Raw genomic sequence first — 56,563 nt, forward strand, 5'->3', positions numbered from 1 at the left:
AACCGCGCTCATTGCGGCGTCTCGTCGCTGTCGACGGGAGGCAAGGCAATCCCCGGAAGGGCGGAGAATTTTTTCTGGACATCGATAACCGCCTCGGCCCGCTCCAGCCGGCGCTGGAGGCGAGCAATGTCCTGGCGGGCCTTGGCCAACTCCGCTTCCAGCGGATTGGCGGGCACCGCCTTCGGCCCGCGCTTGAGCGGCTTCAGCGCCTCGAAAGCGCCAGCGTCGCGTTGCCGGCGCCAGTCGGTCAGGGCTGACGAGTACAAACCTTCCCGGCGCAAAATGGCGGCGATCCCCCCGGTGTGCGCCGCCCGATCCGTTTCGGCCAGGATGCACAGCTCCGCCGCCGCCGTGAAGGTGCAGCGTTTCGGACGGGCTGACAGTTCCGGGGAGGCTGCCGCAGGCGCGGCAACATCCCGCGGCTTCTCGCCGATCTCAGGGACGGCGCCAGCTTCGGCGGCCTTCTGCTCTCCCTGGGCTTCGATGGCCAGCCCCATGTACAGGTGGTAGTGGCCGAAGGTCGTCTCGCGGATGCGCTGCCGCCACCGCTCGAACGAGACCGATCGTCTGGCTGGGTGCCCTCGGCTCCTTGTGCGTCCGTCGTCGGTACGCTCTGCCCAGCTTGCATCGTCCTAGCCTTGGTCATCTTTCGTGCGACGGCCGCGCTGCGGGGATCAATCCTAACCCAGGCCCTTCAGCCCGCCACGAGAGAGCGATAGAGAGAGAACGAAAGAAGAGTTTTCCGGACTTATGTAGCACCCGCCACCGCCTGATCCTGCCGCCTGCTGAACCTCTGGGACGGCCTGGGCGTGTTCCTCGAGGACGGGCGCGTGGAGATCGACAACAACAGCATCGAGCGCCGGCACATGGTCGTGGCCACCGTTCGCCGCAACAGCCTGTTCGCCGGGTCGGATGCGGGAGCCAGGTCCCGGGTCCCGGGTCATCTTCACCTCCCTCTTCCAGACTGCCGGCTGAACGACGTCGACCCCGTCGCCCGGCTCACCGACGTGCTCGAGCGCATGGCCTCGGGCGCGGTGAAGGCCAACCAACTCGACCGCCTGCTGCCCTGGACCTGGAAGGCCGAGCGCACCGCCAGGGCCGCCTGATCCCTTCCGAGGACACCACACGCCTCGGCCACCATCCTCCCGCGACACCCAGCGCTCCGCAACGTGGGGCGCCGATGACGCATACGCTCAAATCAAACCGGACTTGGGCGGATCGGCGCCGCGCCCGTCCCGGCAGGCAGGGGATTTCGAACCCGGCATCATCCTTCGGCCGCTTCACCGTACCGCCGGGTCCGGTGTCCGTTCCCGGCGCGGGACGCAGACGCCGTCGGATCGACGGCCGGCTTGCCATTGTGACGACCGTATGAGGTAATCCTGGGGAGCGTCGGCGCCCCGGCGCGTAGGATTGTGGTCTTTGCATTCAGCCCCTGGAGTCGGAGCCGTGGACCTGCCACCGGACTATGATGAGGCGTTCCTGCCGGTGTTCCATGCCGCGCGCGAGGCGACGATGAGTTCATCGACGCGCATGTACGCGCTGTACAAGGCGGTCCATTACGTTGTCGATGCCGGTATTCCCGGCGACTTCGTGGAATGCGGTGTGTGGCGGGGCGGTTCGGTCATGGTCATAGCCATGGCCTTGTTGCAAAGGGGTGTCACGGACCGGGTAATCCACCTGTTCGACACCTTCGAAGGGATGCCGGCCCCGTCGGACCGAGACGTGTCGATCCTGAATGAACCGGCAGCCCATTTGCTGGCGACACAGGACCCGCAGGATCCCGCATCCGTCTGGTGCGTGGCGGACCTGAATCAGGTGAAGCGCAATGTGTTCGCCACCGGTTATCCGGAAGCTCGCTTCCGCTTCGTGCCGGGCCGGGTGGAGGACACCATACCGGCGGCTGCTCCCCACGATGTCGCCCTGCTTCGGCTTGACACGGATTGGTACGAGTCCACCCGGCACGAGCTGGAGCAGCTGTACCCGCGCCTGGCGCCCGGCGGCGTGCTGATCATTGACGATTACGGGCACTGGCGCGGATCACGCCAGGCGGTGGATGAGTACTTCAGCGCCCGCCCGCCCATTTTGCTGAACCGCATCGATTACACCGGCCGGATCGGTGTGAAAACCGCGCGGTGAGCGTTCGAAGCTGATCGCCGCCACCGTCATGCCGTTTCGCCCTCGGCCAGGCAATGGCGGTGGATGTAGGGATAGGCGTTGCAGAGGGTGAGATCGGCCACGCCGGCCGGCAGGGCGTTCAGCCGCTCGACGCAGGCGGCGACGTACTGGTTGGCGATGACGATGACGCTGCCTGCGAGATCGGACGCCGGGAGGTCTTCGGGCCGGCACACCGGCAGCCCCCACGCGTCGCCGCGGCGATAGCCATCGAGGAATCCGGCCACGGACAGATGCTTCCACTTGGCCAGTTCCAGCCGCAACAGCTCGCCGCCACGCGACGCGCCGTAGATGTAAACGCGCCGGCCGCGCGGCAGGCGGGCGAAGTCCGCCGGTTCCAGCAGCCTCGGCAGAGCCTCGGCGATTTCCGGGTTGAGGTCGGATGGGCCCGTCCACGGCAGGCGTGCGGGCTCCGGCAGGGCGGCGTGCGCCGGAGCCGGTCCGGGCCGCAGCCGGTTGAAATGCTCCAGCCGCTTGCGCTCGGCCGGGGGCAGGGCCGTTTCGGGGCGGGCGCGAACGGTTGTCCGGCCGCTTTCGGCGCCGCTCCCGTCCAGCCGTTGCGCCAGCAGCCACGCTCCGCCGGCCCCCAGGACGGGGTCGTCGCGCAGCAACGGTTCCAGCCGGTTGCGCCGCACCAGCAATCCGGCCGGATGCGGAGCCGGGTCGGGTTCTGCCAGCCGCCACGGCCGTTCCGGCTTGTGGAACGGGCCGTCTTCTCCGTGATCGGACACCGGGGCGGGCTCAAGAACCTGGACACGGGCGAAACCGGCGTCCGGCCGCAGGACGGCGGTGGCGTACAGGATTCCCAGATGCTCGGGGAACGGGCGTGCGCCTTCGGGCAGCCAGGTCACCCAATCCCGGGTGGCGGCGCGTGCTCCCGCCCACAGGGCGCTCCCCTCGGTGTGTCCGGCCGGCAGGTCCACGGCGCGCAGGCTCGTTCCCACCGGGCAATCCGGCCGCTCCACCAGGGTCCGGGCGCCATGGCCGGCGACGATGATCTCGTCCGGGGGTTCCGTCTGGCCCATCAGCCCGGCGAGCCGTTCGCCCGCCTCTGCAAGCCCGCTCTCGCCGATCGGCACGACGGCGGAGACCGGAAGCGGCGCCGGCCGATCGGGCCGATGCCCCGAGGCGCGCCGGATGCCGGCAAGCAGGTCCGGCAGCGCCGAGAACAGCCGCTCCAGGCTGAAGCGCCGCAGGAAGATCTCCTGCGCGGCCCGCGCCATGTCGCGCCCGGCGGCGGGATGGGCGCGCGCCCAGTCGCCGTGGGCGAGGATCTGTTCGGCTACGGCTTCTTCACCCCGGGTCCTGTCCACATACAGGACGGTGTCGCCGAACTGCTCCATGATGAAGGGGTGCCGGTCGGCAACGGTCAGGGCTCCGGCGGCGCACAGCTCGAAGATGCGCATGTTCGGGATGCCCGCGTCGAAATGGGCCGGCAGATGCAGACACAGCCCCATGCCGCAGGCGTTGGCGCGCTCGATGACCGACCGTCCGTCGAAGGGCAGCGTGCCCATGAAGGCGTCCGCCAGATGCTTCCAGCGGTCCGCCTGCCCGTGGAGGGCCAGCATCCCGCGGCGGGCCAGGGTTTCCAGAAGGGCGGGAAAGCGCCGCCCGTCCCAGTTGGAGCCGACGTAGAAGAACCGGCTGTCGCGGCCGAGCGTCGGCGCGAGGGACCATCCCTGCGAACTGGGGTACATGGGGGCCGTCGGCACCGCCCGTCCGCTGTCCCAGAGGATGTCGCGCAACCGGCGTTCGATGGCGTCCCCGGCGGTCAGGAAGCCGTCGTGCGACAGTTCGTTCGGCACGGCGTCCCCGGCGTTCCAGAAGATGGCCGGCGGGTTCCAGTGGCACCCCAGGCTGCTCACGGCCGTCATCTTCGGCACCGCCTGCGGGTGCAGGCACAGGGCGGCGTCCGGAGCGAAGGCTTCCAGTTCATCCACTGTGTTGACGATGCGATGCTCCCAACCCATGCCGTCAAGTGCGATGGCCATGCGCAGGGCCAGTTCGCGCTCTGCCCAAGGCGCGTTCGGCGGGAAGGGGTTATGCAGGGCGAGGCGCATCGGTCCTTCCCCGGTTGAGGTTCGACGGCCGGTGCCGATCAGTAGGCATTGCACGCGAATTCCGGCCGGTCCGCCCGCACGAAGAACAGGTCGAACTGCCACAGGGCGTTGTCGCGGGGACGCCACAGCGGTTCCGACAGATCGATGGGGCGAAAGCCCCGCTCGGCCATCCGGGCACAGATCTCGTGGAACAGCAGGGCTTCGGGATGGACGTGAAAGACGTAGACCTCGATCACCACGAGGCTGGTCTGCGGGAACAGCGCTTCCGCCCCCGCGAGGATCGGCACCTCGAAGCCATGGGTGTCGAGCTTGATGAGATAGGGCGGGGCCAGCCCGGCTCGCTCGGCTTCCGCCGCCAGGGCGACCTGGGGGACCTTCCAGCCCCCGTCGAGCGGGCGATGGGACGCGGCCCCGCCGTAAGGGGCGTCGGGATCATTGTGGAACCAGACGTCGCCGTCCCGCTCGCCGGCCGCGGCGATCACGTGGCTGAAGCCGGGCCGGGCGTTGCAGACCTTTTCCAGCTTGCCGCGCCAGTGCTCGAACGCTTCGATCAGATGGTAGCGGGCGTCCGGCCAGACCGTCTGCGCGGCCAGGGACCACTGGCCGTCCGAGGCGCCGACATCCAGGACGGAGGCCACCGGCAGGCCGCGCTGCGCCAGCCGGGACAGGGCACCGGGGGTCCGCAGCCGGCCATCGTCCAGCATCCAGCGCAGGCGATTGAGCGCGGCGTGGGCGTCGGGGTCGATGGCGACGCCACGGCACATCGCCCGGATGGCTTCCCGCTCGTGGCCGAGACGGCGCAGGGCACGCCCGCGTTCGACGTGCGCCGGGGCCAGGTCGGGGGCGAGATCCAGCGCGCGGTCGAGGAAATCCAGCGCCTCGGTCGGCCGTTCCAGCGCCAGGGCGAGACGCCCCAGATCAAAGAGCGCATCAGCCCGCACCGGCGGCAGCGCGGTCCGTTCGGCCTCGTACAGAACCTCCGCCGGACCGGGATCGCCGGCGGCCAATCGTGCCAATGCCTCTTCCACCATCCGAGTGTCGCTCACGGTTCGTCCCTTCGTCCTGAAATGCCCTGATGGTTCTCCGGCGCAAGACGGCCGTCGGGCGATTCCGGCATGATCATGACGCCATGGCCGGGGATTGCACCTGCAGACTGTCGAGGAGCTGTTCGGAAAATCGCGTGCTGTCGGTCACCGCATCCACGGCGTCCAGCGGCGCCAGCCCGAGCGCATCCCGGATCGACAGAATGCGGAAAAAGTTCTGGATGACCCGGTAGGATTGGCAGAGCGCCTGCCATTCCCATAGATCCCCGTAATGGCTGTCGACGCGGGGCGGCATCGTTCGTCCCGGCTCCAGCGTGCCGATCAGATCGTGAGCCAGGAGCAGGGGGCGGGTCGCGAACGATGTCAGGGTTTTGGCACGCACGATGCCGAACGCTTCGGCCATCTCCTCGCCGGTCAGCGCCGAAAGAAGCACGAGATCGGCCTCCATCCGGCGCAGTGCCCTCAGCCATTCGACCAGTCCGCGGCCGTGCAGATCGCCCGCGGTGGCGCCGGCGACATAGCGTAGACGGTTGCCGTGGCGCCGCTGCAGCCGGTAGCCGAGTTCCAGATCCTCGTAGCGACAGCGCAGGCGGTCGGTGAACCGCTCCGCCCGGATGAGTTCCGTGCTGCTGGCGGCCAGCGAGGTGATGTAGTGGGACCAGTGGCAGTCGTCGGGATCGGTGATGCGGGCGTAGGGAAAAAGCGGACCGCCGTTGGTCAACCACTGCATGAACGGCGTGACGGCGACGGACGTGTGCCATCCGACGCGTCCGATGAGGGACGGATCATCCCGCCCGGTCGGCAGCCCCGCTTCGGCAAGCGTCGCCAGGGTGTCGGGGGCCATCAGGATATCGTCGTCGAGAAACAGGGTGGTGGGATGACGGGCAACGTCTATTGCGTCGTTGCGAGCCGGACCGGGGCCGCCGTTGACGGTTCGGCGCAGGAACCGGATACGCGGATGCAGGGTGTGCCCTTCCACAACGGTCCGCGCATCCCCTGTAGGGGATGCGTCGTCGACGACGATGATTTCTCCCACCAGGGCAAGCGCCGACTGCCCTTCCACATGGTCGAGGCACTGCTTGAGCGAGGCAGGGCGATCGTATGTTGCAACGACTATCGAAATCATCGGTTCAGGCAATTCTATTCGCAAGGCAATGCCGCGCTATCGCTTCACAGCGCCTCCCTTGGCGGCCATCATAGCACAGGGGCGAGATCGCGGCGAGTTGGCTGACTCGGCACGGGCCGGACCGGTGCGGTCAGGGCGGATACCGCCAACCCAGTGGTGACGTGTAAAAGTATGGACTTGACCTGACAGCCTGACCTGCCGGACACCCGCCCCGGCAGGTCAGGCTGTCAGGTCAAGTCCATACTTCTACAAATTAGCTTGCTCGGAACGGTGGTCCAGACCTGGGCACCGACCCACAATCAAGCGAGCTCGCTGGCGTGCACGGAGTACTATCAGGGCACCTGCAGGGGGCCGGCGCGACGGTCACCGGCTACTGCGCGATCGGCGGCGGCAGCCCACAGGATGACTTAAACATGCCGCCAGCGTACCATGCGCTCTCCGATCACGGCTCCCTCGTGACCGAAATCCAGAACCACGACCACGACTGAAATGGGTTTGCCGCGCAGTTCTCTCCGCTTCCGTGTTGCCGTGCCAGCGACGGCCTTCTTGCTGCTGGCCGGGGACAATGCCTCAGCCACCGACGTGCTGTGTGGTCGTGTGTGTGCATCGGCACCGAACCGGAGGCCACGCGATCACGCCGCCCAAGCGCTTGGAGTTACGAGGAAATATCCTGGTTCTGGTGGCCCACAGCCGGCGCCGACCGAGGGCCACTGGATGCCTTAATTTCACTGCGTAGTCAATGTCTTGGCGAGTTCAGGCGCTGGCCTGAAGTTCAACGCCGATGCACAATCACCTCGGCATCCGGTGCACGCTCGCCAACGGCACGATAGACGGGCTCGCCATCGTACGCGCCGTCAGCAAGGACCGCGCCGATCGGGCGGGTGATCCGGTCGAGCAATGGGCCGACCAGGGGGGCATCGCCTTCCTCGTTGGTTGTCAACTCCGAGGCGAGGATCTCGCCGGTGCCGGGATCGACGGCCAGGTGCGGCCTGCGCCAGGTCCGGCGCGCTGTGCCGCCGTGCTTCTCCAGGTGCCACTCGCCCCTGCCGAACACCTTCAGACCGGTGGAGTCGATGACCACGGTGACCGGACCGTCCGCCGCCGCCGGGGCCGACGCCACCTCCAGGTCGGCGCTGCGCCGGGAAAACGTCGTGTGATCGGGGACCGGCATCTCAAGGCCAAGCTGGCGCATGAGCGAGCCCAGCATGCCTTCGGTCTGCCGCCACGGCCGTCCTAACGCCAGGCGCAGCATCAGCCCGGCCTCGATGGCGATGTCGGAGTAGCGGACCGGCCGGCCCCGTCGTCCGATCGGCGGTGGAGTCCACGCCGAGATCGCCTCGGGCGTCACCCGGATCGTCAGGTCGCCGCGCCTCTCGCGCAAGCTTCGCTTGCGCTGACGGCGTCAGGCGAAGCTTGGCTTCGCCGAGAGCCGGCGCAGCGCCGCGTCGTAGGCCGCCCAGTTCTCGACACGGTACCGGGCCTTCGGGATCTTGTGGCGGCGGCGGGCGTTGGCCTTGTACGGCATCGGGGTTTCGGCGCAAGCGGGCCGCCTCTATACCCGATCGACCTCCCGACCGCCACCGGCCCGGCCCTTTTTGCACCAACGTCGAACGGAGGTGATCCCCCGGCCCTCCACCCGGTCAGCCATAGTACGAAGTTCGGTGGTCCGGCAGCTCCGGCGGCCGTGCACCGGGCAGTCGCAGGCGGATGCGCAGCCCGCCCAGCGTGCCCGGCTCCAGCCGGTCCACCGGAACCTCCATGCGGCGGCACAGCTCGGCGACGATCGAGAGCCCGAGGCCGACCCCGGAGCCGCCGGACCGTCCGAGCCGCTGGAACCGCTCGAAGGCACGCTCGAACGCCTCCGCTGACAGGCCGGGCCCGTCGTCCTCCACGATGAGCTCGATGGCGGCGGGGTAGACGGCGGCGACCGTGATGCCGACCTGGCCCGGGGAGTCGGCGTACTTGACCGCGTTGTCGACGAGGTTGCGCAGCACGATCGTCAGCAGATCCGGGTGGGCCGTCACGGCGGCGGAGCGGGGCGAGTCCAGGGAGATTTCCACGTTACGCACATTGGCCGCCGGCACCAGCTCGGCGACGACGGACTGAACGAGTTCCACCAGGTCGATCCGGCATCCCCGGTCCCGGGACAGATCGAGCGACTGCGACCGGGTGACGTCGAGGAGTTGCGCGATCAACCGCCCGGCTCTGTCCGTGGCAACCAGGATGTTGGCGAACCGCGACCGGAGGTGGTCGGGGAGGTCGCCGTCGAGGGCCTCCACCTGGGCACGGATGGCGGTCAGCGGTGTGCGCAGCTCGTGGGCCGCGTCCGAGACGAAGTCGCGCTCGCGGTCCAGCACCAGCCGCAGACGGTCCATCAGCCCGTTCAGCGCGTGGGCGACGCCCTGCAGCTCGCTCGGCGCCTCCGTCTCGTCCAGCGGGGCGAGATTCTCCTCACCACGCTCGCGGACCTGTCCCGCGAAGGCACCGAGCGGTGTCAGGCTGGAGCGGATGCTGACCATCAGGGCGAAGCCCACCAGCGCCGTTGCGGTGAGGACATAGACGGCCACCAGGCCCGCCACCTGGAGCGAAGAGAGCACCGGTTCCCACGCGTCGACGCCGATCACGACGCGTGTGCCGGTGCTCTCGTCCTCGGATCCGTGGAGGAGCCACAGCTCGCCGCCGATAGCGGCACTGCCGTCCAGGGGCAGGGCCAGCAGGCGATCCACCGGCAGCGCCTCCGACGCATAGAGGAGCTGGCCGTTCCGGCTGATCACGACGAGGTAGTCGTCGGCGTCGAAATCGAAGCTGTGCCGCTGCTCGAATACCGGCATCACGCCCGACGCGGCTGGCTGGGTTGCCGCGAAGGCCAGCATGAGCTGTGCGGCGTGAGCGGTGCGGCCGTGGAAGGACTCCTTGTATTCCAGCGCGACGGCGCCGACGATCAGGATGGAGGCCGGCACCCAGACGCACGCGGTCATCCAGGCCAGCCGGCGCTGCAGGCGCGCGCGGATCGATGTCATCTCACTCCCTCTGAAGCATGTAGCCGACCCCGCGGATCGTCTGGATCAGCTCGGGACCGAGCTTGCGGCGGATCTGCGAGACGAAGACCTCCAGCGTGTTGCTCTCAGCCTCGCCGCCCCAGCCGTAGAGGTGGTCCTCCAGCGCGTGGCGGGTGAGCACCCGGCCCTGGTTCTCGACGAACAGCAGCAACAGCGCGAACACCTTCGGCGTGAGCACGATGCTCTCGTCGCCGCGCAGCACGGCGTGGCTCGCCGGGTCAATCCGCAGATCGCGGTAACGCAGGATCTCCGCACGGCGTTCGCCGCGGCGGCGGGCAAGAGCGCGGCATCGGGCCATCAACTCCTCCATGGCGAACGGCTTGACCAGGTAGTCGTCGGCGCCGAGGTCGAGGCCGCGCACCCGGCTGTCCAATTCGTAGCGCGCGCTCAGGATGAGGATCGGCAGACCATGGCCGCCCGCCCGCTGCTCCCGCAGGATGTCCAGGCCGTCGCGATCCGGCAGGCCGAGGTCGAGGATCATCAGGTCGAAGGCGTCCATCCCGGTGGCCGCGTCGAGCCCGCTGCCGTCCGTGAGCCAGTCGACGGTCATGCCGGCCCGGGTCAGGCGCGCGCGGATGGCGTCGCCGATCAGCGGGTCGTCCTCAACGAGCAGGATGCGCATGCCTCACTCCCGGTTGGTTCGGGCGACAAGATCCCACCGGAACCTGAAGCGAAACTGAGTCGCCGCCCGTCGCCGCGTTCAGGTCCGGTTCAGGCACCGCTGGCAAGGTCCGCGCCGACGCTGACCCAACATAGGGCATAATCCACATGAGACGTGCATCCATCGGCCGCGGCATGGCCCTGGCGACCGCCTTCTGCGTGACCGCGGTGATTCACACGACGGCCGCCAATGCGGCGGCGCAGGACGGTGCCCCCGGCGACTGGTCCTTCACCGTCGGGGCCGGCGCCCTCTACATTCCGGACTACGAAGGGTCCGACGAGTTCGAGGTGCTGCCGCTGCCGATCGTCGAGGTGTCCTGGCGGGACCGCGTGCGCCTCACCACCATCGGGGGACCGGGGCTCTACGCGACCCCTTTCGTGACCGACGGCCTGCGGTTCGACCTCGGCGTCCGCTACGAGTTCGGACGCAAGGAGGACGACAACGACGCCCTGAAGGGACTCGGCGACCTCGACGTCGGCGCGGTGGGGGTCGTCCGGCTCGGCTACGCCGTCGGCCCGGTGGACCTCGGCCTCGTGGTCGCCCGCGACATCACCGGCGACCGCAAGGGACTCACGGCCACCTTGGAGGCGGAATACGCCATCGACCTGTTCGGCGGGCGGGGGCGCCTCGGCGTGACGTCGTATGTCACCTGGGCCGACGACGAGTACATGGGCAACACGTTCGGCGTCACCGCGGCCCAGGCCGCCCGCTCCGCCCGTCGCTACACCCGCTACGACGCCGCAGCCGGAGTCAAGGACGCGGGTGTCGCCGTCGCCCTCGCATACAAACTCACCGATTCGATCCAGGCCATAGGTGGGGTGGGTTACGGCCGCCTGCTCGGCGACGCCGCCGACAGCCCGCTGGTCGATCGCGAGGGCAGCGCGGACCAGTTCATGGCGCAGGTCGGCGTCAGCTATCGCTGGTAAAGGGCCCTCGTGAGATGATTCGCAAACTTCCTGTCCTCGGCGCCGGTGTGGCGATGGGGCTCATGGCGGCGGCCTGTGTCCCGGACCGGGACTCGGCACAGTCAGGACCGACGCACACACCCCCCTCCATCGTCGTCGTCGAGGCCGTGGAGGGGCGGATCAGAGATCGTGTCCTTGCCACCGGTTCCATCGAGGCGGTCGAGGAAGTCTACGTCTCCCCGCTGGTCGACGGGCTGTCCATCCGCGCGGTGACCGCCGATCGTGGCGACCGGGTGGAAGGCGGCAGCACGCTGGCCGTTCTCAACGACGACGCCCTTCGTCTGGAGAAGAGCGAGTCCGAGGCCTCCCTGGCGAAGGCGGAGGCCGCGCAGGCGCAGGCGCAAGCGCAACTCGCCGAGGCCGGGGCGAACGCCGACGAGGCGACCCGCGTCGCGGAACGGGCTGCACGGCTGTCGGGCAATCAGACGGTCTCGGTGGCGGAGGCCGACCGGTTGTCGGCCCTTGCCACCGCGGCGCGGGCCCGTCTGCGCTCGGCCGAGCAGGCCCTGGGCATCGCCACCGCGGACATCAGGGTGGCGCGTGCCCGCGTCGACGACGTCGACCTGCGTCTTGCACGCACCGCCGTGAAGGCCCCGGTCAGCGGCGTAATCTCCGTCCGGAACGCCAAGGTCGGGGCGATCGCCAGCGGCGGCCAACCGCTCTATGCCATCATCCGCGATGGCGCGGTCGAAATGGCGGCCGAGGTTCCCGAGACCGATCTCGGCAAGCTCGCGGTCGGAATGCCGGCGACGGTCGAGCTGGCCGGAGGGGGCACGGCCGTTGCGGGGATGATCCGCCGGATCGCTCCGACGGTCGACCCGCAGACGCGTCTCGGCACCGTCCACATCGCCCTCGCCGACACGGCGGCCGCCCGGCCCGGCATGTACGCCAGCGCAACCCTCATTGCCGAGGAGAAGCGGGCGGTCATTCTGCCCCGCGCGTCGATCACGTCGGTCGACGGTGGGGCGGCCGTCCGCAAGGTGGACGACGGCGTCGTCCATCTGGTGCCGGTGTCGGTCGGCATAGAGGACGGCCCCTTCGTCGAGATCCTGTCCGGTCTCGCGGCGGGTGACCGGGCGGTGGCGAAAGCGGGCGTCTTCGTGCGCGACGGCGACCGCATCCGTGCGGTCGAACCGGCGCCCCCGGCAACCCGTGGAACGGACCCCGGGCCATGAACGTCTCCGCCTGGGCCATCCGCAATCCCGTCCCGCCGATCCTGGCGTTCGTCGTGCTCCTCATGCTGGGCTGGCAATCCTTCGGCACCCTGCCGATCACGCAGCTTCCCAACATCGATGTGCCGATCGTCTCGATCGAGGTCACCCAGAACGGTGCTACGCCCGCCGAACTCGAAACCCAGGTCACCGAACCCATCGAGGACGAGGTCGCCGGCATCGCAGGCGTCCACCACGTGCAGTCCACGATCACGGACGGGCGGTCCACGACGTCCGTCATCTTCCGCCTGGAGGTCTCAACCTCCCGGGCGGTGCAGGACGTCAAGGACGCGGTCGACCGCATCCGCGGGGACCTTCCGGCCACGATCGACGCCCCGATCGTGTCGACGGTCGACGTCGAGGGCCAGGCGATCCAGACCTTCGCGGTCTCCTCCCCCGGCATGACGCTCGAGGAACTCTCCTGGTTCGTCGACGACACGATCATCCGGGCCCTCCAGGGGCAGCGCGGCATCGGCCGGGTCGACCGCCATGGCGGCTCCGATCGCGAGGTCCGCATCGAGCTCGACGCGGACCGGCTGAATTCCTTCGGCGTCACCGCGGCCGCGGTCAACGACCAGCTCCGACGGATGAACCTGGATATCGGGTCCGGCCGGGGCGAGGTGGGCGGCCTCGAGCAGGCCATCCGGCTGCTGGGCGACACGCGGGACGTGGCCGGGCTGGCCAACACGATGATCGGGCTGCCGAACGGCCGCTTCGTCCGCCTGTCGGAGCTTGGCCGCGTGGCCGACACCTACCGGGAGCCGCAGTCCTTCGCCCGCTTCGGCGGCCGTCCGGTCGTCACGTTCGCGGTGTTCCGTGCCAGGGGCGCCAGCGAGGTGACCGTCGCCGAGGCGGTGGCCCGGACGCTGGACGCACTGCGCATGCGGCACCCGGATGTCGCCATCGCCCTGGTCGACGATTCGGTGTACATGACCTACGGGACCTACGAGGCCGCCCTTCACACGCTGGTCGAAGGCGCAGTGCTGGCGGTCGTCATCGTGATGGTCTTCCTGCGCGACTGGCGGTCCACCCTGTTCGCGGCGGTCGCCCTGCCGCTCTCGGCCGTCCCGACCTTCTGGGTCATAGACCTCCTCGGCTTCTCGTTGAACCTCGTCAGCCTCCTGGCTATGACCCTGGCCACGGGTATCCTCATCGATGACGCGATCGTGGAGATCGAGAACATCGAGCGGCACGCCCGCATGGGCAAGTCGCCCTTCCGTGCCGCGATGGACGCCGCCGACGAGATCGGCCTGGCGGTCATCGCCACCACCCTGGCGATCGTCGCGGTGTTCCTGCCCGTCTCCTTCATGCCAGGCGTCGCCGGGCAATACTTCATCCAGTTCGGTCTGACGGTCGCGATCGCGGTCCTCTTCTCCCTGCTGGTCGCCCGGCTGATCACGCCCGTCCTGGCGGCCTACCTGGCGCGCCCGGCGGGGGCCGGCGACGGCCGTCATGGCCGCGGCGACAGCGGCATCATGGCATTCTACACGGCGCTGATCGGCGCGACGACCCGCTGGCGGTACACCACGCTGCTCGCCGCCGTCGGCGGACTGGCCCTCTCGGTCTACCTCCTGGCCCAGATTCCCGGCAGTTTCCTGCCGCCGGAGGACAACGGGCGGATCAGCCTATCGGTCGAGCTGCCGCCGGGCGCGATGCTGGAGGACACGGAACGCACCGCGATGGCGCTCCATGAGCGGCTCAAGGACGTTGACGGGATTGCGAACATCTTCGTGCTCGGCGGCACGTCGCCGGCCGGCGACCGCGAGGTGCGCCGCGCCGCCGTCACCGTGCTTCTCGACAAGCTCGACCATTCCCTGGTCACCACGCTCGTCAACGACGTGATCGGCGGGATCCCGCTGATCGGGCCGCACCTGCCGAAGCGGCCGGCGGCCGGACGCACCACGCCGCAATGGCGGATCGAGGCGGAGATCCTCGCGCGGCTGCGCGCGCTGCCCGACGCGCGCGTCTTCAAGATGAACGAGGAAGGGGAGCGCGAGCTGTCCTTCAATCTGCTGTCCGAGCACGACGCGGACCTGGACGCGGCGGTGGCGACGCTGGAGGCGAAGCTGCGTCAGGATCCGCTGCTCGCCAACGTCGGCGCGGACGGTACCCTGCCGCGGCCGGAACTGTGGATCCGGCCGCGGGACGAGCGCCTGGCCCGTCTCGGCATCACCGCCGAGCAGGTGTCCGAGGTCGTGCGGGTCGCCACCATCGGCGGCGGCGACGGAGAGCTGACGAAGATCGCGCTCGACGGGCGGCTGATCCCGATCCGGGTCCAGCTCGACCGCAATGTCCGCGGCGATCCTGCGGCGATCCGCAACTTGAAGGTCCCCACGGCGTCCGGGGCACTGGTGCCGCTGTCGAGCGTCGCCGGCATCGGCTTCGCGGAGGGGCCCAGCTCGATCCGGCGCTACGACCGTGCCCGCGTCGTCGGGCTCGGCGCCGATCTGCCGGCGGGGGTTGCTCTTGACACGGCGTCCGACCGCTTCCGGGAGATCGCGGCCGAGGCGGGGTTGCCGGCGACGGTCGAGCTGTTCGAAAGCGGCGACGTCGAGGTGCAGGGGGAATTGCAGCAAAGCTTCGGCGACGCCATGCTGCTGGGCCTGATGATGGTGCTGGTGGTCCTGATCCTGCTCTTCCGGGACGTGGTGCAGCCGTTCACCATCCTGTTCTCGCTGCCGCTCGCCATCGGCGGTGTCGCGGCCGGCCTCATCCTCACTCAGAACCCGCTGTCGTTGCCGGTGCTGATCGGCATTCTTATGCTGATGGGCATCGTCAGCAAGAACGCCATCCTGCTGGTCGACGTCGGCATCGAAAGGATGCGTCGCGGTGCCGACCGCAGGGCCGCCATCATCGAGGCCGGGCGCACGCGCGCCCGCCCGATCATCATGACCTCGATCGCTATGTCCGCGGGCATGCTGCCCTCCGCGCTCGGCGTCGGCGAGGGCGGGTCTTTCCGTGCGCCGATGGCCATCGCCGTCATCGGTGGAATCACCGCCTCGACGCTCCTGAGCCTCGCCGTCGTCCCCTCCGTCTTCCTGATCATGGACGATCTTTCGCGTCTGCTCGCCCGCATCTTCGGCCGCTGGGTCGGTCGCAAGGAAGAGGAAGGCCGGCCGCCCGATCGTCAGAGCGCCGTCAGGCTGAGGGTGATTCGTCGGCCGGGGCGGGGCATGGGGAATCGATGACGTGCCACCCGATACGGCCGCCTTGCGCCGACGCCGGCGTGTTGCAGCGAGGTGACGAAGTCGGGAGATCGCCGACCCCACCGCTGATCAGGCGGCGCGGACGGAGTTCGGGCGCCCGAGGTCGAGCATGCGGTTGAGCACGGCGGCGGCGGCGGCGACCTCGGTGGCCTGCGCCCGGTCGGAGTGGAAGCGCAGGGCCGGTCCGAGAACCTGCTTCCAGCATCCGATCTGTCCCTCGACCTTTGCCATCTCATTGCAGCCGCTGCTGCGCTGCCAAGCCATCCGCCCGGTCCCGTGATCGCCTGGATGTGGCGGTCGCGCTGGGTGGGCGCGGTCGCGGCCGTGTCGCTGAGCACGGCGTCGGCCCGGTGCTGTCCACCAGCAGGTGGTTGGACCCGCCGGTTGAGCGCGGCGCTTCCGGCAGCGTCACCGTCCGGGCGCGGCGGGCAAGAGTGGAATGATCGGGCACCGGCAGGTCAAGGCCGGGCAGATGCAGGACGGAAGCGAGAAGCCCTTCGGTCTGGCGCAACGCCAGACGGAACACGGCGCGCAGCATCAGCCCCGTCATGATCGCCAAGTCGGAGTAGCTGAGCTGTCCGCCAGGCGTGGTCCATGGCGCCGCCTTCCAGTGCGCGATTGCGTCCTCGGTGAACCAGACCGTGAGGCTGCCCCGCTGGCGCAGGGAGGCGCCGTACTCGGCCCAGTTCGTCACTTTGCGTTTCGGTCGCAGGATGTGATGGCTGTGAGCGGCGTTCGCCTTGTGCGGCATCGCGGGAAATCCAGCTGACGAAGAATGGCGCCCCGACCGACCCCACCAGATCCGTCCGTGCAACAACGTGGCACCAGCGCCCGTGGGACCACGAAGCTGCCCTGGTGCGCCGTCAGCCGGACATGGCAGTCCGGTAAAACGATTTCGAAGCCGGAAACCTAATGCCCAGAGAGGGATATCGTCCACGATTCCGAAATTATTGAATGTCTGGTTTCCGCAACCATGATGTTTTTCCTCCTCCGTCGATGGACGGAGTCGAGGAAGGACCGGCATCGCCGCAAGATGACAATTGCCATAGGCGCCATCACTCCCCCCGGGACGGTCTTTTTCCGCCGGAGCGCATGTCAGCGGAGCAGCGTAGCCTGACGAACCTGTCGGGGCGCAGGGCCGCTCCGTCTCCCTCGGACAATCCGCGGGAGGGTAGGATTCTCGGGGGCTTGAAGGAACCGGCGGTTCCAATCTCGAAAGCCGAACGAGCGAAACGCGATCGGGCATTCGGGTGGACACCCGATGCCTCCGGAGCCCGGTCCGATCCCACGGGGCCTTCCCTACGGCAGCTTCGGTCACCCCGGAACCGGGCGATTCAGGGAGGCAGCGAGTCCGACGCCATTTTCCACGTGGTTTCAACCGCCCGGTTGACAGCCGGTGCAAGGATTGAAATTCGGGGGGCGCCGGTGCTATGGCGTGCGTGCGGCCGCATTCCGGCGGCCGTTACGCAGGGCAGGGCAGGACATGACGCTCATCGGCTACGCACGGGTCTCCACCGAGGACCAGTCGACCGAGGCTCAGATCCTCGACCTGAAGCGCTTCGGCTGCACCGAGATCTTCCGCGAGAACGCCTCGGGCGCCGATCGCGACCGCCCGCAGCTCAAGGCGGTGCTCGGCCGGGTGAGGAAGGGTGATACCCTGGTGGTGGTGCGCATCGACCGCCTGGCCCGATCGCTCTCCCACTTGTTGGATGTGATCGACACGCTGGAGCGCAAGGGGGTGGCGTTCAAGTCTCTGGGCGATCCCATCGACACCGGCAGCCCGCAGGGCAAGTTCACCCTGCAGATCCTCGGCGCGGTGGCGGAGTTCGAGCGCTCCCTCATCCGCGAGCGCACCAAGGCCGGCGTGCGGGCAGCCAAGGCCATCGGCAAGAAACCCGGCAACCCGGGGCTCATCGCGAGGGACCCGCTCGCCCGCCGCCGGGTCGCTCGTGCGCGCGACGACCGCCTGAGCGAGCGGGTGGCCGGTGGGGCCGGCGAGTTCCTTCCGATCGTGCGCCGCCTGCGGCCCGACCATCCCTGGGATCGGGTGGTTGACGTGCTCAACACCGCGATGAAGAAGCGTCCCGGCGACAGCGCGACACCCTGGACACGCGACGCGCTGATCCGCGCCGTGAAGCGCCTGGTCGCCGACGGTCTGGCCGAACCCGATCTGCTCAAGGCGGCGCCGCGCCGCTCGAAGAAGGCGGTCGCGCAGGACAAGCGCCTGGTGGAACTGGTGGCGACCATCCACAACGCGGCGGACGGCGAGAAGCCGACGTTGGCCCGCATCGGCCGGCAGCTCGAACGCCAGGGCGTTCTCACGGCGACGGGAGCCCGGACCTGGGCGCCGTCGAGCGTCAAGGCGTTGCTCGACCGCGCCCGCGAGCAGGGATTGCTGGAACCGGACGGTGGCGGCGAGGAATCATAGGCCGGCCAGATATGGCGGAGACCGTCGCAAACCTGGGGGAGGATGGTAGGGCGCGTTCGGATGGCAGCGGTCGGGGGCGCGATGAAGTGGCGGGTCAGGGTGGAGATGACGGGCGAGGGCGGTGCGGTGACGCGGCACGTGATCTCCGAGGGTGAGCGCACCGAAGCCGGTCAGGCGGCGACACTCGGGCTGAGCCTGGCCGAGAGCAAGGCGACTCTGGCCGGCCTGCAGCGCGTTCTGGTGACGGCCCAGATCGACGCGCACGGTCGCCGCCGTCGCCGGTGCGGCCATTGTAAGGGCCTGCGCCCGCTCAGGGGTTGCACCGGGGCAGGCGGCCGGACTGACACCAGATTTGTGCGGGCAGCCCGTACCATTCTGTTGACAATGATGCGGGCAGCCCGTACTATGAACGCGTCATTTGGGGCGCTGGTTATGTTTACCTGGGATGAAACGAAGTACGTCACGAATATCGCCAAGCACAAGGTGAGCTTCGAACTCGCTAGCCTCCTGTTCGACAATCTTACGGTAGAGGTGGAAGACGTCCGCCGTGATTACGGCGAGATCCGTATCAACGCCTTTGGTTACATCGCCGGCCGGTTGTTCGTGTGCTGTTACACGCCACGTAGCGGCGGTCGTCACATCATTTCGATGCGCAAATGCAACGCAAGGGAGATCAAGACCTATGGTTGACCGTCCTCTGACCGAAAAGGAGAAGATCGCCCTCGCGGCGATGGACTGGCAGGCGATCGATGCGATGACCGACGCGGACATAGCCCGTCAGATCGCAGAGAACCCCGATGCGCCGCCCGACCTGTCGGACGCGCCAGCCGACGCCGTGCGCGTTGTCCATCCATCTGGTGGCGTGTCGGTCCGTGGCATCCGGGCCAAACTTAAACTCTCTCAGCGAGAGTTCGCCGAGCGCTTCGGCTTTCCACTCGGCACGGTTCGGGATTGGGAGCAAGGACGCTACCAACCAGAAGCGAGCACGCGCACCCTACTGTTTGTGATCGAGCGGGAACCGGACTTGGTGGCCGAGGTGGTGGGACGTACCGGCCGGTATGCTGCGTAAGGTGCGGCCTGAAGCGAAAGGGGATGACCACGCCCCTCACGGCTCGCAGAGGCCGGGATTGCCGATGACCTCGATGGCGACGATCTCGCTCAAGGGTAGGATGAGGACGTTGGGGCGCTGGCCCTGTAGGCTCTTGTAGCCGGGGTAGGCGTAGAGGTTGCGGCGGTCCATGAACACCTTGCGCAGGCAGGTGCTGGCGCCGAGCTGGCCCCGCTCGGATAAGAAGCCGGCCAGGCCGGAGCCCGCCTTCGCCACCACAGTGATCCGCGGGAAATTGTGGTAGCCGTCGGTGAGCAGCGCCGGCACCTGGCGGGACGCCCGGTCCGACCCGAGCGTCGCGGCGAGGACCAGCCCACCGGCGGCCAGCACCGTCAGCAGGAGGGGCATCTCCAGTCTTCGGAGCGCCACGGGCCGTCGAGCCGCGACGGCGAGGACGCCGGCGAGCGCGAGGACGATGGCGAGGACCAACAGCAGGAGCCACGCGTCCCGGACCACCCAGTAGGCGAAGCCGAGGACGCTCCTGGCATCGAGGCCGCGGAACGTGTCAACGATAGTGAGACAGCCCGAGTTATGAATTAGGCTTGGATGCTCTCCGGTTTTTGCGGCGGATTGATCCAGGCTTCGATGGGCTTGGCGGGCGGTTCGGGCGCTTTGCGAACGAAGCGTTCCGGGTTGAGACGGAAGGCGCGGTTGAGGGTTTCCTGGCGGGCGGCATGGACGGCGTCGGCTTGCCCGTAATGCACCTGATCGGGGGTCATCAGGCCGATGCCGGCATGATGGTGATCCCGGTTGTACCAGGTGAAGAAATCTCGGCAGAAGGCCCTGGCATCCTCGATGGAGCCGAAGCGCTTGGGGAATTCCGGCTGATATTTCAGGGTCTTGAAGTGGGCCTCGGAGAATGGGTTGTCGTTGGAGGTGTGGGGCCGGCTGTGTGATTTGGTGACGCCGAGGTCGGCGAGCAGGAGAGCGGTGGCCTTGGCCTTCATCGGGCCGCCGCGATCGGTGTGCAGGGTCAGCTGGCCGGGCGGGGCGGCGTGCTTGGCCAGCGTCTCCTCGAACAGCGCCTTAAACAGGGTGGCGCTCTCGGCATTAGCGACACACCAGCCCACCACCCGGCGGCTGAAGATGTCGAGAATGACGTAGAGGTAATAATAGGACCACTTCGCTGGCCCCATCAGCTTGGTGATATCCCAGGACCAGACCTCGTTGGGGGCTTTGGCCAGCAACTCGGGCTTCCGGTAGACCGGATGGCGGAGTTGGTCGCGGCGGTCCCGGACCTCATCATGTTCGGCCAGCAGGTGGTACATGGTGCGGATGGAGCAATGATAGACGCCTTCATCGAGCAGGGTGGCGTAGACCTCTGCCGGGGCGAGATCGACAAAGCGCGGCTCGCGCAGAAGGGCGAGCACCGTCTGGCGTTCTCGGGCCGCAAGCGCCCGGGGCGGCCGGGGGCGCGGCGCCGGCTCCCGACCGGCCGGCCGGGATCGATGCCGATGGACACTGGCGCGCGACACGCCCACGGCGGCGCAGGCCGCGCTCACAAGACCGCGGCCGGGGGCCAAGGCGGTAACCGCGCTCATTGCGGCGTCTCGTCGCTGTCGACGGGAGGCAAGGCAATCCCCGGAAGGGCGGAGAATTTTTTCTGGACATCGATAACCGCCTCGGCCCGCTCCAGCCGGCGCTGGAGGCGAGCAATGTCCTGGCGGGCCTTGGCCAACTCCGCTTCCAGCGGATTGGCGGGCACCGCCTTCGGCCCGCGCTTGAGCGGCTTCAGCGCCTCGAAAGCGCCAGCGTCGCGTTGCCGGCGCCAGTCGGTCAGGGCGGACGAGTACAGACCTTCCCGGCGCAGAATGGCGGCGATCCCGCCGGTGTCCGCCGCCCGATCCGTTTCGGCCAGAATGCGCAGCTTCTCCGCCGCCGTGAAGGTCCGGCGTTTCGCACGGGGCGACAGTTCCGGGGAGGCTGCCGCAGGCGCAGCAACAACCCGCGGCTTCTCACCGATGTCAGGGGCGGCGCCAGCTCCGGTGGCTGGCAGGGACGTCTTGTTCGGCATGACCACGCAATCAGTTTCCTACGCCCTCGAGCTTAAACTTCAGGGGGGATGGTGTCTCACCTTCATTGGCACGGAGGGTCGTCCTGGTGACGGAACTGTCGCGGTGGGGGCGCAGCACCCTCGACCTGCTGGAGATGTTGCGTGAGTTGGAGGGCCGGCGGGTTTCGGTGATCGCACTGAGCGGCATGACCTTCGACCTGGCGAGCGCCGCCGGCCGCATGATGGCCACCGTGCTGGCCGGCATCGCCGAGTTCGAACGCGACCTGCTGCGCGAACGGGTGCGATCCGGCCTCGCCGCGGCCAAGGCCCGCGGCAAGACGCTCGGCCGGCAGCCTGGGCAACGGCCGAAGTCGGACCGGCTGGCGCCCAAGGTGCTGGCTCTTGTGGCACAAGGGCGCAGCTATCGCCTGATCGGCCGGGAATTGGGGCTGAGCAAAAACACGGTGGCAGAAATTGTCAAACGGCACCGATATGTAGACGAGGTCAATGGATGAATTCAGCAATTCACCTTGCCCCTGTTCTTGATGATTTGCCCCTGGGTATCGACGTCCTGCGAACCGAGGCCGCTTGCGAGGGCTACCAGTTTCTGGAGCGGCTCGTGACCGAGTGGAAGTCGAACAGGGTGCGCTTCGCCCGCGAAGAAGAGGCACTACTTGCCGCCTACGTTGGAAGCGAGCTGGTTGGGATTGGAGGAATAACGATCGACCCTGCCGTCACAGGCGCATTGCGCATGCGGCGCTTCTATGTTCGAGCGCCGTTTCGGCGTCTCGGTATCGGGCGCAAACTGGCTCTCTCTCTACTTGAAAGATCCGAACCCTTGAGATGCCCAGTGATGGTCAACGCAGGCGCCGCCAATGCCTCAGCATTCTGGGAGGCGCTTGGTTTCATGCCGGATCCATCCAAGGGCCACACGCACATCTTCCATCCGCGGCATAGCTGGTAGCACTCATATCTCAGTCCAGCTGTGCTAACGCGAGCCATCAACGTTCTTGATTTGTCCGCTTAGCGTATATTCTCGTCCGTTTTATGGCGTCACCCCCATCAGCCGGCGGATTTCCGCGCTCGAGGCGATGGCCGGGGCCCGCCTGTTTTGCCGGAGTACGACGGGCGTTACGCTGACCGAGGCGGGCAGACCCTGCTCACGCTGGCCCATCGGGTCGAGGAAACGGCCAGGGAGTTCGAAGCCGGGATCCTCGACGTCGGAAAGCGCCTCCGGCGCAAAGTCACCATTCTGGCGTCGGAGGGTGTTTCGACCTACCTGCTGTCGCCGTTGCTTTACGGGCCCGAATACGGCCCGCTCGGCGGCGCGGCGCGGCGTCCGGGCATCGAGTTGCCGCCGGTCCAACTGGTAGCGCCGCACGCTCCCGGCCCCTGCGACATCCGGATCGCCTGATCGGCGCCGGAGGATCTGCCCCTCGCTTCACCGAGCGATCGCATCCGGCGCCTGGCCTCCATCCGCTTCGTCCCGTTTGCGTCGGACGCTTATGCCACCCGGGCCGGCACGCTCCCGCACCGGTTCGACGCCATAGCCCAACACCGGATTGTGACGCTGGCCGACTACGCGTGGTTCCGTAGCGAGCGTTCGCTCGGCAGCTGGAACCACGTGGTGGAGGCGGCTGGCGAGTCGGCCGTGACGACCGGGTGATCGTCGTCTGTCGGGCAGATGACGCTTGCCGGAGGCGGCATCAGCCTGTTGCCAACCTACTCGACGATGTACTCGGACCAACTCCGCTTGCTCGATGTCGTGTCACCGACCATGGTCGCCAACCTCTGGATCATCTCAGGGGACGAAGATCTCCGCGATCTGCCCCTGCGGATGGCCTACGACGCGATCGTCAAGGCGTTCGCTTCGTTTGAGTGGTGACGGACTGAACGGGGAAGCCGTCAGGCGCCGGGCTTCGAAGGGCAGGCCGGGACTTCCGCCACCAGCATCTTCCCCGCCTGCCAAACCGGAGAGTGCCGCTGATCCCTCGCTCGACCGGATCATCGGTCCGGTGGCCACACTCACCGGTGATGGCGCCAGCGACGGTCATGACGTCGACGCCCGAGTCCTTCCTCGCGTCCTCCTCCGATTCAGTTCCGGGCATGGCGCGAGACCTGACGGAATCCTGCGGGAGAGCGGATCGCCCAAACCCGCCGTCGGGGTGGGGGAGGGGGAGGGGGTGTGAGAATTCTCACACCTCGGTTCCTCACCCGTCGGCGTCGTCCGCCAGCACGGCGTCGATCGCGTCGCGCAGGCGCAGCAGCGATTCCCGCTCGGCAGCGGCGACCGGTCGGCCGCGCAGGGCGTGCGGATCCTTGGTGACCGCACGGGCAGTGCGCAGCAAGGCGTCCAGCGCGGCACCGCTGCCGCGCGGCAACCGGGCCGGGTGTGCCGGCTGCGCGACGCCGGCCTCCGTCCCTTCATCGGGGGAGGGTGCGGTTTCGCGTCGGATCGTCTCCCACAAAGCGGCTTGGCGCGCCGGGTCCTTCTCGGCCGCCAGCTTGTACAGGCGGTAGCGCGCCGGGGCCGGCTTCACGGCGGGCAGAGCTTCGCGGATGGCGTCGGGCAAGTCCAGAAGCTTCAAGGTGCGGTTGACGTCGGCGCGGTCGCGGCCGACGACGGCGGCAAGCGCGGCCTGGGAATAGCCGTGCCGCTGCATCAGGGCCCGGAAGGCGGTGGCCTCCTCCAGGGGCAACAGGTCGGCGCGGTGCAGATTCTCGATGAGCGCGATCTCGTCGGTATCGGCGGCGTTGACCAACGTGCCAAAGATGGTCTGCCGCCCCAGCAGCCGACAGGCGCGCAGGCGGCGCTCGCCGTAGACGAGCTGCCAGCGTCCCGGTTCAAGCTGCTTGAGGCCGACAGGCTGCTGCAGTCCATGCTTTTCGATGGAGTCCGCCAGCGCGCGCAGCTCAGCTTCGTCGAAGTGGCGGCGGGGCTGGTCGGGGTTGGCCTCGATCCGCTCCACGTCGGCCTCGATAATCTGCGGGCCATGGCGCAAGGAGCGGAAGATGGGGTCGACACCGTCGCCGACCGATTTCAGGAACTCCGTGTTGGGCTTGATCTTAGGCGGCATGGACGGCCTCCAGGCGCTTGGCGCGTTCGGCGAGCACCGCGTCCGCCAGAACCTCGTAGACCTCGCGGCCGGGGAAGTCGGCGGCAGCCAGTACCGTCGGCAGCGCCGCCGCGTTGGCTTGCGAAAAGGTGGTGGATCGCGCAATGGGGTCGAAGATGCGAAACGCCTCGTAGCGTTCGCGCATGGCGTCCAGCATGGCGCGGTCGCTGGTTAGGCGGGCGCTGTACATGCTGGGCAGGATGCCCAGCACCGACAGGGTGGCGTTGGTGCGACGCTGCACCTTGTTGATGGTGCGCAGCAGATACTCGATGCCGATGATCGCCGGCATCTCCGGCTGGCAGGGGATCAGGACCGTATCCGACGCGGTGATGCCGTTCACCGTCAGCATGCCCAGGTTGGGGGCCGTATCGATGATGATGCAGTCGAAGATCTTCCGGGCCTCGGCCAGCAGCTCGCGCATCGTCAGGGCGCCCAGGGGCTCCGACATCAACTCCGCCTCCACCTCACTGAGGCCGATGCTGGATGGGACGATCTGCAGGCCGCTGTCCAGCGTCAGCACCACGTCCGTCAGCGCCGCCTCGCCGCGGATGACGTTGGTCAGGGTACGCCGACGTTCCTGCAGCTCCATCGCATTGACACCGACGTGCAACGTCGCGTTGGCCTGTGGATCCAGATCGACCAGCAGCACCGAGGCGCGGCGCGCCAGCAGCGTCGCCAGGTTGACGGCGGTCACCGTCTTGCCCACGCCGCCCTTCTGATTGGCGACGGCCACGGTCAGCGCCGGGCCGCCGCCCAGTTCCATGCCCTTGGCCTCTTGCCGCAGCAGGGCGGCGACAGGTCGGGGGATCGCCTCCGCTCCGCTTTCCCAGCGGCTGACCCGTCGGTTGTCGTAGCGTCGCTGCAGCCGCTCGTTCAACCAGCCGGCGAACGCCGCCTGGTTCAGGCCGCGGCGTTCCCGGAACGCCTTCATTGTCTCGCCGCGCATCTCCCGCTTCCCGGACCGCCTCGTCACCGGTGACTGTAGGAGTTGACGGAACTTCGGTCAACGAGTTGACGGAGCCATGGTTGACCGTCCGCCGGGCGGTGTGGCGGCCCGGCGACAGGTGGTCGGGTGTGTGAGAATTCGCACACCCCGTCCACCGCCTTCAGCCCATGCGGCGAATTGCGCCTGCGGCCAGTGCCGTCACCCGGCCGGCCGCACCCTGCCCGGCCGGCGCCTGCCCGGCGACGGCACGCAGACGCTCCGCAAGCGCGCGTTCCTGGGTACAGGCTTCGGCGCACAGGACCCGCATCTCGGCGATGGACGGCCGCCACTTGCGCGTTCGCCGCCACGCGCGCGCCGCCGCGTCCACCGCCCAGGCAGGGTACTCGCCGAGGTCGTCAGCCCAGTCGAGCGCCACCATTTGCTCCACCTCCGGTGTCAGGCCCTTGGCCGGATAGTGGCTGAGCAGCGCGAGGACACGGGCCAGCAGACGCTCCGGCGGTGCCGGTGCCAGCACGGTAGCCTCGAGGTCGGCCAGTGCCTGACCGGCGAGCGCCGCCTGCCGGGCCGTCACCGTCTGCGGCGGCGTCCAGCGCTCCGTCACGTCGCCGAAGCCGTCGTCGGCAAAGCACGAACGGCGCTCGGTATAGCCGGAGGCGAGCGCCGCGCAATGGAGCGGGCAGGGCAGCAATCAAACCGTCACGACGGGCCGGTGCGGGCAGGGACGGATCGAAGGGCAGGGCAGGGCAGGCGGGAAACGGGGCGATATCGGCGGCCATGGCGATCCTCACGACCAAGCGGACGGGACGGAAGGACGGCGCAGCCGGGCTGCGGCGGCGGCCCAGGCGTCGACGCGCCGTTCCGCGGCGGCGGCGGAGGCGGTGGACCGGGTCCCGTGGTTCACACGGGCCGGAGCCGCGGCGGGTGGGACTTTTCCGGCGGCGGCGTCCTGGGCCAGCCAGGCGCGCCAGGCGGCGCCGACGTCGCGGTAGCGGTAGCCATGGGCGCGGCAGCGCAGCAGGAAGCCTTCCACATGGCGTGCCAGGTCTACGTGGCCGAAGCGGGCGGCCGCCCACTCCAGATCGTCGGCTGCGGGCTGCCAGTCCGCGGGAACCTCGTTCGGCGATGACCCCGCGCCGGCGGGCGAGTCCGGAGTCTGTTCGGAATGGACCTGTTGCTGACTCGCCTGTGGACGGGGGGTGTGCGGGGGCGAGTCATCCCTGTCCGGCCCGCCCCTGCCCGGTTCGCCGTTCACGTCGAAGACCGTCGGGGCGGCCCTCGACATGGCGGTGCCGGGAAGGAAATGCAACCGGTACAGGCAGGACAGGCTGGCGCCGTCGCGGCCGTGCCGGCGCTCGATGTCCACCAGTCCCAGATCATGCAGGCGCTGGCGGATGCGGTTGACCGTGGGGCGGGAGCGCTTCAGTTTGGCCGCGAGCGTCGATTGGGACGGCCAGCAGGTTCCGGTCTCGTCGGCGTAGGTGGCCAGCGCCGCCAGCACGGCCAGGCCGTCGGCGTCGAGGTCGGGGTGGTCGAGCCACCAGGCCGGAATGCGCCCCCAGCGGCCGGCGTCGGCGGGACTGGCGGTGGTCGTGTCGGACATCGACGGTCTCCATAGGCGGTCGGCACCGGCCAGGGCCGCCGGCGCTCCTGGAGGAAGGATTCCCGAGCCGCCGTCACGGCGGCAAATCGCGGGTATCCCCGACATGTCGCCGGCCGCCGCGTGTGGATCGCTCAAACCCGCGATGATGTCGCGATAACCCGCGATCCTGTCGGGGAAACCCGCGAAGCCGGCGCGAATCGGAGTGCCGGCCGGGCTGTATCCGCCGATGAGCGCGGACGATCGGTCGCAAATACCCGCGTTCCGCGGGAGATGGCTGAAGGCGGGAGCATGGCAGGAAAACCCGCGATTCGCGTGAACCACGAGATGTCGTGGTCACTATGAAGCCATTCCCTCAATCTGGTATGGCGTGCAAACCCGCGCGTCGACGGCGCGGTTATCGCCTCCGGGAGCTGCCTTCCCTGTCGGAAAAACCCGCGATCGGTTCCGCGCCCGCCGGAAAAGCGGTGGGGCAGGGGGGAGACAGCGCGTGTGCTGCGGCCAGAGGTGTCGGAAAAACCCGCGATGTTCGCCGGCCGCTCCGATCCGGCCGCTCCGATATAGTCTCATTCCGAGTCGCCGCCGCCGGGTCGGTGGGGTGCCGGACCGGGGGCCGCGCCGGTGCGGAACGCGGGTTTTTCCGACATCATCGCGGGCCGGCACGACCCATCCGCGGGTTTTTCCGACAGGCCCGATCGGGGTGGATCGGGGGCCTCCGCTTGTCCCCCCGCGGCCCCGGCGCTATCGTCGAGCCGATCGGGAGGTGCGGATGAGCAATGGCAACCGGGTAGCGACGACCGCGGCACAGTTGGTGCTGTTCGAGCACGAGGATCGTTCGCAGTCCCATCTCATCGCCATGTACGATGTGGCCCCGCGCTTCGTCTTCCTTCCCCGCGGACCCAGCGGGCGCGATGAGGCCGCGGCCGGCGAGGCGCCGGCGGGCAAGGACCATTTCCTGAAGTCGGTGCACCGTGACTTCGTGTTCCAGGGGCGGGCCTACCGCCTGACCCTGCAACCCGCGCGCATCTACCGGGCACCGCCGAAGCGCGACGGCGACCCCGCCGTCGCGGCCGTCGGGAACGACCCCGCGAGCATGGTCGAGGTGGAGGTGTTCCCCGGCGAGCGCGAACAGATCGTCGAGCAGGTGATCCGCCGTCTTGCCATGGACCGGCCCCGGCTGTCGCTGGCAGGGGAGGACCGTGACAAGGTTCAGATGAAGTTCTCTCTGTACGAGATCAAGCGAGAACTGCGGGCGGTCAACCGGACGCTGGACCTGACCAACATCCGTGAGGCGCTGGAGGTGCTCGGGCGTGCCCGCATCATCATCTCCAAGGCGGGAGAGCCGGGCCGCAAACCCGGCCGTACGACGAACGTCCTGGAATCCACGGCCTTTCCTGTCATGGCCATCCGTGGCCGAGCCGATCAGGAGAGCGAGGAGGGGGCCACCGAGGAGACCTATCTGGAGTTCAACCCGTTGGTGTCCTCGGCCATCCGGAACCTGGAATTCCAGCCGGTCTCCTACCGCTGGCTGATGCGCCTGAAGAGCCCGGTGTCGCGCTGGCTCTACAACCGCCTCTCCGTCGAGTGCGGGGAATTGCGTGATTTCCGGACGTTGCGTGCCGAGGGCGCCAAGCCGGTGACCTTTACCGCCGACGAGATCGTCAAGTACAGCGGCATGAACGAATGGAGCCGCCGGCGCGACACGCTGCGCGTCGTTACCGCCGCGGTCGACGCGCTGGTCGAGGAGGGTATCCTTGATCGCGTCGAAAAGGATTTCGACAAGCAGGGCAAGCGGATCGACGATATCACCTACGTGATGACTCCGTCGCGGGAACTCCTGGAGCAGCTCCGCCGGGCAAAGCAGGTCGAGGAAGCGAATGCCGCGGTCCTGAAGAGCATCGCCGGGAACGATGCACCGCCCAATTCCTTCGTGGTGGTGTCGACGACGGAAGCCTCCGAAACGCGCCAGCGCCGCTCGAAGCGGCTTGGCGCGGGGCAGGAGGCGCCGCTGCTGCGCTTGGCCGGCGAGCGCTGATTCTCGGACTTATGTAGCACCCCCCACCGCCTGATCCTGTCACGGGTGTTATCGGTTGGCGTTGGCCGCTCCGAGAGGCGTTGGTGCACAAATCGGGGGAGTGGCGGTCGAGGAGGGCGGCGGTTAAAGGATCGGCCCTTGCTGGAGCCGAGAGCCGAATGCCGTACAAGGCCAACGAGAGCCGTCGTCACAAGATTCCGAAGGCCCGCTATCGGGTTTGAGAATTGGGCGGCTTACGATGCAGCGCTGCGCCGGCTCTCGGCGAAGCCAAGCTTCGCCTGACGCCGTCAGCGCAAGCGAAGCTTGCGCGAGAGGCGCGGCAACCTGACGATCTGGGTGACGCCCGAGGCGATCGCCGCCTGGACGCCACCCGCACGGTCGCCTGATCACCGCGCCCTCGCGGTAGACTCCGCGGTCACGCCGATTTGCGCACCAAAGTCTGTCGCCCCCGTCGGTCGGTTAGGTCATGGCTTGGTCCGGGGAACCGGGAGCTAGTCAAACAAAGGGAGTGGGCCCATTCTCATGCCCATGCTCCTCGACGAATGCACTGTAAGGCCGAACCCCGCCGATTCTAAGCGGACCGAGTGCGTCTCCGGCCTGAACCATGACAGGCTGAGGCCGGACGACCGGACCAGCAGCATCGACTCCGACGAGGGCCGCGAACACCAGCGCAAGGGACCCCGCGATGACGGCTGAACAGATCGGCCAGCCGACGGTGGCTCTGCTTGGCTTCCCAAGGATCTGAGTGCCATCATGCCGATGTTTCGACGCTTCGAATATCTGCTGTCCCTGGCTCGCGAAGGGCATTTCGGTCGTGCGGCCGAGGCGTGCCACGTTTCGCAGCCAACCTTGTCCAACGCCATCCGTCAACTCGAGGAGGAACTGCGTGTCCCCATCGTGGAGCGTGGGCACAAGTTCGCCGGCTTCACGCCGGAAGGGTTGAAGGTTCTGGAGTATGCGCGCCGCATCATCGCCGACCGGGATGGTCTGCAGCAGGAACTCGATGCCCTGGCGCAGGGGCTGTCCGGGCATCTGCGCATCGGTGCCATTCCCTCGGCGCTGCCGGCGGTGCCGCACCTGCTGGCCCGCTTTGCCGAGTGCTTTCCCCGGATCCATTCGACCATCGCCTCGCTCAGCTCCCGCGAGATCCAGCGGGAGATCGACACATTCGAACTCGATGCCGCGGTGACCTACCTGGACAATGAGCCTTTGAGCAACGTCCGCACGGTGCCGCTGTATGGCGAGCGTTACTTCCTGCTGGCACGCCGTTCCCAGATTCCGCAGGGGGCAACCACCGCTTCCTGGGCGGCGGCGGCGGAGCTGCCGCTGTGCCTGCTGACCCCCGACATGCAGAACCGCCGGATCGCCGACGCCGCCTTCCGCATGGCCGACCACGACGTGATACCGGCCATGGAGACCAACTCGGTCGTCACGCTGTACACGGTGGTGCGCAGCGGGCCGTGCGCCAGCGTGGTGCCCGGCCAGCTTCTGACGCAGGTGGCGCCGCATCCCGATCTGGTGGCGGTGCCGCTGACCGAGCCCGACCTGACCTACGTGGTCGGGCTGGTCTTCGCCGACCGTGAACCCATGGCGCCGATCGCCTCCGCCCTGGCGGCGGTTGCCGCCGAGGACGGTCTGTCGGCGCGCATCCAGGCCGCCACCGACGAGGCGCTGGCGGCCTGGACGCCCTAGCCGGAATACTCACCGGATGACGGGGCACGCCGCCGGGCGACGGACGAGGCGGCGGGCCGGTCCGACGGCTATGCCGGCGCCGTGCAGCAGCACCACCAGCAGCGCCAGCACCACCACTGAGGCGGCGATCCCCGCCTCGACCGCCGGCACCGCGACGCCCGCCATTCCCAGCACGGCACCACACGCGAGCATGGCGACGAAGGCGGCGGGAAGCAGCCACACCGCGCGGCCGCCGTTCCGGGCGACTCAGATGCCGACCGCGACCATCGCCGGCAGATGGTCGATTCCGCCGAGCGGATGGAGGAAGCCCTGCAGGAACGCGGCGTCCCCGGCGTGGCCGGTGTGGGCCGCCGCCGGCGGGGCGAGGGTGACGGTGAGCGCGCCGGCAAGGCCGGCGGAAAGCAATCTGTTCATTCGGCAGCTCTCCTCCGGTTGTCGATCCCGTTCATGGGGCACGACGGAGCCGGCAAAAGGCCCCATGCGACATCCGCCGGCGGCACCGCGTGGGTCAGGACCAAGGCAGCGATGGCGTCGATGTCGTCGGCCGAGACCACCGGCAGCGGCGCTGCAGGCAGCGGCACGTCGGAGGCGATGGCCTTGATCGTCGGGTTGCCGAGGTGGATCGGCGGCTGAGCGAGGGTGGAGCGGTATACCTCGATCTTCGGGTGCCCCTCGCGCTTGAAGCCCTCCACCAGCACGATGTCCACCTCGGACATGCGGGCGAGCAGGCTCGGCAGCGAGGGCTCGTCGGCGCCGCGCAGTTCCTGCATCAGCGCGACCCGGAACGCCGACACCACCAGCACCTCGCTGGCGCCGGCCTGCCGGTGCACCCAGGAGTCCTTTCCGGGCTGGTCGACGTCGAATTCGTGATGGGCGCGCTTCAGCGTGGAGACGCGCAGCCCCTGGCTGATCAGCGCCGGGACAAGGCGGCGCAGCAGCCGCGTCTTGCCCGAGCCGCTCCATCCTGCGAGACCGATGACGCGCATGTCAGCATATCCTTGGAAGGGGGTTGCCGAGCGGCAGGTCCAGCAGCCGCTCGCCGCCCGGGCTGGTCCGCATGGTCACCCGTCCACGCGGCGTGTCGACGACGGAGCCGATGATGCGGGTCTCGGCACCATAGGGATGGGCGCGCCACGCGGCCAGCGCCACCTCCGCCTCATCGGGCGGGACCACGGCGACGGCGGTCCCCTCGTTTGCGAGGTAGAGCGGGTCGAGCCCCAGCCGTTCGCAGACGCCGCGCACCACGGGGCGCAGGGGATCGCCGCCTCCTCCGGCCGGATCCCGGTCCCGGCCGACTCGGCCATCTCGTTGAGCACCGCGGCGACGACGATGGGGCGGTGGAACTCCTCAGCGATGAAGCGGTAGGGTTCGGTGCCGATCACCATGCTGACGTGCCCCGGCCCGACGAAGCCGTCGAACCGCATCTCCGGATCCTCCAGCAGCGCGCGCAACGGCGGCGACACGGTAATGTGGTTGCAGAACAGCGAGAAGTTGGCGATCCCCTCGCGCTCGGCCTGAAGGACCGAGGCGGCGGTGGCCGGCATCGTCGTCTCGAAGCCGAGGGCGAAGAAGACCACCTCCCGATCCGGCAGCCGGCGCGCCAGCGCGTCGAGCGGCGAATAGACGATGCGCTCGACCAGCCGTGCGATGCGGCTGAGCAGCGCCCGCGCCCGGGCCGGATCCCGGAAATCGTCGACGAACTTCATGGCTGTTCCGTCCGTTCAGGTGGGACGTTCAGGTGGGTATGGATGCTTTCAGGTGCTCGATCTCGGCCTCCGCCTCGCCGACCCGGCGCAGCAGGTCGAGCGTGGCGTGCGCCTCCCCCTCGTCGATGCGGGAGACGGCGAAGCCGACGTGGACCAGCACCCACTCGCCGATGCAGTCGGACAGAGCGGCGTCGGGATCGGCGACGCAGGCGATGTTAACCTCCCGCCGTACGCCCATGATGTCGGCGGTGGCGAGCATCCGCTCGGCGTCGGCGATAGCGATGATCCTGGCTGGTACCCCGAGGCACATCGGTCTGTCCCTTTCTCTGGCGGCGGCTGTCATAGGGCGCGGAGGCGCCGCGCCTCCAGCCAGTCGAGCCACGCCGGGAAGCCTTCGCCGGTGCGGGCGGAGACCGTCAGGATCTCGGCGCGGGGGCTCACCCGCCGGGCGTTGGCGATCAGCAGCGGTACGTCGGCGTCGAGGTGCGGCGCCAGGTCGATCTTGTTCACCAGGACGAGTCGTGCGGCGGCGAAGATGTCGGGGTATTTGAGCGGCTTGTCCTCGCCTTCGGTGATCGAGACGATCGCGACCCTGGCCGCCTCACCCAGGTCGAATTCGGCCGGGCACACCAGGTTGCCGACGTTCTCGATGAACAGGACGCCGCCGCGCGGCGGCGGCAGCCGGTCGAGCGCGTGGCCGACCATATGGGCGTCGAGATGACAGCCCTTGCCGGTGTTGATCTGCAACGCCGGCGTGCCGGTGGCACGGATGCGGTCGGCGTCGGCGGAGGTCTGCTGGTCACCCTCGATCACGGCGACATCCACCGCCCCGTTCAGCGCCTCGATGGTGCGCACCAGCAGCGTCGTCTTCCCCGACCCCGGGCTGGAGACGAGATTGAGGGCCAGTGTGCCGGCACCTGCGAGCCGCTGCCGGTTGCGCGCGGCGTGGCGGGCGTTCTCCGCCAGGATGTCGCGTTCCAGCCGGATGGTGCGCGTCGCATCGTGCCGGTGGTCATGGTCATCGTGATCATGGCCGTGACCACGATGGTGATGGTCGCCGTGGTGATGGTCATGGACGTGATGACCGTGGTCCGGCGCCGTACCATCGAACACCACGTGATCGCTGCCGCAGCCGCAGGTCGTGCACATTACGCCACCTCAAGTTCTATCAGTCTCAGCTCGTCCCCGCCGCGCGGGATCAGGGCCAGTCCGCCGCAGTCGGGACAGGGGGAGACGCGCGTCGGCACTTCCACCTCGCGGGCGCAGTCGCTGCACCAGACCAAGCCGGGCGGCTGGTCGATCTCCACCTCGGCCTCCCCGGCCAGCGTGTTTCGCCGCACCACGTCGAAGGCGAAGCGGAGCGCGTCCGGATCGACGCAGGCGAACCGACCGACGGCCAATCGGATCCGCTTCACCCGGTGGAAGGCGTGGCGACGCGCCTCATCCTCCAGCAGGCCCATCAGGTGTTCGCACAACGAGACCTCATGCATCGTTCATCTCCGGTAAGGCAAGGCACCCTCAACCGCCCGTCGCGCTCATGGATCGCGTGATCGGCACGGCGCTGCTGCGCCCGATGGCGAAATCGTGCCCCCCGGGCTTGCGCCGGATGGCGGCGCGCAGGGCGTCGATCAGCGGTCCATCGTCGTCGCTCAGGCGCAGCGGCGTGCGCAGGTCGGCGCCGTCCTCCCGGCCAAGGCACAGGTGCAGCCGCCCGGTGCAGGTCAGCCGCACGCGGTTGCAGCTTTCACAGAAACCGTGGGTCAGCGGCGTGATGAAGCCGATGCGGCAGCCGGTCTCCCTCACCCGCGCATAGTGCGCCGGTCCCCCGGTGCAGTGGTCCGTGTCCTCGAGCGTCCAGCGGGTCTCCAGTTCGCTGCGCACCTGCTGCAGCGGCAGAAACCGGCCCTCATCCGCAAGGCCGCCGAACGGCATCAGTTCGATGAAGGTCAGGTCGAAGCCGTGCCCGCCGCACCATGCGACCATGTCGTGGATCTCGTCGTCGTTGACGCCCTTCAGTGCGACGGCGTTGATCTTGATGCGCAGGCCGGCGTCGGCGGCGGCCCGGACGCCTTCCAGCACCTTGGCCAACTTGCCCCAGCGGGTGATGGCCCGGAACTTGTGCGGGTCGAGCGTGTCCAGCGAGACGTTGAGGCGCCGCACGCCCGCATCCGCCAGCCCGGCAGCGTGCTTGAACAGCATGGCGCCGTTGGTGGTCAGCGTCAGTTCATCCAGGGCGCCGGACGTGAGATGGCGGCCGAGCGCACGGACCAGAGCCATGATGCCGGGGCGCACCAGCGGCTCGCCACCGGTCAGGCGCAGCTTGCGGGTGCCGAGCCTGATGAAGGCGGAGGCGAGGCGGTCGATCTCCTCCACCGTCAGAACCTTGGCTTTCGGCAGGAAGTCGGCGTCCTGCGTCATGCAATAGATGCAACGGAAGCCGCAGCGGTCGGTCACCGAGACGCGCAAGTAGGTGACCGGGCGCCCGAAGGAATCCGCCAGTGTGCCGTTCGGTTCTGCCATGTGGCCCATCGGTGTGTACCTCCGGCAAAGCCCGGGAGCGGGGCCGGTTGGCGCAACGCGTCCTGCGGTCGGTAACCGGGCAACATCGCTTCATAGTGCAGTCGATGCGCCAATAAATGATTTCTCAGGGTATATCACCCCGACTTACCAAGGGCAAACCGCAAATCACGACCCCTGGAATGCCGCAAGCGACCATAAGATTTGGCTATCTATTGATAGTTCTAATTCCTGTATAGCGAAAAGCTATCGGATGATAGCAAACATCTATTTGCTTGTTTGCTGAAAATACTGCTGGCTGAGCCAGAATGCCGCATATCGTTTTGTGCGATGAAGGAGCAGGATCCGGCCGTGTCCGCATCTTGGCGTGCGGACACGGAGTGGCGAACCTGAAACGTCCGGCACGTTTTTCAGAATTCCGTCGAATATGCTCTTCATCTGCGGAATTTGAAGTAAACAACAGAAGTCGACGGGGCGACGCTGTGTTCCGGCGGGCGCATCGCTTGCCGATGTCCGAATAATGCACTGGATATACTTGGAATTTGCCGACGATAGGGACTTGTGACGCTCCGTACCTCGACGAGGAGTGAGGATCGATGGACAAGGTCAAGACGGTGTGCCCGTACTGCGGCACGGGTTGTGGCATGTACCTGCATGTAAAGGATGGCAAGGTCGCGGAGGTCACCGCGGATCCCGATCATCCGGTGAGCCAGGGCGAGCTGTGCGTGAAGGGCTACTTCGGCTTCCACCATGTGGCCGACAAGCGCCGACTCTCCACACCGCTGGCGATGCGCAACGGCGTGTTCGAGCCGCTGGGCTGGGACGCCGCGCTGAACGACATCGCCGGGCGCCTGCGCACCATCGTGACGGAGAGCGGCCCGGACTCGTGCGCCGTCTTTGTCTCGGCTCGGGCGACCAATGAGGACAACTACGCGGCGCAGAAGTTCGCCCGCGCGGTGCTCGGCACCAACAACGTCGATCACTGCGCGCGGCTCTGCCACGCCTCCACCGTGGCCGGCCTGGCAATGACGCTGGGCAGCGGCGCGATGACCAACAGCATCGCCGAACTCGGCGAGATCACCGACGTCATCTTCATCATCGGCTCGAACACCGCCGAGTGCCATCCCCTCATTGCCCGGCATGTGGTGAAGGCGCAGCAACGCGGCGCCAAGCTGATCGTCGCCGACCCGCGCATGACCGAGATGGCGTCCAAGGCCGACCTGTGGATCCGCACACCGCTCGGCCACAACATTCCGCTGACCAACGGGATGCTGCACGTCATCATCAAGGAGAAGCTGTACAAACCTGACTTCGTAAAGCAGCACGCGGTCGGCTTCGATGACGTGGTCCGCGCGGTCGAGGACTTCTCGCCCGAAGCCGTCGAGCGCATGAGCGGCATCCCCGCCAAGCAGATCGTCGAAGCCGCCCGCCTGTACGCCGGAGCGGGCAACGCGGCGATCCTCTACGCGATGGGCGTGACCCAGTTCAGCCACGGCACCGCCAACGTCGCCAGCCTGTCCAACCTCGCCGTCGTCACCGGCCAGATCGGCCGGCCCGGCGCCGGCGTCTGCCCGCTGCGCGGCCAGAACAACGTGCAGGGTGCCTGCGACCTCGGCGGCCTGCCGCACGTCTATCCCGGCTACCGCCCGGTTACCGATCCGGCCGTCCGGACGCATTTCGAGCAGGCCTGGGGCGCGTCGCTGTCCAACCGCGTCGGCCTCAAGGTCACCGAAGTGCCGCACGCCATCGAGCAGGGCAAGATCCGCGCGCTGGTGCTGTTCGGCGAAAATCCGCTGCTCAGCGACCCCGACTCCGGCGAGCTGCGCCACGCGCTCGACAAGCTCGACCTGCTGGTCGTCGCCGACCTGTTCATGACCGAGACGGCGCGCTTTGCCGACTACGTCCTGCCGGCGGCCGGCTGGGCGGAGAAGGACGGCACCTTCACCAACACCGAGCGCCGCATCCAGCGCGTCCGCCCGGCCGTAAAGCCCCCCGGCGAGGCCCGGCCCGACTGGTGGACCTTTGCCCGGCTCGGCACCCGCATGGGCTACACGGGCATGGGATGGCAGACCGCGGGCGAGGTGTGGGACGAGGTTCGGCGCGTGGTGCCGGCGACCTTCGGCGGCATCAGCTACGCCCGCATCGACAAGCAGGACGGCCTGTGCTGGCCCTGCCCGGACGAGGCGCATCCCGGCACGCCGATTCTGCACCGCGACGGCACCTTTATGCGGGCCGGCGGGCAGGCACTGCTGAAGGCGGTGCTGTTCGACCCGAAGACCTTGCCCGAGGAGAAGGCCAAGCAGTTCGAGGCGCCTCTGGCCGGCCGCATCGCCGAGCACCCCGACGCCGAGTATCCGTTCCTGCTGACCACCGGACGGCGCGTCTACCACTATCACACCGGCACGATGACGCGGAAATCGCCGCTGCTCGACCAGATCGCGCCCGAGGAACTGATCGAGCTGAACCCCGAGGACGCAACGGCGCTCAAGGTCGCCAACCGTGACTTCATCAAGATCACCACGCGCCGCGGCCACATCGTCGCCCGCGCCTGGGTGACCGAGCGCGTCCCGCCGAAGACGGTCTTCGGCACCTTCCATTTCTGGGAGGCCAGTTCCAACGAGCTGACCAGCGGCGACACCCTGGACCCGGTCTGCGGCATCCCGGAGTTCAAGATCTCGGCCGCCCGCGTCGAGAAATCGTCCCCCGCCGAGGCCGCGAAGTGGCTGGAAACGATCCGCGATGCCTACCGCGTGTCGCTGGAGCGGGCGACCACCGCGCGCCGGTTGCGCCCCGAGCCGCGTGTTGAGGAGTCCGTCTGATGAACCGCTTCGTCCTTGCCGATCCGCGCCTGTGCATCGGCTGCTACACCTGCATGCCCGCCTGCGTCGTCGTGCACAGGGAGGCCGGGCTCCAGGCCTACCCGCGCCTGACCGTCACGCACACGGCGCACGGCACCATGCCGGTGCAGTGCCGCCACTGCGACGACGCGCCCTGCGCCAAGGTCTGCCCGGTCGCCGCCATCACCCACCGGGAAGGCATGATCTTCCTGAACGAGACGGTCTGCATCGGCTGCAAGATGTGCGCGATCGCCTGCCCGTTCGGCGCCATCACGCCGCACGGCAGCGGCACCGACAGCCAGGCCATCCCGACCATCCCCTACCTCGCCAACGGCGAGGAGGTCACGGTGGAGGCCACGGCCGCCGCCCGGGCCGCCGCGGTGCACCCGCTGCTGGCCTGGACTGCGGGCGAGCGCAGCATCGCGGTCAAGTGCGACCTGTGCCATTTCCTGCCCGAGGGGCCGGAATGCGTGCGGGTCTGCCCGACCAAGGCGCTGTGCGAGGTGACCGAAGCCGACCTGACCCGGGAGATCGAGGGTCGCCGGCAGAAGGCCACCGCCGAAGTCGGTTCGCTGCCCTCCCTCTGGAGCGAAAGGCAGGCCTGACATGGCACCGCTCCTGTTGCTCACGCTCTCGCTGCTGGCGTACGCCGGCGGCGGGACGGCCTCCCTCCTCCTCGGCAGGAACGAGCGCGCGGCGATTGCGACCGCCGGCCTGTCCGGGGCGGCGGCGGCCGTCCTGGGCCTTGCCGCCTCGCTGCCGGTTGTGATCGCCGGAGCGGGCCCCGTCTTCGACGCAGCCGGCCCCTATCCCTTTGCCCGTTTCGTGCTGCGTTTCGACGCGCTGGCCGCCTTCATGGTGCTGGTGATCTCACTCATCAGCCTCGTCACGTCGATCTACTCCCTGGCTTATGTCCGGGAATATTCCGGCCGCGGCGTCGGCGCGATGGGGTTCTTCATGAACCTCTTCATCGCTTCGATGATGCTGGTTGTGGTGGTCGATAACGCCTTCTGGTTCCTGATCTTTTTCGAGATGATGACGCTGGCCTCCTATTTTCTGGTCATCTTCGACCGGGATGAGAAGTCGGTGTCGGCAGGCTTCCTGTACTTCCTGGTGGCGCACGCGGGTTCGGTGGCGATCATGGCCGCCTTCTTCATCCTGGCCGCGCACGCGGGAAGCTTCGATTTCGAGGCGTTCCGCCACACCAGCCTGTCGCCGGGCGCGGCCTCGGTGGTGTTCCTGTTGGGCTTCCTGGGCTTCGGCGCCAAGGCCGGCATGATCCCGCTGCACATCTGGCTGCCCTCTGCCCACCCCGCCGCCCCGTCGCACGCCTCGGCGCTGATGTCGGGCGTGATGATCAAGATCGGTGTGTTCGGCATCATCAAGGTCGGGGTCGACCTGCTGGGCGGTGGTATCGCCTGGTGGGGCCTGCTGGTCCTGGCCTGCGGCGCGGTGTCGTCGGTGCTGGGCGTGATCTACGCCCTGGCCGAGCACGACATCAAGAAGCTGCTGGCCTACCACAGCGTGGAGAACATCGGCATCATCCTGATGGGCGTCGGCGTCGGCATGGTCGGCGTCGCCACTGAGCAGCCGGCGGTCGCCGTGCTCGGCTTCCTCGCCGGGCTCTACCACCTGCTCAACCACGCGGTCTTCAAGGGCCTGCTGTTCCTTGGTGCCGGCGCGGTGATCTCGCGCATGCACACCAAGGACATGGAGGAGATGGGCGGGCTGGCCCGGCGCATGCCGTGGACGGCCGCCGCCTTCCTCACCGGCGCACTGGCGATCTCCGCCATTCCGCCGCTCAACGGCTTCGTCAGCGAGTGGTTCGCCTATCAGGCGCTGTTTTCGGCGGCGCTCGGCGGCTCCTTCGGCGTGAAGCTGCTGGCCCCCGTCGCCGCCGTGGCGCTGGCGCTGACCGGCGCGCTCGCCGTGATGTGCTTCGTCAAGGCTTACGGGGTCACCTTCACCGGCCAGCCGCGCAGCGCACACGCTGCCCACGCGACGGAAGTGCCGAAGGAGATGCTGGCCGGCATGGGCGTCCTTGCCGGGCTGTGCGTGCTCCTCGGACTCGGTGCGCCGGTGGTGGCGCCGGTCATCGGGCGGGTCGCCGCCGCGGTGGCGGGCCAGGGCCAGCTTGCGCTGGCGCACGGCACCCTGGTGGCGCCGGGCAGTCTCGATCAGGCCGCGCTGTCCACCCCGCTGGTCGCGGTGCTGCTGCTGGGCCTGCTGACCCTGCCGCTGGCCATCGTCGGCTATTTCAAGGGCCGCCGCTCGGCCGGGCGCCGGACCGAAGGCGCGTGGCACTGCGGCTACGCCGAGGATCCGCACATGGCGGCCACCGCCGGCAGCTTCGCCGCCTCCATGAAGGTGAACTTCCGGCCGCTCTACCGGGTGCGCACCGTGCTGAACCACGGTTCGGAGGCGCTTGATGCCGGCCTGCGATGGACCACCGCCATGGCGACCCGCGTCGAACCGACATGGGATGCGGGCATCGTCGCCCCGGTCACCCGCGGCGTACAGGCTGTCGGCCAACAGGTGCAGCGGATTCAGCAGGGGGACTTCCGCGTTTACTGCCTCTACATCGTGGCGGCGCTGGTCGTTCTGCTGTTCGCCGCGGTTCGATAGGAGCGCCGGACCATGACCACTCTCAGCTTTCTCATCCTGGCCGTGCTACAGGCGCTCCTGCTCCTGCTCGCAGCCCCGCTGCTTTCCGGCTTCACGCGGGTGATGCGCGCCAGGATGCATTCCCGCCGCGGCCCCGGCCTGCTGCAGGACTACCGGGACATCCTCAAGCTGCTCAAGCGGCAGGACGTCACCCCGCCGGCCTCCGGAATCGTCTTCCGGGCCATGCCGTACATCCAGATCGCGACCATGCTGCTGGTGGCGATGGCGCTGCCGGTGCTGACCCGCGTCTCGCCGGTCGGCGGGGCCGGCGACCTGATCACCGTCATCTACCTGTTCGCGCTGTCGCGCTTCTTCTTCTCGCTCTCGGGCATCGATTCCGGCAGCTCCTTCGCCGGAATCGGCGCCAGCCGCGAAATGACCATGGCCATCCTGATCGAGCCGATCATGCTGCTGGCCCTCATGGTCACGGCACTGCTCGCCGGCTCCACCAACATCGCCGGCATGGGCACTGCCATCGCCGAGGGCACGATCCACGCACCGCTTGCCGCGATCCTGTGCGCCGTCGCCTTCGCGTTCGCCAGCTATGCTGAGATGGGCAAGCTGCCCTTCGACATGGCGGAGGCGGAGCAGGAACTCCAGGAAGGCCCGCTCACCGAATATTCCGGCCCGTCCTTCGCGCTGCTGAAGTGGGGGCTGAGCCTGAAGCAGGTGGTCGTGGTCGCCCTGTTCCTCAGCGTCTTCGTGCCCTTCGGCAGCCCCGCGGAGCCCTCCTTCCTCGGTCTGATCGGCGGACTCGCAGTCTTCGCGGTCAAGATCGTCGCGGCGTTCGCCATCGCCGCGCTGATCGAGAACAGCATGGCCCGCGGCCGCTTCCTGATGACGGCGCGGGTGACGTGGGCCGGGTTCGGCACCGCGACGCTGGCGTTCGTCTTCTTCCTCGCCGGCCTTTGAGAGCGAAAGGAACATCGACATGGACAAGCTCGCTCTCGCCGCCATTCTGGTGTCGTTCATCGGGGCCGGCGTGATCCCGCTGCTGCCGCAAAAGGCGGCCAAGTGGGTCTGCCAGGCCGGCGCGGCCATCGCCTTTCTCTTCGTGCTGATCCTGACCGTGCGCTTCGGCACGGGCGGCACACACGCGACCACCACCACCCTGCTGAGCGTCGGGGACATCCAGGTCTTCGGCCTGACCGTCGACAGTCTCAGCGTGCTGATCGGCTTCGCCGTCGTCTTCATCGGCTTCCTGATCACCGTCTACTCCGGCGCCTACCTCAACGCCGGCAACCGGGAGCACCCGGACAGCGGGCGGCGGCGCTACTATGCCTTCCTGCTGGCCTTCATCGGTGCCATGGCCGGCCTGGTCTTCTCCTCGACGATCATCGGCCAGTTGGTGTTTTTCGAGATCACCGGCGCCTGTTCCTGGGGCCTGATCGGCTACTACGAGAAGCCCCGGGCGCTGCGCTCCGCCATGAAGGCGTTGCTGGTGACGCACCTGGCCTCCATCGGCCTGTACGTCGCGGCCGCCTACCTGTTGCTGGGCACCGGCAGCTTCGCGCTCGCCGGCATGGCCGGGCTGGGCGACACGGCCAAGGTCATCGTCCTCTTCGGCATCCTGATCGCCGCCTGGGGCAAGTCGGCGCAACTGCCCTTCCACGTCTGGCTGCCCGACGCCATGGAGGCACCGACGCCGATCAGCGCCTACCTGCACGCCGCGTCGATGGTGAAGGTCGGCGTCTACATCTTCGCCCGCGCCATCGCGTCCTCGGGCGAGGTGCCGCCGGTGGTCGGCATCGTCGGCGCCACCATGGCGGTGGTCACGCTGATCTACGGCTTCGTCATGTACCTGCCGCAGAAGGACCTGAAGCGACTGCTCGCCTACTCGACCATCACGCAGCTCTCCTACATCTTTCTGGCGCTGTCGCTGGCCAGCCTCGGCTCCGAACTGGCGTTCAAGGGCGCCATCGCGCACATCTTCAACCACGCCTTCGCCAAGACCCTGTTCTTCCTGGTCGCCGGTGCCCTCAGCTACACCTGCGGCACCCGCATGCTGCCGTCGCTGCGCGGCATCATGAAGCGCATGCCGCTGGTCGGCATCGCCTTCTGCGTCGCCGCGCTGGCGATCACCGGGGTGCCGCCGTTCAACGGCTTCTTCAGCAAGTTCGTCATCTTCGCCGGCGGCTTCGAGGTGTCGGGCCAGCATCTGCTGATCCTGCCGCTGATCGTCCTGGCGATGATCGAATCCATCGGCAGCTTCGCCTGGTTCCTGCGCTGGGTCGGCTTCTCCGTTCCCGGCCCGTCCTCCACCGAAGTCGCCACCGCCGCACCGCTGCCCGTCGCCATGCAGGTCGTGCTCGTCACGCTCGTGATCATGTCGGTGTGCTCCAGTTTCATCGCGGCTTCCTGGCTCGGTTAAGGAGACGGCCATGCACGGAATCCAACTCGTCAACGCCCTTGCCGGTCTGCTCGTGATCACCTCGCTCCTGGTGATCGAGGCAAAGAAGCCGGCAACCTCGGCGATCCTCTACGCGCTGCAATCCTCCGTCCTGGTGCTGGTCTTCCTGGCGCTGGCCGCCACCACCCGGGCGCACGAGCTGTACGTCTGGTCGGGCACCGCCTTCGTTACCAAGGTCGTGCTGGTGCCGGTCATCATGTACCGGGCACTCGGCTCGCTGCACGACCCGGCAACACCCGAAGGCGGGCTCGGCGCGACCCGGGCGCTTCTGCTCGCCGCCGCGGTCGTGGTGCTGAGCTTCCTGGCGGTGTCCTCGGTGCAGCTTCCGGCGATCGCCGAGCTGAAGCCGGCACTGGCCATCTCGCTGGCGCACTTTTTCCTCGGCCTCACCTGCATCGTTACGCAGCGCAACATCCTCAAGCAGATCTTCGGCTATTGCCTGATGGAGAACGGCTCGCACCTGACGCTGGCACTGATGGCGCCCAAGGCGCCGGAGATCGTCGAGATCGGCATCGCCACCGACGCGATTTTCGCCGTGATCATCATGGTGGTCATCGGCACCCGGATCTTCCGCACCCTGGGCACGCTGGACAGCCGGCAGCTCACGGAACTGAAAGGCTAGGCGGAGATGATTGACATGGCCCTCCTCACGCTCCTGCCCGTCCCGCTGATCGCGGCCCTGGTGCAGCTCACCGCGTGCCATTTCCGCCCGCTCAGCCGCAGGACCGTCGAGGCGGTCCACCTGGCGAGCATCGCCCTGGTCCTTGTCCTGTCGCTGCTGACCGTGCGCGGCGTTGCCGTGCACGGCCCGGTGACCGCCCTCGGCCACTGGCTGCACGTCGATGCGCTGGGCGCCGTCTTCCTGGCGCTGATCGGCGTGGTCGGCTTCCTGACCGGCCTCTATTCCATCGCCTACATGCGCCACGACCTGGCGCACGGCGAGGTGGACGACCGGAAGCTCGGCGTCTACTACGGCTTCTTCAGCCTGTTCCTGTTCACCATGCTGCTGGTGGTCACCGCCAACAACATCATCATGATGTGGGTGGCGGTGGAGGCGACGACGCTGGGCTCCGCCTTCCTGGTGGCGCTGTACGGCAAGCGCTCCTCGCTGGAAGCGGCATGGAAGTACCTTGTCATCTGCACGGTCGGCGTCGCCTTCGGGCTGTACGGAACGGTGCTGGTCTACGCCAACGTCGCCGCCGCGCCGGTCGGCATCGAGGGTGCCGCGTTCTGGACCGTTCTGTTGCAGCACGCCGACGTGCTTGACCCGACGTTGGCGAAGATCGCCTTCGTCTTCGTGCTGGTCGGCTTCGGCACCAAGGCCGGCCTGTTCCCCATGCACGCCTGGCTGCCCGACGCCCACAGTGAAGCGCCGAGCCCGACCAGCGCGCTGCTCTCCGCCGTGCTGCTGAATTGCGCGCTGTTCATCGTCATCCGCTTCGACATCCTGGTGTCCAAGGCCGTCGGGCCGGCCTTCCCGCACATGCTGCTGCTGGGCCTGGGCGTGCTGTCGCTGGCCGTCGCCGCGCTGTTCGTCGTCGTGCAGCGCGATCTCAAGCGCCTGCTGGCCTACTCCAGCGTCGAGAACATGGGACTGATCGCGATAGCGCTGGGCATCGGCGGCCCGCTGGGCGTCATGGCGGCGCTGCTGCACACGGTCAACCACAGCCTGGCCAAGGCGCTGCTGTTCTGCGGCTCGGGCAACATCCTGATGAAGTACGGCACGCGCGACCTCGACACCGTCAAGGGCGTGCTGCGGGTGGCGCCGGTATCGGGCGTGTTGCTGATGGCGGGCGCGCTGGCGCTGGGCGGCATGCCGCCGTTCAACGTGTTCGTCAGCGAATTCCTGACCGTCACGGCGGGCATCGACGCAGGTTACGGATGGCTGATGATCGTCTGCCTGGTCCTTCTGACGGTCGTCCTCGCCGCCTTCGTCCGAATGATCGCGGGCTCGATCCTGGGTGCCAGCCCGCCCACCGTCGCCAAAGGCGACGTCGGACCTCTGGCACTCGCCCCGATGGCGGTGCTGCTGGTGATGATGCTGATCATGGGCGTGCGCGTCCCGGCACCGGTCGCCGGTCTGCTCCGGGAGGCTTCAGCCATCGTGCTCGCCACCGAGGGCTCCGACGCCCTGGCCCTGCGCATGCCGTGGCAGAACGCGACCACCGTTACCCTCGCCGAGCCCGTCGACGCCGGCCGCCCGACCTGCTCACCGAACGCCCTTCGCCGCACGGAGATCGAAGACCATGCTTGCTCCAACCGATACTAAGGTCGGCAAGACCTACATCGACGCGTTGCGGCTGAAGTTCCCCGACGTCGTCCTCGAGGAATCCTGGCAGGCCGACAACCAGGCGACCATCACCGTCGATCCCGGCTCCCTGCCGGCGGTCGTGGAGGAACTGCACTATGGTCAGGGCGGCTGGCTCTCCGTGGTGGTGGCCAACGACGAGCGCCCGCTGAGCGGCCACTACGCCGTCTACTACGTGCTCTCCATGGAGGGCGTGGAGAAGAGCTGGGTGGTGGTGCGCGCCGTCGTCGATCCCGAGACGCTGGAGTTCCCCTCCGTCACACCGAAGGTGCCGGCGGCGGTGTGGGGCGAGCGCGAGGCGCGCGACATGTTCGGCCTGCGCCCGGTCGGCCTGCCGGACGAGCGCCGGCTGGTGCTGCCGGACGACTGGCCGGACGACCTGTACCCGTTGCGCAAGGACGCGATGGACTACCGGATGCGCCCGCAGCCGACCACCGACACCGAGACCTACAAGTTCATCAACGAAGCCAGGGGCGAGACCACGGTGGTCCCGCTGGGCCCGCTGCACATCACCTCGGACGAGCCGGGCCACTTCCGCCTGTTCGTGGACGGCGAGACGATCGTCGATGCCGACTACCGCCTGTTCTACGTGCACCGCGGCATGGAGAAGCTGGCCGAGACGCGGATGGGCTACGACGAGGTGACCTTCCTCGCCGACCGCATCTGCGGCATCTGCGGCTTCACCCACTCCGTCGCCTACGCCAACTCGGTCGAGAACGCGCTGGGCATCGTGGTGCCGCCGCGCGCCGGGGCGATCCGCAGCATCCTGCTGGAGGTGGAGCGCCTGCACAGCCACCTGCTGAACATCGGGCTGGCCTGCCACTTCGTAGGCTTCGACACCGGTTTCATGCAGTTCTTCCGGGTGCGCGAGAAGGCCATGACCATGGCCGAACTGCTGACGGGCGCACGCAAGACGTACGCGCTCAACCTCATCGGCGGCGTGCGCCGCGACATCCTGAAGGACGAGCGCTCCAGGACGCTGACCCTGATCGCCGAGCTGCGCCGCGAGGTGCAGGAACTGGTGGACATGCTGCTGGCCACCCCGAACATGCGCCAGCGCACCGAGGGCGTGGGGCGGCTGGAGACATCCATCGCCCGCGACTACAGCACGGTCGGCCCGGTGGTGCGCGGCAGCGGCCATCGCCGCGACGTACGCGTGCTGCACCCCTTCGCAGGCTACAAGGGCGCGCCGCTGCCGGTGCACGTCATGGAAGGCTGCGACGTGCTGTCCCGCGTGCTGATCCGCACCCGGGAGGTCTTCGACTCCCTGGCGCTGGTCGAATACTTCCTCGACACCATGCCCGAAGGGCCGTTGCTGCTGGAGGGCTTCACCTTCAAGCCGCACCGCTTTGCGCTGGGCTACACCGAGGCCCCGCGCGGCGAGGACGTGCACTGGACGATGCTCGGCGACAACCAGAAGCTCTACCGCTGGCGCTGCCGGGCGGCGACCTACGCCAACTGGCCGCCGTTGCGCTACATGCTGCGGGGCAACACGGTGTCCGACGCCCCGCTGATCGTGGCCAGCATCGACCCCTGCTACTCCTGCACCGACCGCGTCACCGTCGTCGATGTCCGCAAGCAGAAGTCCATGATCATTCCCTACAAGGACATGGAGCGCTACTGCCGCGAGCGGACCGGCTCGCCGCTGAAATAGAGACCCAGCCATGATCAAGCTGCTCAAGATCATCCTGAAGGCGGGCGAGGCGACGGCGAAGTACCCGTTCGCGCCGCTTCCCATCAGCCCTAACTTCCGCGGCAAGCCGGAGTACGACGCCAAAGACTGCATGGCCTGCGGCGCCTGTACCATCGCCTGTCCGGCGAACGCCCTGTCGATGGAGACCGACCCGGATGCGGGGACCCGCACCTGGTCGATCTTCTACGGCCGCTGCATCTTCTGCGCGCGCTGCGAGGAGGTCTGCCCGACCGGGGCCATCGAGCTGTCGGACGACTTCGAGCTGGCCGTCTTCAACCGCGACGACCTGTTCAAATCGGCGACCTTCGCGCTGGCGCCGTGCCGCTGCTGCGGCACGCCCTTCGTGGCCCGCAAGGAGGTCGACTACGTCATCGAGCTGCTGGTGCACCAGGGCCTGCCGCGCGAGGCGGCGGAACAGCGCCGCGGCTTCTACGAGACCTGCCCGGACTGCCGGCGGCTTCAGGAGGTGGATCGGGCCACCCGGCAGGCCGGCATGGTCCATGCGGCGCCGGCCGCCGCCCCGCCGGCCAAAGCCGCCCCCGCGGAGATGGAGACCGCCCCATGACCACGACCATCACCGGCCCGGCCGTCGGCCGCGCGCCCGGCGCCGTCCCGCTGACGGAATCGCAGCAACTCGCCCGGGCCAAGGCGACGCTGCTGAAGGACATCCGGCGCTCCGCCTACGTCTACCGGGTCGATTGCGGCGGCTGCAACGCCTGCGAGATCGAGATCTTCGCGGCGATCACCCCCGTCTTTGACGCCGAGCGGTTCGGCATCAAGGTGGTGTCTTCGCCCCGCCACGCCGACATCCTGGTGTTCACCGGCGCGGTCACCCGCGCCATGCGGATGCCGGCGTTTCGCGCCTACGAGGCGGCGCCCGATCCGAAGATCTGCGTGTCCTACGGGGCCTGCGGGTGCAGCGGCGGCATCTTCCACGATCTCTACTGCGTCTGGGGCGGCACCGACAAGATCGTGCCGGTGGACGTCTACATCCCCGGTTGCCCGCCGACGCCGGCCGCCACCATCCACGGCTTCGCCGTGGCGCTGGGGCTGCTGGGCCAGAAGATGAAGGCCGAGCACCACGTCGAGCAGCCGGGCGAGCGCGTCGCCGTGGCGCACCCGTCGATCCCGCTGAACACCCGCGTGGCGCTGGAGCGCGAGGCGCGCCGCATGGCCGGCTACCGCCAGGGCAGCCAGATCGCCGAGCGCTTCCTGGCGATGCTGGAGACCGCCGGCAACCAGCCCGTCGAGCAGCGCATCGCCACCTACCTCCAGCAGGAGAACGACCCCCGCCTGACGGAGATCGTCGGCTCGCTGAGCCGCATCTGCCTGCGCGCGGAGGACGTGTCATGACCGGACAGCGCGTCGTCATCCACCAGCTGACGCAGAAGTTCCTGGACAAGGCGGATGTGCCCGCGCAGTCGGAGCAGGTCATGTACTACGCGCTGGCGCTCGGCCACCACGTCGGCGTGATCGACTGCCTGTCCACCCTGCTCGACATCCCGGACGACGCGTTCGGGCGCTGGATCGAAAAGATCCCGAACGCGGAGGCGCGGCGCAAGCTGGTCGGCGTGCTGCGCTTCGGTGAGATCGTCATCGACACCACGCACACGCGCCTGCTGCGCTCCGCCCTGGCCGAGGCCCTGCCCGGCCTGGAGCCGGAGGAGGAGGGCTGGGCGCGAACGCTCGACACCGCGATGCGGCAGATCGACGCCGAGCCGGCGATCTACCTGATCGGGAGGCTGCGCTGATGCCCGGAAACCTCATCCTCGCCGTCGGCAACGCCATGCTGGGCGACGACGCCGCCGGCCCCATGCTGGCCCGGATGCTGGAGAACGACCCGGCCCCGGGCTGGAGCGTCATCGACGGCGGCTCGGCGCCGGAGAACCACGTGCACCGCGTGCTGGCGGAAGCGCCCGACACCGTGCTGGTGGTCGACGCCACCGACATGGGGCTCGCCCCCGGCGAGGTCCGCCGCGTGGACGAGCGTTTCATCGCCGAGCAGTTCATCATGACCACCCACGATATGCCGCTGTCGTTCCTGATCGAACGCATCCGCGAAGTCGTGCCGGAGGTGGTCTTTCTCGGCATCCAGCCGGACATCGTATCGTTCATGTTCCCGGTCACCCCCGCCGTCCAGCGGGCGGTTGAGGACGTTCACGCCCGTCTGAAAAAGGGAGACGCATTGGAGACGTTCGAGTGCCTGCCCCCCGCATGATTGCGTTTACGGAGGAACCGCCATGGGTACGAATGAAATCCTCGGCATGGACGCCTATTCGCCGGCCGAGATCGAGGAAAAGGTCGAGAAGCTGGGAGTGAAGAAGGCAAACACCCCGCCGCTGGCCAGCTTCATGCTGTCCATGGTCGCGGGGGGAAGCATCGGGCTGGGCGCGATGTACTACTGCATCGTGATCAGCGACCCCACGTTGGGCTTCGCTGCCAGCCGGCTGCTGGGCGGCCTGGTGTTCTGCCTCGGACTGGCGCTCGTGCTGATCGCCGGGGCCGAGCTGTTCACCGGCAACAACCTGATCGCCATGGCCTGGGCGGATGGCAAGGTCGGCACCGGCGCCATGCTGCGCAACTGGACGCGGGTGTGGTTCGGCAACCTCGTTGGCACGCTGGTGCTGGTCTTCCTGGTCTATATGGCGCACCACACCGACCTGAACGGCGGCCGGGTGGGGCTTGCGGTGTTGCAGACCGCAGCGGCAAAGGCCGCCAAGCCGATGGTGACCGTCTTCTTCGCCGGCATTCTCTGCAACATGCTGGTCTGCCTGGCGGTGTGGCTGGCGATGGCCGGACGCACGGTGACCGACAAGATCCTTGGCCTGATGCTGCCGGTGTCGGCGTTCGTCGCCGCCGGGTTCGAGCACAGCATCGCCAACATGTACTATTTCGGCATGGCGCTCGCGCTGAAGGCCACGGGCCATGTGCCGGAAGGCTTCGACGATTCCGCCATTACGCTGCTCGGCGCGATGCACAACATCATTCCGGCAACGCTTGGCAACATCGTCGGCGGCAGCGGCTTCGTGGGCATCGTGTACTACGTGATCTACCGCAAGGGCTTCGGCGCCAAGCCGGCCCCCGCGCCGGAGCCGGCTTTGGCCGGCGGTTCCGTCATGGAGGCGCAGGGCGCCGTCGTGAAGGCGCAGCATTGAGCGGGCCTGTCGACAGCACCCCTCGGGACCCGCCCGTGGACGCGGCGAGCAGATCCGCGTGCGCAGGCTGGTCCAGGGGGTTGGTTTCCGCCCGTTCGTGCACCGCATCGCCGGCCGGCATGGTTTGGCCGGCGACGTGCTCAACGACGGCGAAGGCGTTCTGATCCGCGTGCCGGGTGTGGATCGACGTCCAAGTCCCGGCCAGGAGCTGATGCCGCCCAAGCCATCAATATCTCGAAGAAAATCATCTTCCGGAGTGGTCTTTCATCGGCGCTGATGGAGGGCCATCCCTGGAGGCGGATTAACATGAAAAATTAATCTGTTACTGTGCCCGGGACAGTGGCCGGGACCTGGGCGCCGCCCCACACTAGCGCCTTCGATCAGCGTAATGCGAGGCCCGTGCTTCCTCCCAATGAGGGTAGGTTACATACGCGGTCAACGCTCCGTTGTTCGATGCGTGGATAGTGACGCGTTCGCCTTCGGGCATATAAACAATGTCTCCGGGTTCAGCAGTCACTGTTCCGACGTTGCTCGTGATGGAGATCTCTCCCTCGAGCACAATCATCGTGTCGTAAACAGCGATGACCTCTTCCAACACTGCTCCCGGGCCATAGCGACCGAACCCGACCGTGACCGGTCCACCATGCCGCTGGTCCACGACGTTGGCGGTCTCGATCAGCGCTTCCTGCTCATCCAGGCGCTCGAAATGGGCGTCGGCGATGGCAAACTTCTGCACGGGCATGGAGTTCTCCTATTTCTTGCCGGAGCGCGAAGAGTGCGCCGGGCCGGCGAGCCTTGGCCTTTGTCCAACCGTTCCTTGAGGCGGAATACGTGCTTTAATTGGTGTTCAGTGCCAAGCGATTCCAGTACTTACCACTTGGTAAGTATGTCAGGTGCGATCCTCCGACCGGGCGATTTCCTGCCGCAACCGGTCGACCTTCGCGCTGACCCACTGTCGGGCGTCATCGCCGAACACGAACCGCGACGGCACCTCGTCCTGCGAAGCAAGCGCTACGATCCGCGCGGCGAGCAGCGTCGGGTCGCCCGGCTGATTGCCGTTGGCCCCGTCCACGAAGGCGCGGAACTGCGCGACCGCCTCGGCGTAGTCCGGAATGTCGATGCTGCCGAAGCTCGCCGACTTCCCGTTCATGAACTCGGTGCGCAGCATCCCCGGCTCGACCAGGAGCGAGCGGATGCCTAACGGCGCCACCTCCTGCGCGAAGCCCTCCATCCATCCTTCGACCGCGAATTTCGACGCCGAGTAGACCGCCCCTCCAGCGTTGGAGACCAACCCGCTCACCGAAGAGATGGTAACGATGAGGCCTGAGCGACGCTCCCGCATGTGGGGGGCGACCGCGCGCACCACGTTCATCGTACCAAACAGGTTGACCTCGAACTGGCGCCGCACCTCGGCATCGGTGAAGGTCTCGAAGAAGCCCAGTTCGGCATAGCCGGCATTGTTGACCAGCACGTCGATCCCACCGAACCGCGCAGCGACCTCGGCTGCGACCGATTTCGCCGCTTCGCCATCGACGATATCGAGCGCCAGGGGGTGCAAACGAGGATTGTCGCTTCCGAAGGCATGGCGCACCGCGTCGGCGGATCGCGCCGTCGCCACGACGGTTTCGCCCGAGTCGAGCGCGGCGCGCGCGATCTCGCGTCCAAGTCCGCGGCTTGCGCCGGTTATCAGCCAGACCATACCCATTTGCCTGCTCCTCTTTCTTTCGAAATGCGCTTACTGACCGTCCGGCGGCACGGGCCCGAGCAGCAGCCCTCCGTCGACTACGGAGTCGGACCCGGTGATGAAGGCCGACTCGTCGGAACTGAGGAATAGGACGAGCCGGGTGATCTCCTCTGGCTCCGCCATGCGCCGCACGGCGAACGGTGCCGGGGAGAAGTGATCGCTCACCGGCACCTCACCTGGCCGCAGCGGCTCCGTGATCAGCTTCGTGTCCACGGCGCCAGGACTGATCGAATTGACGCGGATCTGATCCCGCGCAAGCGTGGGCGAGTATCACTTTGGCACCCTCGTCCAGAAAGCCGCGCGCGTGCGATGCTCCCTGTCCCCGCGCGGCTCCACCGGCCCGATGCCGGTCTGGATGGTGCGCTCGGGGCCATGGCCGTGCCGGACCACCCGGTCGCGACCGTCCGCCAGCTTCAGGTCCTTCATGGCGACCAGGAAGACGTCCACCTCCGCCTCGATGGCCTGCTCCAGCAGCCGACGGGCGCCGGTGCGCAGGATGGTGGTCAGCGGGTCGTCGATCTCCTCCGGCTGACGCAGCCGGACAACCTTGCTATCATTGTTCATGGCGTATCGCTCCCTCGTGGAGGTTCCGGCAGGCTTCGTCACCCGCCTCGATACGCCGCCCTTCTCAGCCCGTCATCACCCGGTTTCCCGCATAGCTCGTTTGATTTCCATCAGTGCCACCGGGATAAGCATGGCGAGACGTCAAACCCCTAAGCTATTCTTTGCCATCAGCGAATTGGGGGCATGGACCGGCATGCGGGTAGCGTTGCTCAACACCTTCGACACTCACGGCGGCGCGGCCCGCGCGGCATACCGGCTGTTTCAGGGACTGGGGCGCATCGGCATCAGCCGAACCTTGTATGTGGCGCGCCGGGATGACGCGCACGGCGACGTCATCGCCGTGCGTCCCGAGAGTTCTGAGGAGATGGAGGACTGGAAAGGGCGTGAGGCGGCGATACGGGCGGAAGAGGGTCCTTACCCCGCTTTGAAACGGCATGCCTTCGCCCCGTTCCATTCCGACCGTGCTGCGCGGTCGGAGCTGCTGGAACGGCGCCTGATGCCCGCTGACGTGATCAACCTGCACTGGACCCGCGGGTTGGTGGACTGGAGCCATTTTCTTGCCGCACGCCCGGCGGATGTTCCCCTGGTGTGGACGTTGCACGACCAGCACATCCTGACCGGCGGGTGTCATTATACCGGGGATTGCACCGGCTTCACCGACCGATGCGGACGCTGTCCGGTGCTGGAATCGCAGGATGCCGACGATCTTTCGGCCCGCGTGCTGGCCCGCAAACGCGCCGCCCTGGCGGCGTTCAAGGGGCCGATGCACCTGGTGGCTCCCAGCCGCTGGATGGCCGGGCAGGCGCAGCGCAGCGCCCTGTTTCGGGATCGGCCGGTCCATGTGATCCCCTATGGACTGGACAGTCACCGGTTTCGCCAGCGTGATGCCGGCGCCCTGCGGGACCGGCTGGGCATCCGGCGCGACACCACGGTGCTCATGTTCGTCGCTCACGCTCTCACCGATCCGCGCAAGGGCTACGACATGCTGAGGGCGGCGCTCGACGGCATGGCGCTGTCCGATGACTGCGTCCTGGTGCTGGTCGGCCATGGCAGGGTGCAGCATCCGGTCCGGGTGCCGACCATCGAGGTGGGCGCGGTGACGAGCGACGACGATATGGCACTGTACTACAGCATGGCCGATTTGCTGGTGGTTCCCAGCGGCCAGGACAACTATCCGAACATCGCCCTGGAGGCCCTGGCCTGCGGCACCCCGGTGGCGGGCTTTCCAATCGGCGGACTCGTCGATCTGGTGGGCCGCGACGAGCGGGGGATCCTTGCCGCGGGGCTCGCGGCGGGTGACCTGTCCCGTGCCCTGGCTGAGGCCCTGTCCGACCGCAGCCGCCTGGCTGCCCTGGGGCATGCCGCTCGGGACTTCGTCGAGCGCGAGTGCACCCTCGAGCGGCAGGCCGAACGCTACGCCGCCCTGTACACCGATCTGCATGCCCGGGCCAGGGGGCTGCCGGCCGGGGCAAGAACGACAGGATCGGCAGGAGGAGTGATGTCGGCCCGACGCGACGCCATTCTGGGGCTGACCCCGGCCCATGGGGGCATGTCCGCCACATCCTACGGGGTTTGGGATTTCCTCTTCCGTACTCAGGCGGAAAAAGGCATCGGCGGAGACGGCCTGGAGATCGGGGTGTTCCGCGGCACCGGGGCGGCGGCCATCTGCCTGAATCTGCGGGCGGGTGAACGGTTTTGCGGCATCGACCGGCACCTGGACCGAGCGGGGGTTCTGGCCAACATCGCCGCTGCCGGCTGCGACGAGACGGCCCGTATCGAGCTTCTGGCCGCCTGTTCCCGTCAGGTCCGCCGGAAAGGCTTGGCCGACTCCTACCGCGGGGCCTGCCGCTTTCTGCACATCGACGGTGAGCATTCCTATGATGCCGTCCGCAGCGACCTGGACCTGTGCATTCCGCTGATGGCCGACGGCGGGGTCATCAGCGTGGATGACTTCTTCAATCCCGATTCCGTCTGCGTCACCCATGCCGTGTTCGACCACATCCGCGACCGGCCGCATGATCTGCGGTTGTTCCTGTGCGGCGGCGGCAAAGCCTATCTTTGCGCACCGCGGGATCTCGGGGGATGGCGGGCGGCGTGCCTGGACCGGCTGGTGCCGTTCCTGGAGACGGTGCATGGTACGGCGGTGCGTCTGTCCAGGAACAGCCATGCCTGGGAGCTGGACTATCTGGGACTGGCACCGCGGGACGGCGGAACTCCCTATCTGGAGATCGGGCGGTACCGCGATACCCCGCCGGTGTGAATGCCGCCCTTCCGAAGCACCGTGAAGCGGGTGGGTTCCCTGGCCGCGGTATCGGCTTCGGCCCGGCAGGGCCGCAACCGGCAGGGCGTATGAAGGCAGCGGTCAGCATGCTCCCGGCCGTGTACGAGACCCACCGGAGCTGCCGAGATCAAGCATCCGGAAATGTTCAAGGAGGCGGCGTCATGCGCCTGCAGCAGATCGTCACCTATTACGATGTCTATCTCGGCACCTTCCACCGCGCCGCGCCGGATGTGGCGGCGCTGCCTTACGACCGGCAGCTCGATCGATTGCTGGCAGACGGGTTTTCGGCCGGACACGTGCTGGCCCCGTACTTCCGGCCGCTGGGCTTCGAGACGGAGTTCGTGGTCGCCAACTGGGTGTCCGGCCAGGGGCAGTGGGCGCGCGAGCGCGGGATCGAGCCGCCGGCGGACCCGGAAGCGGCCATGCGGCTGTGTGTGGAACGGGTCGACCGTTTCCGCCCGGACATCCTCCTGATCTCCGACCCCATCGGACTGGACGCCCGCTTCCTTCGCAGCCTCGCGCACCGGCCACGGCTGGTGATGGCGTGGCGGCAGGCATCCATTCCGGACGGCACGGACTGGCGCGGCTTCGACATTCTTTTGTCGGGCGACGACGGGTGTCTGCGCCGCGCGCAAGAACTCGGCGCGCGGCGAACGGTGCGGTTCCGCCCGGGTTTCCCGCGGTGGATTGCCGAGATGCTGGCGGACGAGCCGCGTCGCAACGACGTCGTCTTCTGCGGCCAGATCAGCCGGGAGCACCGGGAGCGTGCCAACGGCCTCGCCCGCGTGGCGGAGGCCGCGGAGCGGTCGGGTGCAGGGTTCGGCACCGATTTTCATTTGCTGGGCGACGCGGAGGGTATCCTGGCGCGACACAACCGCGGAGCGCTTTGGGGAATGGCGATGTACCGGGCGATCCGCCATGGCCGCATCGGCCTGAACGTCCACATCGATATCACCGGGCGTGCGATGAATATCCGGATGCAGGAGACGACCGGGCTCGGCACCATGCTGCTGACTGAGGCCGACCCGTCGCTCGGGGAGCAGTTCGTTCCCGGGCGGGAGGTGGAGACCTACGCCTCGGCCGGCGAACTGACGGAGAAGATCCGCTATTTCCTCGACCACCCCGACAAGCGGGAGGCCATCGCGCGGCGCGGCCAGGAGCGCTGCCTGCGTGACTGGTCGATGGAAAGCCGGGTCACCGAGTTGGCCGACCTGATCCGCGGCGCGATTTGAATCAGACCGCGTCAAATCGGAATCGACCTGACGCGTAAATCCGGTCGTCGCTCCAAAAGTTGGACCGGTGCCCGTCCGCGGCGACCGTGCCGGTCACAACAGCACGGCCGTGTTCCAGGGATCGAATGGCTCCAGCCGACCGCGGGCCCGCACCGGCCGCACAAATTCGTGCCCGGCAACGTTCAGCATGGCCGCCGCAACCGAGAACGAACTGTTGGACACAGCCAGGAACGCGGCGCGCCGCAACACCTCGAAGTCGACCAGGAAGGCCAGCGCCTCCGGCAGGGGGCCGGCGCCGGCCGCGGTCACCGGCCGAAACGCCCGGAAATCCTCGACAACGCCCGGGTCGTCGGAGGCAACATAGAGCAGCGGGTGTCGCAGATCTGGCCAGACCGCACGCAGCCAGGGCAGATACCATTCGGTGGGCGACCGCCAGAACCGTTCGCCGCCGAAGTCACCGCGCCGGATGTGCACGGCAACCAGGGTGCGGCCGGCGAACCCCAGCGGTTCGAGCCACCGATCGAGCCCACGGGCGACCGGCGCGGCCCAGCGCAGACGGGCGCGCCAGCGCTCGCGCCAGGGGGCGAGACGGATGGTCGGGTACTGGCAGAAGCCCCGGACATCGACGCCGGCCACCCGCTCGGCCGAACCGGGGGGCAGGGTGCCGGCCAGGTCGACCGTTTTCTCGTCCGCTTCCGGCAGTGCCACCGCCGGATAGGGCTCGTCACACCCGAACAGGTCACGCCCGGGCCAATCCGGAAGCTCCAGCTCAAGCCCACGCAGGTCGGTGTAGAGCCGCAGGAAACCGTATTGGAACACCTGGTTGCCGAAGCGGCCGTTCTGCCCGAGCGTCGTCATCGACAAGCGCGGCCGGTCGGGCGGTGCCTGCACGCGGCGGTCGGGTGGCGGCCCCCAGAGCCGGCGGGCCTCCAGCATGACACGGCGGGAGAACGGGCGGGCCATGCCGGGGACCACAGCCGACGCCCTCCGGTACAGTTCCGAGGCGGCGTCCGGTTCGCACAGGTGTTCCATGA

General features: G+C 68.1%; 50 protein-coding genes and 9 pseudogenes (1 of these 59 cut by a window edge). 32 read left to right on the top strand and 27 right to left on the bottom strand.

Annotated elements, in window-relative coordinates; genetic code table 11:
- A pseudogene (locus tag G472_RS37485) lies at positions 1-497 on the bottom strand (hypothetical protein); the annotation flags it as partial.
- A gap of 288 nt (positions 498-785) precedes the next feature.
- Between G472_RS37485 and G472_RS0121890 the strand changes: the two are divergent.
- Together G472_RS0121890 and G472_RS34865 are read left to right on the top strand one after the other, a co-directional pair.
- A complete protein-coding gene (locus tag G472_RS0121890) occupies positions 786-1,106 on the top strand; it encodes a transposase domain-containing protein (RefSeq protein ID WP_281173363.1) in 321 nt (106 codons plus the stop codon).
- Positions 1,107-1,446: 340 nt separating this feature from the next.
- Complete coding sequence (locus G472_RS34865) at positions 1,447-2,136, top strand: TylF/MycF/NovP-related O-methyltransferase (protein WP_051341134.1); 690 nt, start codon at positions 1,447-1,449, stop codon at positions 2,134-2,136.
- 26 nt (positions 2,137-2,162) lie between these two features.
- Here the strand turns inward: G472_RS34865 and G472_RS0121900 are convergent, their stop codons facing one another.
- The 6 genes and pseudogenes from G472_RS0121900 to G472_RS0121925 form a co-directional block, all read right to left on the bottom strand.
- Entirely contained in the window at positions 2,163-4,163 is a 2,001-nt protein-coding gene (locus G472_RS0121900; protein WP_156927209.1) for a glycosyltransferase family protein, read from the bottom strand.
- 107 nt (positions 4,164-4,270) lie between these two features.
- Entirely contained in the window at positions 4,271-5,278 is a 1,008-nt protein-coding gene (locus tag G472_RS0121905; RefSeq protein ID WP_156927210.1) for an FkbM family methyltransferase, read from the bottom strand.
- Between the two features lie 73 nt (positions 5,279-5,351).
- On the bottom strand, positions 5,352-6,401 hold the full coding sequence (locus tag G472_RS0121910; protein WP_084536833.1) for a glycosyltransferase family 2 protein: 1,050 nt from the start codon (positions 6,399-6,401) through the stop codon (positions 5,352-5,354).
- A gap of 775 nt (positions 6,402-7,176) precedes the next feature.
- A pseudogene (locus G472_RS34870) lies at positions 7,177-7,926 on the bottom strand (IS5 family transposase); the annotation flags it as partial.
- A gap of 115 nt (positions 7,927-8,041) precedes the next feature.
- A complete protein-coding gene (locus G472_RS0121920) occupies positions 8,042-9,421 on the bottom strand; it encodes an ATP-binding protein (protein WP_029010091.1) in 1,380 nt (459 codons plus the stop codon).
- Between the two features lies 1 nt (position 9,422).
- Positions 9,423-10,082, bottom strand: coding sequence for a response regulator transcription factor (locus tag G472_RS0121925; RefSeq protein ID WP_029010092.1), 660 nt, complete (start codon positions 10,080-10,082; stop codon positions 9,423-9,425).
- Between the two features lie 146 nt (positions 10,083-10,228).
- Between G472_RS0121925 and G472_RS34875 the strand changes: the two genes are divergently transcribed.
- Genes G472_RS34875 through G472_RS34880 form a run of 3 tightly spaced genes read left to right on the top strand, consistent with a single transcriptional unit; the run spans position 10,229 to position 15,485 of the window.
- Positions 10,229-11,047, top strand: coding sequence for a MipA/OmpV family protein (locus G472_RS34875; RefSeq protein ID WP_084536834.1), 819 nt, complete (start codon positions 10,229-10,231; stop codon positions 11,045-11,047).
- A 14-nt stretch (positions 11,048-11,061) separates the two neighbouring features.
- A complete protein-coding gene (locus G472_RS0121935) occupies positions 11,062-12,261 on the top strand; it encodes an efflux RND transporter periplasmic adaptor subunit (protein WP_029010093.1) in 1,200 nt (399 codons plus the stop codon).
- Positions 12,258-15,485 carry an efflux RND transporter permease subunit gene (locus G472_RS34880; RefSeq protein ID WP_084536835.1) on the top strand — a complete coding sequence of 1,076 codons (3,228 nt, stop codon included), beginning with the start codon at positions 12,258-12,260 and terminating at the stop codon, positions 15,483-15,485. The genes G472_RS0121935 and G472_RS34880 overlap by 4 nt, the downstream gene beginning before the upstream one ends.
- 87 nt (positions 15,486-15,572) lie before the next feature.
- Here G472_RS34880 and G472_RS37490 read toward each other — a convergent pair.
- Positions 15,573-16,254, bottom strand: a pseudogene (locus G472_RS37490) (transposase).
- Positions 16,255-16,986: 732 nt separating this feature from the next.
- Between G472_RS37490 and G472_RS0121950 the strand changes: the two are divergent.
- The 4 genes and pseudogenes from G472_RS0121950 (at position 16,987) to G472_RS0121960 (ending at position 19,000) form a co-directional block, all read left to right on the top strand.
- Entirely contained in the window at positions 16,987-17,931 is a 945-nt protein-coding gene (locus G472_RS0121950; RefSeq protein ID WP_029010094.1) for a recombinase family protein, read from the top strand.
- Between the two features lie 81 nt (positions 17,932-18,012).
- Positions 18,013-18,246: pseudogene (locus G472_RS40340) on the top strand (ISKra4-like element ISAzba1 family transposase); the annotation flags it as partial.
- 117 nt (positions 18,247-18,363) lie between these two features.
- Entirely contained in the window at positions 18,364-18,621 is a 258-nt protein-coding gene (locus G472_RS40345) for a BrnT family toxin (RefSeq protein ID WP_035693411.1), read from the top strand.
- Positions 18,614-19,000: a helix-turn-helix domain-containing protein gene (locus G472_RS0121960; protein ID WP_051341138.1), complete on the top strand. Its 387-nt coding sequence runs from the start codon at positions 18,614-18,616 to the stop codon at positions 18,998-19,000. The genes G472_RS40345 and G472_RS0121960 overlap by 8 nt, the downstream gene beginning before the upstream one ends.
- Before the next feature lie 36 nt (positions 19,001-19,036).
- Here G472_RS0121960 and G472_RS0121965 read toward each other — a convergent pair whose 3' ends face one another.
- Together G472_RS0121965 and G472_RS0121970 are read right to left on the bottom strand one after the other, a co-directional pair.
- Positions 19,037-19,387: a hypothetical protein gene (locus G472_RS0121965; protein WP_156927211.1), complete on the bottom strand. Its 351-nt coding sequence runs from the start codon at positions 19,385-19,387 to the stop codon at positions 19,037-19,039.
- 188 nt (positions 19,388-19,575) lie between these two features.
- Positions 19,576-21,059 (bottom strand): IS3 family transposase gene (locus tag G472_RS0121970; RefSeq protein ID WP_156927212.1). Its coding sequence is split into 2 segments (ribosomal slippage): positions 19,576-20,636 and positions 20,636-21,059, totalling 1,485 coding nucleotides; the frame shifts between segments, so codons are not numbered across the junction.
- 80 nt (positions 21,060-21,139) lie between these two features.
- Between G472_RS0121970 and G472_RS34900 the strand changes: the two genes are divergently transcribed.
- From G472_RS34900 to G472_RS0121990, 4 genes are all read left to right on the top strand, one after another.
- A complete protein-coding gene (locus G472_RS34900; RefSeq protein ID WP_425387997.1) occupies positions 21,140-21,547 on the top strand; it encodes a recombinase family protein in 408 nt (135 codons plus the stop codon).
- A complete protein-coding gene (locus G472_RS38295) occupies positions 21,544-21,996 on the top strand; it encodes a GNAT family N-acetyltransferase (protein ID WP_084536837.1) in 453 nt (150 codons plus the stop codon). Before G472_RS34900 ends, G472_RS38295 begins: the two co-directional genes overlap by 4 nt.
- A 147-nt stretch (positions 21,997-22,143) precedes the next feature.
- Entirely contained in the window at positions 22,144-22,446 is a 303-nt protein-coding gene (locus G472_RS0121985; RefSeq protein ID WP_029010099.1) for a hypothetical protein, read from the top strand.
- 270 nt (positions 22,447-22,716) lie between these two features.
- The gene (locus tag G472_RS0121990) at positions 22,717-22,917 is read left to right on the top strand and encodes a hypothetical protein (protein WP_029010100.1); all 201 of its coding nucleotides are present in this window, start codon (positions 22,717-22,719) and stop codon (positions 22,915-22,917) included.
- A gap of 325 nt (positions 22,918-23,242) precedes the next feature.
- Here G472_RS0121990 and G472_RS34905 read toward each other — a convergent pair whose 3' ends face one another.
- The 4 genes from G472_RS34905 to G472_RS0122010 all read right to left on the bottom strand — a co-directional run bounded on the left by G472_RS34905 (position 23,243) and on the right by G472_RS0122010 (position 26,694).
- A complete protein-coding gene (locus G472_RS34905) occupies positions 23,243-24,109 on the bottom strand; it encodes a ParB/RepB/Spo0J family partition protein (protein WP_051341139.1) in 867 nt (288 codons plus the stop codon).
- Positions 24,099-25,094 carry an AAA family ATPase gene (locus G472_RS0122000; RefSeq protein WP_029010101.1) on the bottom strand — a complete coding sequence of 332 codons (996 nt, stop codon included), beginning with the start codon at positions 25,092-25,094 and terminating at the stop codon, positions 24,099-24,101. Before G472_RS0122000 ends, G472_RS34905 begins: the two co-directional genes overlap by 11 nt.
- Before the next feature lie 160 nt (positions 25,095-25,254).
- Positions 25,255-25,782, bottom strand: a complete 528-nt coding sequence (locus G472_RS34910; protein WP_156927214.1) for a hypothetical protein — start codon at positions 25,780-25,782, stop codon at positions 25,255-25,257.
- A gap of 96 nt (positions 25,783-25,878) precedes the next feature.
- The gene (locus G472_RS0122010) at positions 25,879-26,694 is read right to left on the bottom strand and encodes a helix-turn-helix domain-containing protein (protein WP_029010102.1); all 816 of its coding nucleotides are present in this window, start codon (positions 26,692-26,694) and stop codon (positions 25,879-25,881) included.
- Positions 26,695-27,460: 766 nt separating this feature from the next.
- On the opposite strand from G472_RS0122010, the gene G472_RS34915 reads away from it, so the two are divergent.
- The 3 genes and pseudogenes from G472_RS34915 to G472_RS34920 all read left to right on the top strand — a co-directional run bounded on the left by G472_RS34915 (position 27,461) and on the right by G472_RS34920 (position 30,418).
- Positions 27,461-28,726: a hypothetical protein gene (locus G472_RS34915; RefSeq protein ID WP_035693396.1), complete on the top strand. Its 1,266-nt coding sequence runs from the start codon at positions 27,461-27,463 to the stop codon at positions 28,724-28,726.
- 158 nt (positions 28,727-28,884) lie between these two features.
- Positions 28,885-29,143: pseudogene (locus tag G472_RS39050) on the top strand (hypothetical protein); the annotation flags it as partial.
- 336 nt (positions 29,144-29,479) lie between these two features.
- On the top strand, positions 29,480-30,418 hold the full coding sequence (locus G472_RS34920; protein ID WP_245593556.1) for a LysR family transcriptional regulator: 939 nt from the start codon (positions 29,480-29,482) through the stop codon (positions 30,416-30,418).
- Positions 30,419-30,427: 9 nt separating this feature from the next.
- Here G472_RS34920 and G472_RS38300 read toward each other — a convergent pair.
- The 8 genes and pseudogenes from G472_RS38300 to moaA all read right to left on the bottom strand — a co-directional run bounded on the left by G472_RS38300 (position 30,428) and on the right by moaA (position 34,653).
- Positions 30,428-30,898 (bottom strand): annotated as a pseudogene (locus G472_RS38300) (HupE/UreJ family protein).
- A complete protein-coding gene (mobB, locus tag G472_RS34930) occupies positions 30,829-31,404 on the bottom strand; it encodes a molybdopterin-guanine dinucleotide biosynthesis protein B (protein WP_084536839.1) in 576 nt (191 codons plus the stop codon). The pseudogene G472_RS38300 and the gene mobB overlap by 70 nt, the downstream one beginning before the upstream one ends.
- 1 nt (position 31,405) lies before the next feature.
- Positions 31,406-31,663 carry an AIR synthase-related protein gene (locus tag G472_RS40815; protein WP_211100232.1) on the bottom strand — a complete coding sequence of 86 codons (258 nt, stop codon included), beginning with the start codon at positions 31,661-31,663 and terminating at the stop codon, positions 31,406-31,408.
- An 86-nt stretch (positions 31,664-31,749) separates the two neighbouring features.
- Positions 31,750-32,124: pseudogene (locus G472_RS40820) on the bottom strand (hydrogenase formation protein HypD); the annotation flags it as partial.
- Between the two features lie 28 nt (positions 32,125-32,152).
- The gene (locus G472_RS0122050; protein ID WP_029010105.1) at positions 32,153-32,434 is read right to left on the bottom strand and encodes a HypC/HybG/HupF family hydrogenase formation chaperone; all 282 of its coding nucleotides are present in this window, start codon (positions 32,432-32,434) and stop codon (positions 32,153-32,155) included.
- 29 nt (positions 32,435-32,463) lie between these two features.
- The gene (hypB, locus tag G472_RS0122055) at positions 32,464-33,273 is read right to left on the bottom strand and encodes a hydrogenase nickel incorporation protein HypB (protein ID WP_029010106.1); all 810 of its coding nucleotides are present in this window, start codon (positions 33,271-33,273) and stop codon (positions 32,464-32,466) included.
- The gene (gene hypA, locus G472_RS0122060) at positions 33,273-33,614 is read right to left on the bottom strand and encodes a hydrogenase maturation nickel metallochaperone HypA (RefSeq protein WP_029010107.1); all 342 of its coding nucleotides are present in this window, start codon (positions 33,612-33,614) and stop codon (positions 33,273-33,275) included. The genes hypB and hypA overlap by 1 nt, the downstream gene beginning before the upstream one ends.
- Before the next feature lie 28 nt (positions 33,615-33,642).
- Entirely contained in the window at positions 33,643-34,653 is a 1,011-nt protein-coding gene (moaA, locus tag G472_RS0122065) for a GTP 3',8-cyclase MoaA (RefSeq protein ID WP_029010108.1), read from the bottom strand.
- A 584-nt stretch (positions 34,654-35,237) separates the two neighbouring features.
- Here moaA and fdhF point away from each other — a divergent pair.
- From fdhF to G472_RS38310, 14 genes are read left to right on the top strand one after another with little or no spacing between them, the layout of a single operon-like run.
- Positions 35,238-37,460, top strand: a complete 2,223-nt coding sequence (gene fdhF, locus G472_RS34940) for a formate dehydrogenase subunit alpha (RefSeq protein ID WP_035693399.1) — start codon at positions 35,238-35,240, stop codon at positions 37,458-37,460.
- Entirely contained in the window at positions 37,460-38,083 is a 624-nt protein-coding gene (locus G472_RS0122075; protein WP_029010109.1) for a 4Fe-4S dicluster domain-containing protein, read from the top strand. Before fdhF ends, G472_RS0122075 begins: the two co-directional genes overlap by 1 nt.
- Before the next feature lies 1 nt (position 38,084).
- Positions 38,085-40,103, top strand: a complete 2,019-nt coding sequence (hyfB, locus tag G472_RS0122080) for a hydrogenase 4 subunit B (protein WP_029010110.1) — start codon at positions 38,085-38,087, stop codon at positions 40,101-40,103.
- Positions 40,104-40,115: 12 nt separating this feature from the next.
- Positions 40,116-41,054: a respiratory chain complex I subunit 1 family protein gene (locus G472_RS0122085; RefSeq protein ID WP_029010111.1), complete on the top strand. Its 939-nt coding sequence runs from the start codon at positions 40,116-40,118 to the stop codon at positions 41,052-41,054.
- 19 nt (positions 41,055-41,073) lie between these two features.
- Positions 41,074-42,513 carry a hydrogenase 4 subunit D gene (locus tag G472_RS0122090; RefSeq protein WP_029010112.1) on the top strand — a complete coding sequence of 480 codons (1,440 nt, stop codon included), beginning with the start codon at positions 41,074-41,076 and terminating at the stop codon, positions 42,511-42,513.
- A 10-nt stretch (positions 42,514-42,523) separates the two neighbouring features.
- Positions 42,524-43,174, top strand: a complete 651-nt coding sequence (hyfE, locus tag G472_RS0122095) for a hydrogenase 4 membrane subunit (RefSeq protein ID WP_029010113.1) — start codon at positions 42,524-42,526, stop codon at positions 43,172-43,174.
- Positions 43,175-43,189: 15 nt separating this feature from the next.
- Positions 43,190-44,821 (top strand): hydrogenase 4 subunit F, encoded by a 1,632-nt coding sequence (locus tag G472_RS34945; RefSeq protein WP_245593557.1) that lies wholly within the window; start codon positions 43,190-43,192, stop codon positions 44,819-44,821.
- The gene (locus G472_RS0122105; RefSeq protein ID WP_029010114.1) at positions 44,799-46,514 is read left to right on the top strand and encodes a hydrogenase large subunit; all 1,716 of its coding nucleotides are present in this window, start codon (positions 44,799-44,801) and stop codon (positions 46,512-46,514) included. The genes G472_RS34945 and G472_RS0122105 overlap by 23 nt, the downstream gene beginning before the upstream one ends.
- A 10-nt stretch (positions 46,515-46,524) precedes the next feature.
- A complete protein-coding gene (locus G472_RS34950; RefSeq protein WP_084536841.1) occupies positions 46,525-47,118 on the top strand; it encodes a formate hydrogenlyase complex iron-sulfur subunit in 594 nt (197 codons plus the stop codon).
- A complete protein-coding gene (locus tag G472_RS0122115) occupies positions 47,115-47,906 on the top strand; it encodes an NADH-quinone oxidoreductase subunit B family protein (protein WP_029010115.1) in 792 nt (263 codons plus the stop codon). Before G472_RS34950 ends, G472_RS0122115 begins: the two co-directional genes overlap by 4 nt.
- Positions 47,903-48,304: a formate hydrogenlyase maturation protein HycH gene (gene hycH, locus G472_RS39060; protein WP_029010116.1), complete on the top strand. Its 402-nt coding sequence runs from the start codon at positions 47,903-47,905 to the stop codon at positions 48,302-48,304. Before G472_RS0122115 ends, hycH begins: the two co-directional genes overlap by 4 nt.
- A complete protein-coding gene (gene hycI, locus G472_RS39065) occupies positions 48,304-48,771 on the top strand; it encodes a hydrogenase maturation peptidase HycI (protein WP_035693401.1) in 468 nt (155 codons plus the stop codon). The genes hycH and hycI overlap by 1 nt, the downstream gene beginning before the upstream one ends.
- Positions 48,772-48,793: 22 nt before the next feature.
- On the top strand, positions 48,794-49,708 hold the full coding sequence (locus G472_RS34955; protein ID WP_051341140.1) for a formate/nitrite transporter family protein: 915 nt from the start codon (positions 48,794-48,796) through the stop codon (positions 49,706-49,708).
- 58 nt (positions 49,709-49,766) lie between these two features.
- Entirely contained in the window at positions 49,767-49,985 is a 219-nt protein-coding gene (locus G472_RS38310) for an acylphosphatase (RefSeq protein ID WP_211100233.1), read from the top strand.
- A 90-nt stretch (positions 49,986-50,075) separates the two neighbouring features.
- On the opposite strand, the gene G472_RS34960 is transcribed toward G472_RS38310, so the two are convergent.
- The 4 genes and pseudogenes from G472_RS34960 to G472_RS0122150 all read right to left on the bottom strand — a co-directional run.
- Positions 50,076-50,450 carry an AraC family ligand binding domain-containing protein gene (locus G472_RS34960; RefSeq protein WP_035693402.1) on the bottom strand — a complete coding sequence of 125 codons (375 nt, stop codon included), beginning with the start codon at positions 50,448-50,450 and terminating at the stop codon, positions 50,076-50,078.
- A gap of 147 nt (positions 50,451-50,597) precedes the next feature.
- Positions 50,598-51,413 (bottom strand): SDR family NAD(P)-dependent oxidoreductase, encoded by an 816-nt coding sequence (locus G472_RS0122140; RefSeq protein ID WP_029010118.1) that lies wholly within the window; start codon positions 51,411-51,413, stop codon positions 50,598-50,600.
- A 30-nt stretch (positions 51,414-51,443) separates the two neighbouring features.
- Positions 51,444-51,698, bottom strand: a pseudogene (locus G472_RS0122145) (SDR family oxidoreductase); the annotation flags it as partial.
- An 87-nt stretch (positions 51,699-51,785) separates the two neighbouring features.
- A pseudogene (locus G472_RS0122150) lies at positions 51,786-52,016 on the bottom strand (IS256 family transposase); the annotation flags it as partial.
- Here G472_RS0122150 and G472_RS37505 point away from each other — a divergent pair.
- Both G472_RS37505 and G472_RS0122160 read left to right on the top strand, forming a co-directional pair.
- A complete protein-coding gene (locus G472_RS37505; RefSeq protein WP_084536844.1) occupies positions 52,015-54,276 on the top strand; it encodes a glycosyltransferase in 2,262 nt (753 codons plus the stop codon). The pseudogene G472_RS0122150 and the gene G472_RS37505 sit on opposite strands and share 2 nt — an antisense overlap.
- Positions 54,277-54,458: 182 nt before the next feature.
- Positions 54,459-55,529, top strand: coding sequence for a glycosyltransferase family protein (locus tag G472_RS0122160; protein ID WP_029010121.1), 1,071 nt, complete (start codon positions 54,459-54,461; stop codon positions 55,527-55,529).
- A gap of 93 nt (positions 55,530-55,622) precedes the next feature.
- On the opposite strand, the gene G472_RS0122165 is transcribed toward G472_RS0122160, so the two are convergent.
- Positions 55,623-56,563, bottom strand: the 3' portion of a protein-coding gene (locus G472_RS0122165; protein WP_029010122.1) for an O-fucosyltransferase family protein. The gene runs 136 nt beyond the window's last position; 941 of the gene's 1,077 nt are visible here — the last part of the coding sequence; its start codon lies beyond the right edge, outside the window; the stop codon is at positions 55,623-55,625.

Origin of the sequence: Azospirillum halopraeferens DSM 3675 (assembly GCF_000429625.1) — a bacterium.
Taxonomy (GTDB): domain Bacteria; phylum Pseudomonadota; class Alphaproteobacteria; order Azospirillales; family Azospirillaceae; genus Azospirillum; species Azospirillum halopraeferens.

Excerpts from the sequence above, each read along its gene's own strand:
- G472_RS0121900 (WP_156927209.1), bottom strand. The coding sequence starts at position 4,163 with ATGGCCATCGCACTTGACGGCATGGGTTGGGAGCATCGCATCGTCAAC.
- G472_RS0121910 (WP_084536833.1), bottom strand. The coding sequence starts at position 6,401 with ATGATTTCGATAGTCGTTGCAACATACGATCGCCCTGCCTCGCTCAAG.
- G472_RS0121920 (WP_029010091.1), bottom strand. The coding sequence starts at position 9,421 with ATGACATCGATCCGCGCGCGCCTGCAGCGCCGGCTGGCCTGGATGACC.
- G472_RS0121925 (WP_029010092.1), bottom strand. The coding sequence starts at position 10,082 with ATGCGCATCCTGCTCGTTGAGGACGACCCGCTGATCGGCGACGCCATC.
- G472_RS34875 (WP_084536834.1), top strand. The coding sequence starts at position 10,229 with ATGAGACGTGCATCCATCGGCCGCGGCATGGCCCTGGCGACCGCCTTC.
- G472_RS0121935 (WP_029010093.1), top strand. The coding sequence starts at position 11,062 with ATGATTCGCAAACTTCCTGTCCTCGGCGCCGGTGTGGCGATGGGGCTC.
- G472_RS34880 (WP_084536835.1), top strand. The coding sequence starts at position 12,258 with ATGAACGTCTCCGCCTGGGCCATCCGCAATCCCGTCCCGCCGATCCTG.
- G472_RS0121950 (WP_029010094.1), top strand. The coding sequence starts at position 16,987 with ATGACGCTCATCGGCTACGCACGGGTCTCCACCGAGGACCAGTCGACC.
- G472_RS40345 (WP_035693411.1), top strand. The coding sequence starts at position 18,364 with ATGTTTACCTGGGATGAAACGAAGTACGTCACGAATATCGCCAAGCAC.
- G472_RS0121960 (WP_051341138.1), top strand. The coding sequence starts at position 18,614 with ATGGTTGACCGTCCTCTGACCGAAAAGGAGAAGATCGCCCTCGCGGCG.
- G472_RS0121965 (WP_156927211.1), bottom strand. The coding sequence starts at position 19,387 with ATGCCCCTCCTGCTGACGGTGCTGGCCGCCGGTGGGCTGGTCCTCGCC.
- G472_RS38295 (WP_084536837.1), top strand. The coding sequence starts at position 21,544 with ATGAATTCAGCAATTCACCTTGCCCCTGTTCTTGATGATTTGCCCCTG.
- G472_RS0121990 (WP_029010100.1), top strand. The coding sequence starts at position 22,717 with ATGACGCTTGCCGGAGGCGGCATCAGCCTGTTGCCAACCTACTCGACG.
- G472_RS34905 (WP_051341139.1), bottom strand. The coding sequence starts at position 24,109 with ATGCCGCCTAAGATCAAGCCCAACACGGAGTTCCTGAAATCGGTCGGC.
- G472_RS0122000 (WP_029010101.1), bottom strand. The coding sequence starts at position 25,094 with ATGCGCGGCGAGACAATGAAGGCGTTCCGGGAACGCCGCGGCCTGAAC.
- G472_RS0122010 (WP_029010102.1), bottom strand. The coding sequence starts at position 26,694 with ATGTCCGACACGACCACCGCCAGTCCCGCCGACGCCGGCCGCTGGGGG.
- G472_RS34915 (WP_035693396.1), top strand. The coding sequence starts at position 27,461 with ATGAGCAATGGCAACCGGGTAGCGACGACCGCGGCACAGTTGGTGCTG.
- G472_RS34920 (WP_245593556.1), top strand. The coding sequence starts at position 29,480 with ATGCCGATGTTTCGACGCTTCGAATATCTGCTGTCCCTGGCTCGCGAA.
- mobB (WP_084536839.1), bottom strand. The coding sequence starts at position 31,404 with ATGCGCGTCATCGGTCTCGCAGGATGGAGCGGCTCGGGCAAGACGCGG.
- G472_RS0122050 (WP_029010105.1), bottom strand. The coding sequence starts at position 32,434 with ATGTGCCTCGGGGTACCAGCCAGGATCATCGCTATCGCCGACGCCGAG.
- hypB (WP_029010106.1), bottom strand. The coding sequence starts at position 33,273 with ATGTGCACGACCTGCGGCTGCGGCAGCGATCACGTGGTGTTCGATGGT.
- hypA (WP_029010107.1), bottom strand. The coding sequence starts at position 33,614 with ATGCATGAGGTCTCGTTGTGCGAACACCTGATGGGCCTGCTGGAGGAT.
- moaA (WP_029010108.1), bottom strand. The coding sequence starts at position 34,653 with ATGGGCCACATGGCAGAACCGAACGGCACACTGGCGGATTCCTTCGGG.
- fdhF (WP_035693399.1), top strand. The coding sequence starts at position 35,238 with ATGGACAAGGTCAAGACGGTGTGCCCGTACTGCGGCACGGGTTGTGGC.
- G472_RS0122075 (WP_029010109.1), top strand. The coding sequence starts at position 37,460 with ATGAACCGCTTCGTCCTTGCCGATCCGCGCCTGTGCATCGGCTGCTAC.
- hyfB (WP_029010110.1), top strand. The coding sequence starts at position 38,085 with ATGGCACCGCTCCTGTTGCTCACGCTCTCGCTGCTGGCGTACGCCGGC.
- G472_RS0122085 (WP_029010111.1), top strand. The coding sequence starts at position 40,116 with ATGACCACTCTCAGCTTTCTCATCCTGGCCGTGCTACAGGCGCTCCTG.
- G472_RS0122090 (WP_029010112.1), top strand. The coding sequence starts at position 41,074 with ATGGACAAGCTCGCTCTCGCCGCCATTCTGGTGTCGTTCATCGGGGCC.
- hyfE (WP_029010113.1), top strand. The coding sequence starts at position 42,524 with ATGCACGGAATCCAACTCGTCAACGCCCTTGCCGGTCTGCTCGTGATC.
- G472_RS34945 (WP_245593557.1), top strand. The coding sequence starts at position 43,190 with ATGGCCCTCCTCACGCTCCTGCCCGTCCCGCTGATCGCGGCCCTGGTG.
- G472_RS0122105 (WP_029010114.1), top strand. The coding sequence starts at position 44,799 with ATGCTTGCTCCAACCGATACTAAGGTCGGCAAGACCTACATCGACGCG.
- G472_RS34950 (WP_084536841.1), top strand. The coding sequence starts at position 46,525 with ATGATCAAGCTGCTCAAGATCATCCTGAAGGCGGGCGAGGCGACGGCG.
- G472_RS0122115 (WP_029010115.1), top strand. The coding sequence starts at position 47,115 with ATGACCACGACCATCACCGGCCCGGCCGTCGGCCGCGCGCCCGGCGCC.
- hycH (WP_029010116.1), top strand. The coding sequence starts at position 47,903 with ATGACCGGACAGCGCGTCGTCATCCACCAGCTGACGCAGAAGTTCCTG.
- hycI (WP_035693401.1), top strand. The coding sequence starts at position 48,304 with ATGCCCGGAAACCTCATCCTCGCCGTCGGCAACGCCATGCTGGGCGAC.
- G472_RS34955 (WP_051341140.1), top strand. The coding sequence starts at position 48,794 with ATGGGTACGAATGAAATCCTCGGCATGGACGCCTATTCGCCGGCCGAG.
- G472_RS34960 (WP_035693402.1), bottom strand. The coding sequence starts at position 50,450 with ATGCCCGTGCAGAAGTTTGCCATCGCCGACGCCCATTTCGAGCGCCTG.
- G472_RS0122140 (WP_029010118.1), bottom strand. The coding sequence starts at position 51,413 with ATGGGTATGGTCTGGCTGATAACCGGCGCAAGCCGCGGACTTGGACGC.
- G472_RS37505 (WP_084536844.1), top strand. The coding sequence starts at position 52,015 with ATGGCGTATCGCTCCCTCGTGGAGGTTCCGGCAGGCTTCGTCACCCGC.
- G472_RS0122160 (WP_029010121.1), top strand. The coding sequence starts at position 54,459 with ATGCGCCTGCAGCAGATCGTCACCTATTACGATGTCTATCTCGGCACC.